General features: G+C 42.5%; 64 protein-coding genes and 1 pseudogene (1 of these 65 only partly in view). 21 read left to right on the top strand and 44 right to left on the bottom strand.

Annotated features, from left to right (window positions below; translation table 11 throughout):
* The 26 genes from rpsK to FTU65_RS01045 form a co-directional block, all read right to left on the bottom strand.
* Positions 1–207 carry the 5' portion of a 30S ribosomal protein S11 gene (gene rpsK, locus FTU65_RS01170; protein WP_001040166.1) on the bottom strand. Its footprint begins 180 nt before the window's first position, so 207 of the gene's 387 nt are visible here — the first part of the coding sequence; the start codon lies at positions 205–207; its stop codon lies beyond the left edge, outside the window.
* 19 nt (positions 208–226) lie between these two features.
* The gene (gene rpsM, locus FTU65_RS01165; RefSeq protein WP_078189269.1) at positions 227–583 is read right to left on the bottom strand and encodes a 30S ribosomal protein S13; all 357 of its coding nucleotides are present in this window, start codon (positions 581–583) and stop codon (positions 227–229) included.
* Positions 584–690: 107 nt separating this feature from the next.
* Complete coding sequence (gene rpmJ / locus FTU65_RS01160; protein ID WP_000867907.1) at positions 691–807, bottom strand: 50S ribosomal protein L36; 117 nt, start codon at positions 805–807, stop codon at positions 691–693.
* Between the two features lie 20 nt (positions 808–827).
* Positions 828–2147 carry a preprotein translocase subunit SecY gene (gene secY, locus FTU65_RS01155; protein WP_171263746.1) on the bottom strand — a complete coding sequence of 440 codons (1320 nt, stop codon included), beginning with the start codon at positions 2145–2147 and terminating at the stop codon, positions 828–830.
* A 45-nt stretch (positions 2148–2192) separates the two neighbouring features.
* Entirely contained in the window at positions 2193–2633 is a 441-nt protein-coding gene (gene rplO / locus FTU65_RS01150; protein ID WP_078189271.1) for a 50S ribosomal protein L15, read from the bottom strand.
* Between the two features lie 3 nt (positions 2634–2636).
* A complete protein-coding gene (rpmD, locus tag FTU65_RS01145) occupies positions 2637–2813 on the bottom strand; it encodes a 50S ribosomal protein L30 (RefSeq protein ID WP_005012961.1) in 177 nt (58 codons plus the stop codon).
* Between the two features lie 6 nt (positions 2814–2819).
* Positions 2820–3317 (bottom strand): 30S ribosomal protein S5, encoded by a 498-nt coding sequence (gene rpsE / locus FTU65_RS01140; protein WP_067762902.1) that lies wholly within the window; start codon positions 3315–3317, stop codon positions 2820–2822.
* A 2-nt stretch (positions 3318–3319) separates the two neighbouring features.
* Positions 3320–3670: a 50S ribosomal protein L18 gene (rplR, locus tag FTU65_RS01135; protein ID WP_067762903.1), complete on the bottom strand. Its 351-nt coding sequence runs from the start codon at positions 3668–3670 to the stop codon at positions 3320–3322.
* 14 nt (positions 3671–3684) lie between these two features.
* Complete coding sequence (rplF, locus tag FTU65_RS01130; RefSeq protein ID WP_078189272.1) at positions 3685–4218, bottom strand: 50S ribosomal protein L6; 534 nt, start codon at positions 4216–4218, stop codon at positions 3685–3687.
* A 13-nt stretch (positions 4219–4231) separates the two neighbouring features.
* Positions 4232–4627 (bottom strand): 30S ribosomal protein S8, encoded by a 396-nt coding sequence (gene rpsH, locus FTU65_RS01125; protein WP_078189273.1) that lies wholly within the window; start codon positions 4625–4627, stop codon positions 4232–4234.
* A gap of 12 nt (positions 4628–4639) precedes the next feature.
* Positions 4640–4945: a 30S ribosomal protein S14 gene (gene rpsN, locus FTU65_RS01120; RefSeq protein ID WP_067762906.1), complete on the bottom strand. Its 306-nt coding sequence runs from the start codon at positions 4943–4945 to the stop codon at positions 4640–4642.
* Positions 4946–4954: 9 nt separating this feature from the next.
* Positions 4955–5491 carry a 50S ribosomal protein L5 gene (rplE, locus tag FTU65_RS01115; RefSeq protein ID WP_067762907.1) on the bottom strand — a complete coding sequence of 179 codons (537 nt, stop codon included), beginning with the start codon at positions 5489–5491 and terminating at the stop codon, positions 4955–4957.
* 15 nt (positions 5492–5506) lie between these two features.
* On the bottom strand, positions 5507–5824 hold the full coding sequence (gene rplX, locus FTU65_RS01110) for a 50S ribosomal protein L24 (protein WP_078189274.1): 318 nt from the start codon (positions 5822–5824) through the stop codon (positions 5507–5509).
* 9 nt (positions 5825–5833) lie between these two features.
* Positions 5834–6202, bottom strand: coding sequence for a 50S ribosomal protein L14 (gene rplN / locus FTU65_RS01105; protein ID WP_005012978.1), 369 nt, complete (start codon positions 6200–6202; stop codon positions 5834–5836).
* 89 nt (positions 6203–6291) lie between these two features.
* Complete coding sequence (rpsQ, locus tag FTU65_RS01100) at positions 6292–6549, bottom strand: 30S ribosomal protein S17 (RefSeq protein WP_078189275.1); 258 nt, start codon at positions 6547–6549, stop codon at positions 6292–6294.
* Positions 6546–6743, bottom strand: coding sequence for a 50S ribosomal protein L29 (gene rpmC / locus FTU65_RS01095; RefSeq protein ID WP_005012982.1), 198 nt, complete (start codon positions 6741–6743; stop codon positions 6546–6548). Before rpmC ends, rpsQ begins: the two co-directional genes overlap by 4 nt.
* Positions 6743–7156 carry a 50S ribosomal protein L16 gene (rplP, locus tag FTU65_RS01090; RefSeq protein WP_068909575.1) on the bottom strand — a complete coding sequence of 138 codons (414 nt, stop codon included), beginning with the start codon at positions 7154–7156 and terminating at the stop codon, positions 6743–6745. Before rplP ends, rpmC begins: the two co-directional genes overlap by 1 nt.
* A gap of 3 nt (positions 7157–7159) precedes the next feature.
* Positions 7160–7912, bottom strand: a complete 753-nt coding sequence (rpsC, locus tag FTU65_RS01085) for a 30S ribosomal protein S3 (RefSeq protein WP_078189277.1) — start codon at positions 7910–7912, stop codon at positions 7160–7162.
* Between the two features lies 1 nt (position 7913).
* Positions 7914–8243: a 50S ribosomal protein L22 gene (gene rplV / locus FTU65_RS01080; protein WP_035265103.1), complete on the bottom strand. Its 330-nt coding sequence runs from the start codon at positions 8241–8243 to the stop codon at positions 7914–7916.
* Between the two features lie 11 nt (positions 8244–8254).
* Positions 8255–8530, bottom strand: a complete 276-nt coding sequence (rpsS, locus tag FTU65_RS01075; RefSeq protein WP_004281508.1) for a 30S ribosomal protein S19 — start codon at positions 8528–8530, stop codon at positions 8255–8257.
* 19 nt (positions 8531–8549) lie between these two features.
* Positions 8550–9374, bottom strand: a complete 825-nt coding sequence (gene rplB, locus FTU65_RS01070) for a 50S ribosomal protein L2 (protein ID WP_078189278.1) — start codon at positions 9372–9374, stop codon at positions 8550–8552.
* A gap of 11 nt (positions 9375–9385) precedes the next feature.
* A complete protein-coding gene (gene rplW, locus FTU65_RS01065; RefSeq protein WP_180064816.1) occupies positions 9386–9706 on the bottom strand; it encodes a 50S ribosomal protein L23 in 321 nt (106 codons plus the stop codon).
* Positions 9703–10305 carry a 50S ribosomal protein L4 gene (gene rplD, locus FTU65_RS01060; protein ID WP_078189279.1) on the bottom strand — a complete coding sequence of 201 codons (603 nt, stop codon included), beginning with the start codon at positions 10303–10305 and terminating at the stop codon, positions 9703–9705. Before rplD ends, rplW begins: the two co-directional genes overlap by 4 nt.
* An 11-nt stretch (positions 10306–10316) precedes the next feature.
* Positions 10317–10955: a 50S ribosomal protein L3 gene (gene rplC / locus FTU65_RS01055; protein WP_078189280.1), complete on the bottom strand. Its 639-nt coding sequence runs from the start codon at positions 10953–10955 to the stop codon at positions 10317–10319.
* A gap of 59 nt (positions 10956–11014) precedes the next feature.
* On the bottom strand, positions 11015–11326 hold the full coding sequence (gene rpsJ / locus FTU65_RS01050) for a 30S ribosomal protein S10 (RefSeq protein WP_000070912.1): 312 nt from the start codon (positions 11324–11326) through the stop codon (positions 11015–11017).
* A gap of 268 nt (positions 11327–11594) precedes the next feature.
* Entirely contained in the window at positions 11595–12332 is a 738-nt protein-coding gene (locus FTU65_RS01045; RefSeq protein ID WP_180008436.1) for a type 1 glutamine amidotransferase, read from the bottom strand.
* Positions 12333–12490: 158 nt separating this feature from the next.
* On the opposite strand from FTU65_RS01045, the gene FTU65_RS01040 reads away from it, so the two are divergent.
* The 7 genes and pseudogenes from FTU65_RS01040 to FTU65_RS01010 all read left to right on the top strand — a co-directional run bounded on the left by FTU65_RS01040 (position 12491) and on the right by FTU65_RS01010 (position 19872).
* Positions 12491–13693 (top strand): PLP-dependent transferase, encoded by a 1203-nt coding sequence (locus tag FTU65_RS01040; RefSeq protein ID WP_180064817.1) that lies wholly within the window; start codon positions 12491–12493, stop codon positions 13691–13693.
* Positions 13694–13707: 14 nt separating this feature from the next.
* On the top strand, positions 13708–15291 hold the full coding sequence (locus FTU65_RS01035) for a helicase HerA-like domain-containing protein (RefSeq protein WP_180064818.1): 1584 nt from the start codon (positions 13708–13710) through the stop codon (positions 15289–15291).
* Between the two features lie 150 nt (positions 15292–15441).
* Complete coding sequence (hmpA, locus tag FTU65_RS01030) at positions 15442–16650, top strand: NO-inducible flavohemoprotein (protein WP_078192460.1); 1209 nt, start codon at positions 15442–15444, stop codon at positions 16648–16650.
* Positions 16651–16736: 86 nt separating this feature from the next.
* Positions 16737–17180: an Rrf2 family transcriptional regulator gene (locus FTU65_RS01025; protein ID WP_078189285.1), complete on the top strand. Its 444-nt coding sequence runs from the start codon at positions 16737–16739 to the stop codon at positions 17178–17180.
* Between the two features lie 85 nt (positions 17181–17265).
* Positions 17266–18126, top strand: a complete 861-nt coding sequence (yihA, locus tag FTU65_RS01020) for a ribosome biogenesis GTP-binding protein YihA/YsxC (RefSeq protein WP_180064819.1) — start codon at positions 17266–17268, stop codon at positions 18124–18126.
* A 156-nt stretch (positions 18127–18282) separates the two neighbouring features.
* Complete coding sequence (locus FTU65_RS01015; RefSeq protein WP_078189287.1) at positions 18283–19227, top strand: metal-dependent hydrolase; 945 nt, start codon at positions 18283–18285, stop codon at positions 19225–19227.
* Between the two features lie 219 nt (positions 19228–19446).
* Positions 19447–19872, top strand: a pseudogene (locus FTU65_RS01010) (VOC family protein).
* On the opposite strand, the gene FTU65_RS01005 reads toward FTU65_RS01010, so the two are convergent.
* Together FTU65_RS01005 and FTU65_RS01000 are read right to left on the bottom strand one after the other, a co-directional pair.
* On the bottom strand, positions 19869–21128 hold the full coding sequence (locus tag FTU65_RS01005; protein ID WP_171525930.1) for a dicarboxylate/amino acid:cation symporter: 1260 nt from the start codon (positions 21126–21128) through the stop codon (positions 19869–19871). The pseudogene FTU65_RS01010 and the gene FTU65_RS01005 sit on opposite strands and share 4 nt — an antisense overlap.
* Before the next feature lie 248 nt (positions 21129–21376).
* Positions 21377–22249: an acyl-CoA thioesterase II gene (locus tag FTU65_RS01000; RefSeq protein WP_078189289.1), complete on the bottom strand. Its 873-nt coding sequence runs from the start codon at positions 22247–22249 to the stop codon at positions 21377–21379.
* A gap of 287 nt (positions 22250–22536) precedes the next feature.
* Between FTU65_RS01000 and plsB the strand changes: the two genes are divergently transcribed.
* The gene (plsB, locus tag FTU65_RS00995) at positions 22537–25110 is read left to right on the top strand and encodes a glycerol-3-phosphate 1-O-acyltransferase PlsB (protein WP_180010517.1); all 2574 of its coding nucleotides are present in this window, start codon (positions 22537–22539) and stop codon (positions 25108–25110) included.
* A gap of 87 nt (positions 25111–25197) precedes the next feature.
* On the opposite strand, the gene FTU65_RS00990 is transcribed toward plsB, so the two are convergent.
* Positions 25198–25794, bottom strand: a complete 597-nt coding sequence (locus FTU65_RS00990) for a methyltransferase domain-containing protein (protein ID WP_180010516.1) — start codon at positions 25792–25794, stop codon at positions 25198–25200.
* A gap of 151 nt (positions 25795–25945) precedes the next feature.
* Positions 25946–26725: an NAD-dependent epimerase/dehydratase family protein gene (locus FTU65_RS00985; RefSeq protein WP_180064820.1), complete on the bottom strand. Its 780-nt coding sequence runs from the start codon at positions 26723–26725 to the stop codon at positions 25946–25948.
* A gap of 59 nt (positions 26726–26784) precedes the next feature.
* Here FTU65_RS00985 and recG point away from each other — a divergent pair, with 59 nt between their 5' ends.
* Both recG and FTU65_RS00975 read left to right on the top strand, forming a co-directional pair.
* Entirely contained in the window at positions 26785–28830 is a 2046-nt protein-coding gene (gene recG / locus FTU65_RS00980) for an ATP-dependent DNA helicase RecG (RefSeq protein ID WP_078189293.1), read from the top strand.
* A gap of 146 nt (positions 28831–28976) precedes the next feature.
* Positions 28977–29609 (top strand): ComF family protein, encoded by a 633-nt coding sequence (locus tag FTU65_RS00975; protein ID WP_180064821.1) that lies wholly within the window; start codon positions 28977–28979, stop codon positions 29607–29609.
* Between the two features lie 46 nt (positions 29610–29655).
* Here the strand turns inward: FTU65_RS00975 and FTU65_RS00970 are convergent, their stop codons facing one another.
* Both FTU65_RS00970 and FTU65_RS00965 read right to left on the bottom strand, forming a co-directional pair.
* Positions 29656–30063, bottom strand: coding sequence for an NUDIX domain-containing protein (locus FTU65_RS00970; RefSeq protein ID WP_180064822.1), 408 nt, complete (start codon positions 30061–30063; stop codon positions 29656–29658).
* On the bottom strand, positions 30063–30668 hold the full coding sequence (locus FTU65_RS00965) for a TIGR00730 family Rossman fold protein (protein ID WP_180064823.1): 606 nt from the start codon (positions 30666–30668) through the stop codon (positions 30063–30065). Before FTU65_RS00965 ends, FTU65_RS00970 begins: the two co-directional genes overlap by 1 nt.
* A gap of 155 nt (positions 30669–30823) precedes the next feature.
* On the opposite strand from FTU65_RS00965, the gene FTU65_RS00960 reads away from it, so the two are divergent.
* The gene (locus tag FTU65_RS00960; RefSeq protein ID WP_078189297.1) at positions 30824–31837 is read left to right on the top strand and encodes a CorA family divalent cation transporter; all 1014 of its coding nucleotides are present in this window, start codon (positions 30824–30826) and stop codon (positions 31835–31837) included.
* Between the two features lie 78 nt (positions 31838–31915).
* Here the strand turns inward: FTU65_RS00960 and FTU65_RS00955 are convergent, their stop codons facing one another.
* The 8 genes from FTU65_RS00955 to dxs form a co-directional block, all read right to left on the bottom strand.
* On the bottom strand, positions 31916–32176 hold the full coding sequence (locus FTU65_RS00955) for a lipid asymmetry maintenance protein MlaB (RefSeq protein ID WP_171525932.1): 261 nt from the start codon (positions 32174–32176) through the stop codon (positions 31916–31918).
* 39 nt (positions 32177–32215) lie between these two features.
* On the bottom strand, positions 32216–32851 hold the full coding sequence (locus FTU65_RS00950) for a phospholipid-binding protein MlaC (RefSeq protein ID WP_180064824.1): 636 nt from the start codon (positions 32849–32851) through the stop codon (positions 32216–32218).
* A 17-nt stretch (positions 32852–32868) separates the two neighbouring features.
* Positions 32869–33549 (bottom strand): outer membrane lipid asymmetry maintenance protein MlaD, encoded by a 681-nt coding sequence (locus tag FTU65_RS00945; RefSeq protein ID WP_168379104.1) that lies wholly within the window; start codon positions 33547–33549, stop codon positions 32869–32871.
* Positions 33549–34328 carry a lipid asymmetry maintenance ABC transporter permease subunit MlaE gene (mlaE, locus tag FTU65_RS00940; protein ID WP_180064825.1) on the bottom strand — a complete coding sequence of 260 codons (780 nt, stop codon included), beginning with the start codon at positions 34326–34328 and terminating at the stop codon, positions 33549–33551. Before mlaE ends, FTU65_RS00945 begins: the two co-directional genes overlap by 1 nt.
* The gene (locus tag FTU65_RS00935; RefSeq protein WP_168379103.1) at positions 34325–35143 is read right to left on the bottom strand and encodes an ABC transporter ATP-binding protein; all 819 of its coding nucleotides are present in this window, start codon (positions 35141–35143) and stop codon (positions 34325–34327) included. The genes mlaE and FTU65_RS00935 overlap by 4 nt, the downstream gene beginning before the upstream one ends.
* 407 nt (positions 35144–35550) lie before the next feature.
* On the bottom strand, positions 35551–37362 hold the full coding sequence (locus FTU65_RS00930) for a DEAD/DEAH box helicase (protein ID WP_078189302.1): 1812 nt from the start codon (positions 37360–37362) through the stop codon (positions 35551–35553).
* 457 nt (positions 37363–37819) lie between these two features.
* The gene (locus FTU65_RS00925) at positions 37820–38650 is read right to left on the bottom strand and encodes an inositol monophosphatase family protein (protein WP_078189303.1); all 831 of its coding nucleotides are present in this window, start codon (positions 38648–38650) and stop codon (positions 37820–37822) included.
* Positions 38651–38762: 112 nt separating this feature from the next.
* Positions 38763–40673: a 1-deoxy-D-xylulose-5-phosphate synthase gene (gene dxs / locus FTU65_RS00920; protein WP_180066165.1), complete on the bottom strand. Its 1911-nt coding sequence runs from the start codon at positions 40671–40673 to the stop codon at positions 38763–38765.
* Between the two features lie 311 nt (positions 40674–40984).
* Between dxs and ribA the strand changes: the two genes are divergently transcribed.
* A complete protein-coding gene (ribA, locus tag FTU65_RS00915; protein WP_168379100.1) occupies positions 40985–41587 on the top strand; it encodes a GTP cyclohydrolase II in 603 nt (200 codons plus the stop codon).
* Positions 41588–41681: 94 nt separating this feature from the next.
* Here the strand turns inward: ribA and hemN are convergent, their stop codons facing one another.
* The gene (hemN, locus tag FTU65_RS00910; protein ID WP_180064826.1) at positions 41682–43055 is read right to left on the bottom strand and encodes an oxygen-independent coproporphyrinogen III oxidase; all 1374 of its coding nucleotides are present in this window, start codon (positions 43053–43055) and stop codon (positions 41682–41684) included.
* Between the two features lie 277 nt (positions 43056–43332).
* On the opposite strand from hemN, the gene hemF reads away from it, so the two are divergent.
* From hemF to aroE, 3 genes are all read left to right on the top strand, one after another.
* Positions 43333–44274 (top strand): oxygen-dependent coproporphyrinogen oxidase, encoded by a 942-nt coding sequence (gene hemF / locus FTU65_RS00905; protein ID WP_180003423.1) that lies wholly within the window; start codon positions 43333–43335, stop codon positions 44272–44274.
* Between the two features lie 231 nt (positions 44275–44505).
* Positions 44506–44727, top strand: coding sequence for a hypothetical protein (locus FTU65_RS00900; RefSeq protein WP_078189308.1), 222 nt, complete (start codon positions 44506–44508; stop codon positions 44725–44727).
* A gap of 102 nt (positions 44728–44829) precedes the next feature.
* A complete protein-coding gene (gene aroE, locus FTU65_RS00895; RefSeq protein WP_180003421.1) occupies positions 44830–45618 on the top strand; it encodes a shikimate dehydrogenase in 789 nt (262 codons plus the stop codon).
* A gap of 85 nt (positions 45619–45703) precedes the next feature.
* Here the strand turns inward: aroE and FTU65_RS00890 are convergent, their stop codons facing one another.
* Positions 45704–48214: a hypothetical protein gene (locus FTU65_RS00890; protein WP_180064827.1), complete on the bottom strand. Its 2511-nt coding sequence runs from the start codon at positions 48212–48214 to the stop codon at positions 45704–45706.
* 230 nt (positions 48215–48444) lie between these two features.
* On the opposite strand from FTU65_RS00890, the gene FTU65_RS00885 reads away from it, so the two are divergent.
* The 3 genes from FTU65_RS00885 (at position 48445) to FTU65_RS00875 (ending at position 51891) form a co-directional block, all read left to right on the top strand.
* Positions 48445–50268 carry an acyl-CoA dehydrogenase C-terminal domain-containing protein gene (locus tag FTU65_RS00885; protein WP_180003419.1) on the top strand — a complete coding sequence of 608 codons (1824 nt, stop codon included), beginning with the start codon at positions 48445–48447 and terminating at the stop codon, positions 50266–50268.
* A gap of 309 nt (positions 50269–50577) precedes the next feature.
* Positions 50578–51447, top strand: coding sequence for an IS982 family transposase (locus FTU65_RS00880; RefSeq protein ID WP_180064899.1), 870 nt, complete (start codon positions 50578–50580; stop codon positions 51445–51447).
* A gap of 141 nt (positions 51448–51588) precedes the next feature.
* Positions 51589–51891, top strand: a complete 303-nt coding sequence (locus FTU65_RS00875; protein ID WP_168379843.1) for a hypothetical protein — start codon at positions 51589–51591, stop codon at positions 51889–51891.
* Positions 51892–51933: 42 nt separating this feature from the next.
* Here FTU65_RS00875 and FTU65_RS00870 read toward each other — a convergent pair whose 3' ends face one another.
* Positions 51934–52341, bottom strand: a complete 408-nt coding sequence (locus tag FTU65_RS00870; protein WP_111884191.1) for a hypothetical protein — start codon at positions 52339–52341, stop codon at positions 51934–51936.
* A 133-nt stretch (positions 52342–52474) separates the two neighbouring features.
* Positions 52475–53629: a radical SAM family heme chaperone HemW gene (hemW, locus tag FTU65_RS00865; RefSeq protein ID WP_180064828.1), complete on the bottom strand. Its 1155-nt coding sequence runs from the start codon at positions 53627–53629 to the stop codon at positions 52475–52477.
* Between the two features lie 125 nt (positions 53630–53754).
* On the opposite strand from hemW, the gene FTU65_RS00860 reads away from it, so the two are divergent.
* The 3 genes from FTU65_RS00860 to FTU65_RS00850 all read left to right on the top strand — a co-directional run bounded on the left by FTU65_RS00860 (position 53755) and on the right by FTU65_RS00850 (position 56162).
* Positions 53755–54213 (top strand): DMT family transporter, encoded by a 459-nt coding sequence (locus FTU65_RS00860; protein WP_180064829.1) that lies wholly within the window; start codon positions 53755–53757, stop codon positions 54211–54213.
* A 41-nt stretch (positions 54214–54254) separates the two neighbouring features.
* The gene (locus FTU65_RS00855) at positions 54255–55613 is read left to right on the top strand and encodes an MATE family efflux transporter (protein WP_306670494.1); all 1359 of its coding nucleotides are present in this window, start codon (positions 54255–54257) and stop codon (positions 55611–55613) included.
* 123 nt (positions 55614–55736) lie between these two features.
* Positions 55737–56162, top strand: a complete 426-nt coding sequence (locus FTU65_RS00850; protein ID WP_168379838.1) for a hypothetical protein — start codon at positions 55737–55739, stop codon at positions 56160–56162.
* Positions 56163–56385 lie beyond the last annotated feature (223 nt).

Raw genomic sequence — 56385 nt, 5'->3', positions numbered from 1 at the left:
AGCAACTTCAGCAGCTACCTGAGCAGCAAACGGAGTTGATTTACGTGATCCACGGAAGCCTTGTCCACCAGAGGTAGCCCAAGCCAGTGCATTACCTTGACGATCGGTAATAGTCACAATGGTGTTATTAAAAGAAGCGTGAATGTGTGCAACACCTTCAGAGACGGTACGAGTGACCTTCTTGCGTGTGCGAGTATCTTTAGCCATCTTTTAGCTTCCAGAAATCTTATTTCTTAATAGGTTTGCGCGGACCTTTACGGGTACGTGCGTTAGTTTTGGTGCGTTGACCACGGACAGGCAAGCTGCGACGATGACGAAGACCGCGGTAGCAGCCTAAATCCATTAAACGTTTAATGTTCATGGAAATTTCGCGACGTAAATCACCTTCGGTAGGAACCTTAGTAACTTCTGCACGAATCGCATCAAGCTGAGCGTCATCTAATTCACGAATTTTAGTTGTTGGTGCAATACCAGCAGCAGCTAAGATAGCTTTTGCAGTGTGGCGACCAATACCAAAAATGTACGTTAGAGAGATAACAGCATGCTTGTTATCCGGAATGTTTACACCGGCAATACGAGCCATTCAATTTTCTCCAAAAAGGCAGTTAAGATAATCAACCGCCCGACAAAATCTTTGAGGGGCGGATAATAACCTAATTAGCCTACTGAAATCAACAGGTCTTGATCAGATTAACCTTGACGCTGCTTATGACGAGGTTCTGCGCTGCAAATTACGCGAATAACCCCATTACGACGGATAACTTTACAGCTACCACAAATTTTCTTTACAGAAGCTTGAACTTTCATAATGAAACCTCTAAGTGCGCTTATCCTTTCGGATGAGCAGTCGTTTTACGCATTAACGATTGATTGTCATATTGATGCGATGTGAGATGAGCTTGGAGCTGAGCCATAAAGTCCATCACCACCACCACTACGATCAGTAAAGACGTACCACCTAAGCTAAATGGAATACCAAATGAGCTTTGTAGAATCATCGGCATTAAACAGATGATTGTGATATAAACCGCGCCAATAAAAGTCAAACGATTCAAAATATGATCTAAATAGCGTGCAGTTTGCTCACCAGGACGAATACCCGGTACATAAGCACCACTACGTTTTAAATTCTCTGACACTTCTTTCGGACTAAATACTAGCGCAGTATAGAAGTAACAGAAGAAGATAATTAATGCACCAAATAGCACCAAATACATCGGTTGACCCGGCGACAATACGAGTGCCAAATCTTGTAGGCCACGTTTAATCACGCCAGCATTTGGGTCTGCACTGCCAACCCATTGCCCTAAGCTCGCTGGGAACAATAGCAATGAACTCGCAAAAATTGCAGGAATCACACCCGCCATATTAATTTTTAATGGCAAATGTGTTTGCTGAGCAGTAAATACACGACGACCTTGCTGTTTTTGAGCATAGTTTACTGGAATGCGACGCTGCGCCTTCTCAATAAACACAATTGCTGCTAACACTGCAACAGATAGCAATGCAAAGATTGCAAGACCAATTAAACTTGATTGGCCATTATCTACTGAGGTTAAAGATTGCAGAACCAAGTTCGGCAAACCAGCAACGATACCAGCGAAGATGATCATGGAAATACCATTCCCTACTCCACGCTCAGTAATTTGCTCACCTAACCACATCAGGAACATTGTACCTGCAACCAAAGAAGTTACAGCAGGAACGTAAAAAGCAAGTCCACTAGTCAAAGTAATATTTTGACTAATCAGACCTGCACACATCCCAACGGCTTGCACAAGTGCAAGAAACAATGTGCCTTGTCGCGTATATTGATTGATCTTACGCTTACCTTGTTCGCCTTCTTTCTTTAAAGCTTCCAGCGAAGGAACAACCGTAGACATTAACTGCACGATAATCGATGCAGAGATATACGGCATAATCCCAAGAGCAAGAATTGACATACGCTCTAATGCACCACCTGAGAACATGTTAAACAAACCAAGGATCGTACCTTGGTTTGCATTAAACAGATTCTCTAGTGCGGCATTGTTAATGCCCGGTACTGGAATATGTGCTCCCAGTCGAAAAACCAACAACGCCCCGATGAGGAACATCATACGGCGAATAATTTCACGATATTTCACATGAAAAGGTTGGCCTTTCATCATGTTAACATGACCTGTCGAACTAGGAGTCATAGACACTGGGGATTACTCCTCGACTTTACCGCCAGCAGCTTCAACAGCAGCTTTAGCGCCTTTAGTCAATGCAACACCTTGAACAGTGAATGCACGAGTAATTTCACCAGAAAGTACGATGCGTGCACGCAACATATCTTTACGTACAACGTTAGCAGCTTTTAAAGTTTCAAGAGACACGATGTCGCCTTCAACTTTAGCAAGTTCTGATAAACGTACTTCAGCAGTTTTCAAAGCCATTTGGCTAGTGAAACCGAATTTAGGTAAACGACGGTATAACGCAGTTTGACCACCTTCGAAACCAGGACGTGTACCACCGCTCTTACGTGAGTTTTGACCTTTGACACCACGGCCACCAGTCTTACCAACGCCAGAACCGATACCACGGCCTAAACGAAGGTTGTCACGCTTAGCACCTTCTGCAGGTGCAATTGTATTTAAACGCAGAGTCATGGCTTATTCCTCTACACTAACCATATAGTAAACTTGGTTGATCATACCACGGTTAGAAGGCGTATCTTGCACTTCAACTGTATGACCAATACGACGCAGACCTAAACCTTTAAGGCTAAGCTTGTGATTTTTCAAGCGGTGCGATGAAGATTTAGTCTGGGTAACTTTAATCGTTTTCATGATTGATTACCCTTGAATTTGTGCTACTGATAAACCACGTTTCGCAGCAACTTTCTCAGGAGAAGTCATATCACGCAAACCGTTAAAAGTTGCGTTTACTACGTTAGCAGCGTTAGTAGAACCATAACACTTAGTTAATACGTTACGTACACCTACAGCTTCTAAAACTGCACGCATAGCGCCACCAGCAATTACACCAGTACCTTCAGAAGCAGGTTGCATGTAAACGCGGCTTGCACCGTGACGAGCATTGATAGGGTGCTGAACAGTACCGTCAACAAGGTCAACAGTAATCATGTTGCGACGAGCAGCTTCAAGTGCTTTAGAAATAGCAGCTGGAACTTCACGTGCTTTACCACGACCAAAACCTACGCGACCATTACCATCACCCACAACAGTTAATGCTGTGAAAGAGAAGATACGACCACCCTTAACAACTTTGGCTACACGATCAACGGCAACCAGCTTTTCAACAAGACCTTCGTTTTGTTCAACTTTAGCCATGATTAGAACTCCAAGCCGTTTTCACGAGCAGCATCAGCCAAGGCTTTGATACGACCATGATATTTGAAACCAGAACGGTCAAATGCAACTTTAGTTACACCAGCCGCTTTAGCACGTTCTGCAATTAAAGCACCAACTTTCTGAGCCGATTCAACGTTACCAGTAGTACCAGCACGTAGAGTAGCGTCTAAAGTAGAAGCTTGCGCTAATACTTTGCCACCATCTGCAGAGATAACTTGAGCATAGATGTGACGCGGAGTGCGGTTTACACACAAACGAGTCGCACCCAATGCACGGATGTGCAAGCGTGTGCTTTTCGCACGACGCAAACGGGATTGTTTCTTTTCGTTCATAAGAACCTCGCGCCTTATTTCTTCTTAGCTTCTTTACGAAGTACAACTTCGTCAGAATAACGAACACCTTTACCTTTATAAGGCTCTGGCGGACGGTAACCACGGATTTCTGCAGCAACTTGACCTAATTTAGCTTTATCAGCAGATTTAAGTACAATTTCAGTTGCAGTAGGAGTTTCTGCAGTTACACCTTCAGGAAGGTTGTAGTCGATCGGGTGAGAGAAACCAAGGTTAAGGTTAACAATGTTACCTTTAACCGCAGCTTTATAACCAACACCGATAAGCTGTAACTTACGTTCGAAACCTTCGTTAACACCTTTTACAAGGTTGTTAAGCACAGCGCGAGCAGTACCAGCTTGCATCCAAGCATCTTTAGATTCAGCTTTAGGAGCAATAACTAGAGTACCGTCTTCCTGTTTTAGCTCGACCAGCGCATGCAGGTTGAAAGACAATGTACCTTTGCTGCCTTTCACTTCGACCTGCCGGCCGTTCTGAGTAACTGTAACACCGTTAGGTACAGTTACTGGGGCTTTAGCCACACGAGACATGAGGAATCACCTATTAAGAAACAAAAGCAATAACTTCACCACCGATACCTGCAGCACGTGCAGCGCGATCAGTCATGATGCCTTTGCTTGTAGAAACAATTGCAATACCTAAACCTTGCTTAACGCTAGGAAGTGCATCTTTACCGCGATATTGACGTAGACCAGGACGGCTTACGCGTTTCACAGTATCGATAACTGGTTTGCCTTCGAAATATTTTAAAGTAATCGTTAAAGTCGCTTTGCCTTCATTGTCAGCAACAGCTACATCAGCGATATAACCTTCTTGTTGAAGTACGTTAGCAATCGCAACTTTCAACTTTGAGTTTGGCATAGAAACAGTTTGTTTCTTTGCCATTTGTGCGTTACGAACACGTGTTAGCATGTCGGCAACGGTATCTTGCATACTCATTTATAGTGCTCCTTACCAGCTTGCCTTAACAACGCCCGGTACATCACCTTGCATTACTGTTTCACGTAATTTGTTACGGCTTAAGCCGAACTTACGGAAGTAACCATGAGGACGACCAGTTAAACCACAACGGTTACGTAGACGTACTGGAGACGCATTACGTGGTAATGCTTGAAATTTCATCATCGCTTCGAAACGTTCTTCGTCTGATGCATTAACGTTTGCGATAATTGCTTTTAATTCAGCACGTTTCGCAGCGTATTTAGCAACAGTAGCTTCGCGTTTCAATTCGCGATTAATCATACCTTTCTTAGCCATATCGACCTCTTATTTGAACGGGAAGCCGAATGCACGCATAAGCGCACGGCCTTCGTCATCGGTGCGAGCAGTCGTAGTGATGGTAATGTCCATACCACGAATACGATCAATCTTATCAAAATCGATTTCAGGGAACATGATTTGTTCCTTAAGACCCATTGAGTAGTTACCACGACCATCGAATGATTTCGCAGAGAAACCACGGAAGTCACGGATACGAGGGATCGCGATAGAGATCAAACGGTCTAAGAATTCGTACATACGTTCGCCGCGTAAAGTAACTTTACAGCCGATCGGCCAACCATCACGGATTTTGAAACCAGCGATAGATTTACGAGCTAAAGTAAGTACTGGTTTTTGACCAGCAATTGCTTGCATATCAGAAAGAGCGCCATCTAACAATTTCTTGTCAGCTGATGCAGCACCAACACCCATGTTGATGGTGATTTTTGTAATGCGAGGAATATCCATCACATTCTTAACGCCCAATGTTTCTTTTAATTGAGCCTTAAGTTCGTCGTTGTAACGCGTTTTAAGTCTGGCCATTGCCTAGTCAACCTATTACTTCGCTACCGCCACTGATTCACCATTAGATTTGAATACGCGAGTTTTCACGCCTTCAATCACTTGGTAACCAACACGGTCAGCCTTTTGGGTTGTAGCATTAAAAATTGCCACGTTAGAGATATGAAGCTCAGCTTCTTGAGTTACGATGCCGCCTTCAGCGCCAGTAGCTCGGTTAGGCTTTTGATGCTTCGTTACCAAGTTAAGGCCTTCAACCTTAACACGGTCATTTGAAACAGACAAAACAGTACCTTGTTTGCCTTTTTCTTTACCTGCGATAACAATTACTTGATCGCCCTTTTTAATCTTAGCCATGAGTGCCTCTTATAGAACTTCAGGAGCCAATGAAATAATTTTCATGAACTGTTCAGTACGAAGTTCACGAGTCACTGGTCCGAAAATACGAGTTGCAATCGGCGCTTTGTTGTTGTTCAAAATAACAGCTGCGTTATCGTCGAAACGAATAACTGAACCATCTGCACGACGGATGCCGAATTTTGTACGTACAACTACAGCATTCATCACGTCACCTTTTTTAACACGTGCGCGTGGAATAGCTTCTTTTACAGTAACTTTAATAATGTCGCCAACAGAAGCATAACGACGATGTGAACCACCAAGTACTTTAATACATTGTACGCGGCGAGCACCACTGTTGTCTGCTACGTCGAGCATACTTTCGGTTTGAATCATTGCCCTACTCCAAAACCGAGCATCACCGGTCGCAATTTCGAAAGGCTCAAAGAGTACTCGAAATTGACCGATGATGCAAGAACGTTTAATTACTCAGCAGCAGCTTCAACAACTTCAACTAAAGTCCAAGACTTAGTTTTAGAAATTGGGCGGCTTTCTTTGATGCTTACTACGTCGCCAACTTTAGCAACATTGTTTTCATCATGAGCGTGTAATTTAGTTGAACGGCGGATTGATTTGCCATACAACGGGTGTTGAACGCGGCGTTCGATAAGAACAACGATAGACTTGTCCATCTTGTCGCTAACTACTTTACCGGTTAACGTGCGAACTGTTTGTTCACTCATTGTCCGTTCCCCTGTTTTTCGGTAAGGAGGGTCTTAATACGAGCAATTGTCTTACGAGTAAGCGCAACTTCGTGCGATTTACCCAATTGACCAGTTGCTTTCGCCATACGAAGACGGAATTGGTTAAGCTGTTGCTCATCAAGCAAAGCTGTCAACTCTTCTACCGACTTTTCACGTAGATCATTAGTTTTCATTACATTACCGTCCGAGTCACGATAGTGGTTTTAAACGGAAGTTTTGCAGCAGCAAGCGTAAACGCTTCGCGAGCAAGTTCTTCGTTAACACCATCAATTTCGTACAAGACTTTACCTGGTTTGATTTGGCAAACCCAGTATTCCACAGAACCTTTACCTTTACCCATACGAACTTCTAATGGTTTTTCAGTAATTGGTTTGTCTGGGAAAACACGGATAAAGATCTTACCACCACGTTTAATACGACGGCTGATTGTACGACGCGCTGCTTCAATTTGACGTGCGGTCATTTGACCACGTTCAACTGATTTAAGTGCAATAGTACCAAAAGATACTGAGCTACCGCGATGTGCTAGACCAGTGTTACGGCCTTTTTGCACTTTACGGAATTTAGTACGTTTAGGTTGTAACATGGATTATTCTCCTTTTTCAGCAGAACGATCATTGCGACGACCACGACGCTCTTGACCTTCACCACGACCACGGCCACGTTTAGCTGGACGTTCTTCAGCTGGAGCTGGGTTCATGACTTGTTTCATGCCGCCCAAGATCTCACCACGGAAGATCCATACTTTAACGCCGATCGTACCGTAAGTAGTCTCAGCACGCATAGTAGCATAGTCGATGTCAGCACGAAGAGTATGAAGAGGTACACGACCTTCACGATACCATTCAGTACGAGCAATCTCAGCACCACCTAGACGGCCTGAAACTTCTACTTTGATACCTTTAGCACCAGCACGCATAGAGTTTTGAACCGCACGCTTCATAGCACGACGGAACATTACACGTTTTTCTAATTGAGAAGCGATTGCTTCAGCAACTAAACGAGCGTCTAAATCTGGGCGATCGATTTCGTTGATACTTACTTGCGCAGGAACACCCATAATGGCTGTTAATTCGCGTTGTAATTTCTCAATGTCTTCGCCTTTTTTACCGATCACGATACCAGGACGTGCAGTGCTAATAGTTACTTTAGCTGCGCCTGTAGGGCGTTCGATAAGAATATTGCTAACCATCGCATTCTTAAGTTTTTTAGTTAAAAACTCACGAACTTGAAGATCTTTTAGCAAATATTCAGCATATTGTTTCGGATTCGCATACCAGTTAGCGTTATGACGTTTCACAACACCTAGGCGGATACCGATTGGATGAACCTTCTGACCCATATCAAACCCCTACCTTAACGGTAATGTGACAAGTACGCTTAGTAATACGATCTGCACGGCCTTTAGCACGTGGCAAAATACGTTTCAGGCTCATGCCTTCATCAACGTAGATCGTAGAAACTTTAAGGTCGTCTACATCTAAACTGTTATTGTGTTCAGCGTTTGCAATCGCAGATTCCAATGCTTTTTTAACTAAAACTGCAGCTTTTTTGTTGCTGAAGTTTAAGATATTTAAAGCATGCGCAACAGATTTGCCGCGAATTAGGTCTGCAACCAAACGTGCTTTTTGTGCCGAGATAGCGGCACCGCGTAATTTAGCAGTTACTTCCATCATAGCACCTATTAACGTTTAGACTTCTTGTCAACACCGTGACCACGATAGGTACGAGTTGGCGCGAATTCACCTAATTTATGACCAACCATATGCTCAGATACGATCACTGGAACATGGTTACGGCCATTGTGTACAGAAATTGTTAGACCAACAAAATCCGGTAAGATCATCGAACGACGCGACCAAGTTTTGATCGGCTTACGGTTATTAGCCGCGATAGCCGCTTCAACCTTAGCGAACAAGTGCGCATCGACGAATGGGCCTTTTTTCAGAGAACGAGGCATTGTCAGATTCCTTTACTTGTTACTTAACGCGACGGTCGCGAATGATCATCTTAGTCGTACGCTTGTTGGTACGTGTTTTGTACCCTTTAGCTTTTTGACCCCATGGACTTACAGGTTGAATACCTTTGTTACGTCCTTCACCACCACCATGTGGATGGTCTACTGGGTTCATCGCCATACCACGTACGGTAGGACGAACGCCACGCCAGCGTGATGCACCTGCTTTACCAAGTGAACGAAGGTTGCTTTCTGAGTTAGAAACTTCACCTAACACAGCACGGCATTCAACGTGTACTTTACGCATTTCGCCTGAACGAAGACGAATAATAGCGTAAGAACCGTCACGACCCAACAATTGAGCAGATGTACCAGCAGAACGTACTAATTGTGCGCCTTTACCGATTTTAAGCTCGATGTTGTGAAGAGTAGAACCGATAGGCATGTTGCGAAGTGGCAAGCAGTTACCTGGACGGATTGGAGCATCGTTACCAGATTGAACTTGATCACCAGCGCGAAGGCCTTTAGGTGCAATAATATAGCGACGTTCACCGTCAGCATATTTCAATAAAGCAATATGAGCTGTACGGTTTGGATCGTATTCAATACGCTCAACTACAGCAGGGATGCTGTCTTTGTTACGTTTGAAGTCTACGATACGGTAGTGCTGTTTATGACCACCACCAACGTGACGAGTTGTAATGTGACCGTTGTTATTACGACCGCCAGTACGTTTTTTAGCTTCAACCAACGGAGCATATGGCGCGCCTTTGTGAAGGTGGTTATGAACCACTTTCTCTACAAAGCGACGTCCTGGAGACGTTGGCTTACATTTTTGAATCGGCATAATTTTCGTCCTTATTCCGCTGCGTTTTCAGCGGTATCGCCCAAGTCAGCCATTTCAACATCTTGGCCAGCTTTCAGGGTGACGTATGCTTTTTTAACATCAGAACGACGTCCTAATGTTTTACCAAAGCGTTTAGTCTTACCTTTAGTGATCGTTGTGTTAACTTTAACAACTTCTACACCAAATAGTTGCTCAACAGCTTTTTTGATCTCAAGTTTGTTTGCATCTAGTGCAACTTTGAACACTTGAACACCAGCAGTTTCGCCTAAAACTTGTGCTTTTTCTGAGAATACAGGTCCTTGTAGGACTTGATAGATACGTTCGTTGTTCATCCGAGTTCTACCTCAATTTTCTTAGCAGCAGCAACAGACATAACAACTTTATCGAACGCGATCAAGCTAACAGGATCGATTGCAGCAGCATCAACCACATCAACGTGTGGAATGTTGCGAGCAGCAAGATACAAGTTCTCATCAACAGCATCTGTAACGATTAATGCACGAGGTGCATTCAAGTCGTTAAGTTTTGCAAGCAATTCTTTAGTTTTTGGAGCTGCAACTGCAATCTCTTCAACTAAAACAAGGCGATCTTGACGAACAAGCTCAGCCAGGATGCATTGCATAGCACCGCGATACATTTTACGGTTTACTTTTTGAGACCAGTCTTGTGGACGAGCAGCAAAAGTTTTACCACCGCCAACCCAGATTGGGCTACGAATAGAACCAGCACGAGCGCGGCCAGTACCTTTTTGACGGAAAGGTTTTTTACCACCGCCAGAAACGTCAGCACGTGATTTTTGCGCTTTAGAACCTTGACGACCACCAGCTAAGTAAGCTGTAACAACTTGGTGTACAAGAGCTTCGTTAAAATCACGACCAAACGCAACTTCAGATAACTCAACAGCAGAGCCGGAAACAGTATTTAAATTCACGTTATTTCCCCTCAGGCCTTGATAGTAGGACGAACAGTAACGTCGCCACCAGTAGCACCAGGAACCGCGCCTTTAACAACTAGAACTGAACGTTCTGCGTCGATAGCAACGATTTCAAGACCCTGTGTAGTTACACGTTCAGCACCTAAGTGACCAGGCATTTTTTTGCCTTTGAACACGCGACCAGGAGTCTGGTTTTGACCTGTAGAACCGATAACACGGTGAGATACAGAGTTACCATGTGTAGCGTCTTGAGTACGGAAGTTCCAACGCTTAACACCACCTTGGAAACCTTTACCTTTAGATGTACCAGTAACGTCAACAATTTGACCCACTGTGAACACATCCACACCGATAGTTCCGCCAACTTCACGACCTTCAAGATCAGCTTCTGTAGCGCGGAATTCTTGAACTAGACGACCAGCAGCTACACCAGCTTTCGCAAAGTGACCTTTCTGAGCGTTAGTTACGCGAGATTCGCGACGTTCACCAGTAGTGATTTGAATCGCTTGATAACCATCAGTTTCAAGCGTTTTGATTTGTGTGATGCGGTTAGGATCAACCTCAATCACTGTTACAGGTACAGAAACACCAGCATCTGTAAAGATACGTGTCATACCGCACTTGCGACCGACTAAACCAATAGCCATGTGCATAAACCTCTAAAAAAGCGGCCTAATTAACTTAGAGCGTTAATTAACCGAAAGCCTTAACCCAAAGCGATCTGAACATCAACACCAGCTGCAAGATCTAACTTCATCAATGCATCAACAGTTTTATCTGTAGGTTGAACGATGTCGATCAAACGTTTGTAAGTGCGGATCTCGTATTGGTCACGCGCATCTTTGTTAACGTGTGGTGATGTCAAAACGTTAAAACGTTCGATACGTGTAGGCATCGGGATTGGACCACAAACTTGTGCACCAGTACGTTTTGCTGTTTCTACGATTTCTTGAGCTGATTGATCAATTAGACGGTGATCAAAAGACTTAAGACGGATACGAATTCTCTGGTTAGACATACCAGTTAACTCCAAGCCAAATATATAAAGAATCACCCTTGACGCATCTCACCCCACTTTAAAAGAGGCAAGTGTCAAGAGCAGTGAAATATCACTAAGGTCACGATCGATGCCGCGACTGTCACGATGTTAACTACTTTATTCGTAGCTAACCCCCTTCATCAAAGGGTCGCCCATTATAGCTATTGTTTAATGCATAAGCAAATCTCTTTTGCTGTTTTTCTTATATTTTTCATTTTTTATGCAAGATCAATTGCTTAACTTTTAATTAATAGGCGTTTTTTCTTAATACATACTCTATTGCTTGGTTTAGTATTTGATTTCCCTCAATAAATTTGTTCTTTGCGCTTTTCCGTAGATCATGTACTGGCTGTACATGTGTTCCTGAAAAAAATGCCACTTCTTCATCATTTTCCAAAAATAAATCGAGCACTTCTGGGGTAATTTCAGGATGAAATTGGAAGCCCAAAACATTTTGCCCGATTTGATACATTTGATTACGACATGCATCATTTTCCGCCAGCAATACCGCTCCTTTCGGAATTTCAAATGTTTCACTGTGCCACTGCATGACTTTAAACTCTTCCGGTAGTTTGAAACAGTCATGCGGTACGTTAGCGACCTTACGGATGGTCGTCCAACCCAATTCTTGTTGTGCATTTCGGCTCACCGCCCCACCCAAAGCATTGGCAATCAATTGCCCACCTAAACAAAGCCCGATTGCGGGTTTGCCGAGTGCTAAATAGCGTCGCAGCCATCGTTTTTCTATTTTTAACCATGGGAAATTTGCCTCATCATTTACGCTCATGGTCCCACCCATGATGATAAGTAAATCGACATCTTCAACATGCGGCAAAGCCTCGAGATCCAAGGCTTGATCGACAGGTAATGCAAAGAATTCTGTGGCCGTAATTTTGGCCTGATGCTGTTTTAAAAAATCATAACAACTGCCGAACCCTTCGCCAGCAATATGCTGAAAATAATGTACTTTTAAATGCGACTTCATGCGCTAAACCTATTGTTGTTGCTCTGATATCGGTTTTGCAAGAATGAAGCCAACTTTGCTTTTCACTTAATTTTCTATACAAAAGCATCGTAAATCCATGCGTTTTAGTCGTATTCTTTTGAACATTCATTATTATTTTGATCATTTCAGAGCGCCACGTGAAAAAAAATCCTCAAACCGAACTCATTCATGCACCAAGAAAGGCACCGCAATACATCAATAGTGTTCAACCTCCCCTGTTTCGTGCATCCACTATAATTTTCGAAAATACAGATGCGCTATTTAATCGCCATTGGACTGATGATTATGACTATAGCTATGGAACACATGGCACACCCACTACATTTACCCTAGGCGATCAGATTGCTCAGATTGAAGGTGGCTTGTATCACTTACTCGCACCAAGCGGTTTATCTGCAATTAATTTGGTCAATTCATGTTTTTTAAGTCAAGGGGATGAAGTGTGGGTCGCAGATAATATCTATGGCCCAAATATGGACCATTTACGCAATTTAGAAACCTGCTATAGCATCGTGGTCAAGGTTTATAACCCTATTGATGTCGATTCATTTAGCCCTTCAGCGCAAGCCAAGCTTATCTGGTTAGAAGCGGCGGGTTCTGTCACTTTAGAGTTTCCAGATTTAGTCGGCTTGGTCAAAAAAGCTCAAGCGCAGAACATTCTCACTGCACTGGACAATACGTGGGGCGCAGGACTTGCCTTTAATGCTTTTGATTTTAGTGCTGAGCACCTGGGTGTCGATATCAGTGTGCATGCCTTGACCAAATACCCAAGTGGCGGTGGCGATATTTTAATGGGCTCGGTAATTACACGAGATAAAAAGCTTCATCACAAACTGTTTCGTGCGCACGCCATTCAAGGCATTAGCATCTCTGGTGATGATGCCGCGCAAATACAACGCAGTCTGCCTTCAATGCGCCTGCGCTATGAACACCAGTCCCAAAGTGCTTTAACTGTATTGAATTGGCTAAAACAACAGCCAGCCTTTGTACAGGTTTTACATCCTGCCGATGAAGCTTCCGCAGGACATCAGTATTGGAAAGAAATTTGTACAGAACAACACAGTGCCGGCTTGGTCAGCGTGGTATTTAATGAAAAATATAGCTTGCAAGATGTACGCCGTTTTTGCGATGCGCTGAAACTATTTAAACTCGGTTTTAGCTGGGGTGGCCCAGTCAGTTTAGTCATGCTATATAACTTAAAAGATATGCGTGTACTCGAACATTCACATATTCAAACCGGCTTACTGGTTCGCTTTTGTATAGGACTAGAACATCCTGCAGATTTAATACAAGATATAGAAAACGCACTACAACATTTAAATAAACAGCAACTCGAATAAATACAGGAACATCTATGGGTACACCAATTATTATTGGCAAAAAAACACAAGACACTACACAAGATGTGGTGCTTCATTCACAATTTGCAAACCGCCATGGTTTGATTGCTGGAGCCACTGGTACTGGTAAGACGGTGACGTTGAAGGTATTGGCAGAAAGTTTTTCACGGCTAGGTGTACCCGTATTTTTAGCCGATGCCAAAGGGGATGTTTCTAGCCTTGCCAAAGCAGGTGAAAGTAATCCTAAGTTTGACGAGCGTATTAAAAGTTTAAATATCGAGAGCATTCCTTTTGCTGCCTCACCTGTGGTGTTTTGGGATTTGTTTGGTGAACAAGGACACCCCATTCGCACCACCATTTCTGAAATTGGCCCGCTACTCCTTGCCCGAATTCTGAATTTAAACGACACGCAAGAAGGTGTGTTATCTGCGGTCTTTCGTATTGCTGATGATCAGGGCTTATTGCTCATCGACTTTAAAGACTTAAAAGCCATGATTAGCTACGTCAGTGAACATGCAGCTGAATTTAAAAATGAATATGGCAATTTATCGCCTGCAAGTTTAGGTGCAATTCAACGTAATTTGCTTGCCTTGGCAGATCAAGGCGGTGACAAGTTCTTTGGTGAGCCTGCGCTCAATATCATGGATTTCATTCAAACGGATGCACAAGGTCGTGGCAACATCAACCTGCTCGCAGCCGACAAGTTAATGAATACCCCTAAGCTCTATGCGACTTTCTTACTTTGGATGCTGTCAGAACTGTTTGAACAATTGCCCGAAGTTGGAGATATGGATAAACCCAAACTGGTGTTCTTCTTTGATGAAGCACATTTATTGTTTGATAACGCCAGCCCTGCTTTACAAGAAAAGATTGAACAAGTGGTTCGTCTGATTCGCTCTAAAGGGGTCGGCATTTACTTTGTAACGCAAAATCCACTTGACCTACCTGAGAGTGTTTTAGGACAACTGGGTAACCGCGTTCAGCATGCGCTACGTGCATTTACCCCGAAAGATCAGAAAGCTGTTAAGACGGCAGCAGATACTTTTCGAGCCAATCCTGCGTTTAAAGTCGATCAAGTGATTACAGAACTGGCTGTAGGTGAAGCACTGATTAGCTGTCTAGATGAACAAGGCACACCTCAAATTGTTGAACGTGCTTGGGTGATGCCACCCTACTCTTCATTTAGCCCAATTGCTGTAGAAGAACGCAAAGCTCTGATGGCAAATAGCGTTGTCGCAGGTGTGTATGACACCGAAGCAGATCGTGAAAGTGCCTATGAACTTTTACAAAATAAAGTGGCGGAGCGCCAACAACAAGCCGTCCAAGCGGAACAAGATAAAATAGAAGCCAAAGAACAAGAAGCGTTGGCCAAACAACAAGCCAAGGAAGCAGATGCACTCGCTAAACAGCAAGCGCGTGAACAAGAACGCCTTACACGCGAACAACAAAAAGAAGCTGAGCGCTCAGCCAAACAACGTGAAAAACTGATTCAAGACACTGTAGGAACTTTTGCAAAAAGTGCAGCACGCAGCTTGGGTGGGTCGACAGGTCAGAAAATTATCCGTGGCCTCTTAGGTTCTATCTTCGGCAAGAAATAATCTAAAAGCCCAATTAAAAAGTACAAATTTATGGAATCTTTTTATATTCCATAATTTTTTTATGGTTTTTACTAAAACATGTATTGCGCGGATGTATTTAAAAATGTATTTTAAATACATCTTATAAATAACAGCCATGAGAGATCAGCTATGACTCCGCAGCAAATTGACCTAGTAAAAGCTACTGTTCCTGTTCTACGTGAAAATGGTGTCGCGCTGACTGGTTACTTCTATAATCGTATGTTGGGCAATAACCCTGACCTCAAAGAAACCTTTAACATGGGACATCAGCGCAGCGGTGCTCAGGCACAAGCCTTGGCGGGTGCTGTATTGGCTTATGCTGAAAATATTGAGGACCCATCTGTACTTTTACCAGTTGTAGAATTAATTGCGCATAAACATGTGAGTCTTAACATTCAAGCGCCAGACTATAATATTGTCGGCGAAAATTTGCTGCACTCGATCAGTGAAGTATTAAGCATTTCAATGGAAGATCCACTGATTGCAGCTTGGGCAGCAGCATATGGACAATTGGCAGACTTGTTTATCAGCACTGAAAAAGCGATTTATGAGCAACATCAGCAAACTAAAGGCAGTTGGTTAGGTTGGCGTAATTTCAAAATCGCGAAAAAAGTGGCTGAAAGTGATGAAATCACCTCATTCTACCTTGAGCCTTCTGATGGTGGTGATTTACCAAAATATGAAGCAGGTCAGTACATCTCTGTACGTGTATTGGTCGATGAGCTGGGTCTAAAACAACCACGTCAATATACACTGTCTACCAGCCCACAAGACAACTACTTACGTATCTCTGTAAAACGTGAAGATCAGAAAGGTGACTTGGTTCCAGGTTGGGTATCAAATACACTGCATGGCTTGGAGATCGGTTCAGAAATCGAAGTGTCTGCACCAACAGGTAATTTCTTCCTGATTGATTCACAAAAACGCAATGTCTTTATCAGTGGTGGTGTAGGTCTAACACCAATGATTGCGATGCTGAATCAGTTGGTGACTTTAGACATGCCACAACCTGTAACCTTTATCCATGCCTGCCGTAGCAAACAAGTGCATGCAATGCATAAACACATTCAGGATTTGGAAGCAAAATACCCACGTCTTAGCACCTTTACAGCGTATGAGTTCCCTCATGCTAATGATAAGTTAGGTGAAGATTATGATGCTGCTGGTCGTCTAGACTTAGGCAGCATGGATACTGCACTGTTACCGATCAATGCGGATTATTACCTTTGCGGTCCAATGCCATTTATGGCTGAACAACAGAAAGCTTTAATTGCTCGTGGTATTCCTGCTAGCAATATTCACAGCGAAGCTTTCGGCACTGGTGGTGTAAAACACTAACTAAGCTATTCACCTGAAATACAAAGGGTTAGTTTAGTTATGCTAGACTAGCCCTTATTTATTTCTCTCAGACTCACAGTATTATCATGCAACTCAATAAATTCACCGATTATGCATTACGCATTTTGCTCTATATCGCACGTCCTCGTGATGTGCCTTATAACATTGCTGAAATTGCAGAAGACCTGCACGTTTCGCGTAATCACTTGGTGAAAATTGTGCATTTTATGGCAAAGCAAAACTGGTTAATCACCAGCCGCGGCAAAGGTGGCGGCATTCGCCTAAACCCTGAAGCACTTGACGCTCAGCTCGGTCAAATTGTGCGAATTTTGCAAGGTAATCACCAGATTGTTGAATGCAACGACCCACCCTGCGTACTGCGCAGTCAGTGTGGTTTAAAAAGCATCTTAGACCAAGCTTTAGAACAGTTTTATCAAAGTCTCGATCAGTACAAACTTGCCGATGTCTTGCAACCAAGCAGCGCATCTAAATTTACAACACAATCTCCAATTCAAATGATCAATCTCTAATTTCACTTTGCCTGCGACAAAATTCGCTTGCCTGCCCGACTTCCTTTATAATGCGTGTTGTTAAATCAGTTATTGAAGTTGGGTTATGCATCAGCACAGAGGAAAATCACGAAACAGTAAAGCGGCCAATGCGCCGAAGCAAAAGATTACTTACGAGAAAAAAGTAGACTCTGCGATTACTGAATATGCTGTGCGCTCGCTCAACTGGCTACGCAAAGCTGAGTTCTTAATGAGTGCGCCTAAACTCAACCTCTGCGTTGAAGATACCGGCTATGAAATTGCCTTTGCTGGCCGCTCCAATGCGGGTAAGTCGAGTGCCATTAATGCGCTCACCAACCAAAAACAATTGGCTCGTGCGTCGAAAAAACCGGGTCGTACCCAAATGATCAACTTTTTCAGTTTAGGAAATCCTGATCAACGTTTGGTCGACTTACCGGGTTATGGCTATGCCGCTGTACCTGAAGCGATGAAAATCGTGTGGCAAAAAGAGTTAGAAAACTACCTGATACACCGTGAAAGTTTACAAGGTCTTGTGCTGTTGATGGATATCCGTCATCCACTACAACACTTTGACGTCATGATGTTGGAATGGGCACATTCACGTAAATTGTTCGTACATGTACTCCTGACCAAATCAGATAAATTAAACCGTGGCCCAGCCTCTAAAGCACTACAAGAAGTGAAAGCAGCATTGAAAAAAATGAAGCTGAACTTCTCTATCCAATTGTTCTCATCATTGAATAAGCAAGGTTTAGAAGAGTTAGCGAGTGTCATGGCGGGTCGTCTTAACTTCACTTTAGAACAATCAACAGAGTTTGATCTTGATAGCATCCCTGAAGCATCGGAAGATGATATTGATATCGATGCAGATGCGGAAGCATTCGATGACGTCGATACAACATCTGAAGATTTACCCCAAGCTGAAGGCAAAAATTCAGACCACTAATCGAGTAATGTTAAAGTCAGTATAAAGATGATTGTCTGACAAAAAGTATCATCTGAAGATAATGAAATGTCCTGTATTGCTAATCACAATGCAGGATTTTTTTAGATACTGAATACATCAAATGTGTACTCGATCACATAAAAACAAGGATAGGTCATGAAATTACTCTCCCGCTTGAGAAACACAAAACTTGGATCATCAATCGAATATAAAATTAAGCCACGTAAAGTGAAATTTGAGTGGCAAGATACTCAGGTTGATTGGGTACCCAATCAACCTTTTGTCAGCTATTTTATTAATGAAATTAATATGATCTTACCGGCTGGTGAGTTTTGGTTTTGCCGTCTGTATAACAAAGTATTGCCACAAATTAGAGATGAAAAATTAGCAGAGGACGTTAAAGCATTTATCCGCCAAGAAGCCATGCATGCTCAGGCGCATAACTCTGCCAATAAAGAATATCTGTCTCAGCGCAATATCAGTATTCAACGCAACCTTGAAATCATGGACTTCCTCTTTGGCAAACTGCTTGCGGACCAACCTTTAGGGCTCAACGTACCTAAAGCTTTGGATCATCAATGGGATCTCTTTCGTTTAGGGGTGATTGCAACAGTTGAGCACATGACCTGCGTACTAGGCAAATATGCTTTATATAACAAAGAGTGGGAACGCCTCGGTGCCGATCCGAATATGCTCGATCTAGTAAAATGGCATGGTGCAGAAGAGATAGAACATCGTACCGTGGCTTTTGATTTGTATCGTCATCTCGGTGGGGGCTATATTTCTCGCTATTATCAAAGTGTGATCGTGATTGCTGCCGTACTTGGTCTATGGGTCGATGGTGCAGCACATATCATGCAGCAAGACTCGCGCTATGCATCGATTAAACCTGCCGTATATAAACCGTGGATTTGGCGTGAATGGGCGCGTATCGCGCAAAAAGACAATCGCTTATTGCCACATCCGCTTTGGTTGGTGTCGCAGCAATTGGGGTATTTAATGCCTTGGTACGATCCTGTACATGAAGCAAAAACTGAAGATGCGATTGCCTATCTCGACAACTCTCCTGCTGCAAAACGTGCCGCACTGAAAGTTGCTTAAACACCATTTAAAATCTGTATTAAGCAGGGTTCGCCCTGCTTTTTTTGTGCTCACATCCATTACGCTCCATTTTTTATTGAGCAATCAACAAACTCAAGATGGATAGGCTCATAAGTTCGAGGTTTAAAGTACAGTTATTCCGAGTTCCCTATTCTCTTTAAAATGCATTTATACTCAGTCTCATCCTAAAATAAAAATACACCGTTCAGGAGCATCTCCATGCACGCTCACATCTCCGTTATTACACTGGATGTGAAAGATTTACATGCTGCATTCGCGTTTTATCAGGAGGGTTTAGGTCTAAATAGCACAGGGATTATTGGGACTGAATTTGAACATGGCGCTGTGGCATTTTTTGATTTACAACACGGTTTAAAGCTCGCACTCTGGCCGCAAGATAGCCTTAGTCATGACACCAGAATTAGTGCATCTGCGTTTTGACCAACTCAAATGTCTCTCGGACATAACGTCAACAGTACCGCAGCCGTCGATCAAATTATGCAACAAGCCCAACGCGCTGGTGCAAAACCAATTAAGCCCGCACAGCCCACGTTTTAAGGTGGTTATGCAGGCTATTTTCAAGACTTAGATGGGCATCTGTGGGAGATCGTCTACAACCCACATTTTAGCTCTTTATCTGCTTAATTCGACAACGCTGGTTCATCTACATCTCGCGTATGACGATCCACCACCACACTAATCATCATATCACCCTGTACGTTCACCACAGTCCGTACCGTATCCAATAGACGATCGATCGGCAGCAATATCGCAATCGCTTCCGCAGGAAGCCCAACCGATTGTAAAACCATAATCATTGTCACCATTCCAGCACTTGGAATGCCCGGTGCGCCGAGTGACGCAATCATGGCGGTTGCACAGACAATTAACTGCTGACCCAAGGTTAAATCTAAGCCCATCAAGTTAGCAATAAATAACGCAGCAGCAGCTTCATACAACGCTGTACCATCCATATTTAACTGTGTGCCCAATGGAATCACAAAACCTGCTGTTTGAGGACGTACGCCTAAATTTTCCTGCGCACATTTCATCGACAGTGGCATCGTTGCTGAACTTGAACTGGTTGCAAAAGCAGTGATTAAGGCAGCTCGTGTTCCTCTAAAAAATGTCAGTGGACTCATTTTCCCAAAAATCCAAAGCAACAGAGGTAACACCACTGCCCCATGGAAAATCGTGGTCCCTGTGACTACGGCAGCAAACTCCGCGAGGCGACTCAACACCGAAATATCTTCGGTAGCAATCAATTTAGCCAATAATGCAAAAATGCCAATCGGTGCAAGCTTCATCACCCAGCCGATAATCATCATCATGATGTCAAAAAATTGCTGACTGAGCTTTCTCACACTTCGAAATTTTTCACCGCCTTTGACCAAGGCCACACCTAAAAATAGTGAAAACACCACGACAGCGAGTACATTGCCATCACTAAAGGCTTTAAACGGATTGATCAGTGTATTTTGAATAAAATTGGTAAAGAATGAACCTGCTGTGAGGGTGTCAGGACTCTGATGTTGTTGCATTGCATCTTGGAACATGACGATGTCCACGCCCTGCCCAACTTTAAAAATATGCGCACATGCTAGACCCAAGATCAGTGCCAAAGTCGTGGTGGTGACACAGCACGCTAAGGTAATTTTCCACGTACGACTCAGCTGACCACCCGCTTGTAAATTCGATACCCCCACCACAATCGAACTAAAGATCAGCGGAACCAAGATCATTTTCAGCAAGCCAATAAAAATACTACTGGCAATCCCCAGGCCATACAGGCTGGCGGATAAAAACTGCGTCTCTGGAAACTGAATTAATAAAAACCCAAATGCCACACCCAATATTGCGGCAATTAAAATCTGCGTATTTAAGCTCATTGTGCCTTGCATTTATCATCCTTTATTCAGGCACTATGCCATGCGCCCCACTGGGAATCGAGGAATTTTTTGTCACATATACTGCTACAATTCTGCAAAGCATGTATTCAACCCAATTCAATTTGTACTGCACCCTAATTAGATAACTCGATTCCGTGAGTAGTTGCATAACCCCAAATTGACGGAGATAAAAAACCGAATCAGAAGATTCGGTTTTTTCAGTATTCAGCTTTTACGACTTAACACATAGTGCTTAAAGCTTATTGGGTTTCAATTTCGCGTAAACGGATCAAGCCTTCTTGTGTCGTACTACAGACCAACTCACCGTTTTGCCACATGCGACCGAAATTTAGACCACGTGAACTAGCACTGACCGTGGCATCCATGTCATAAAGCATCCATTCATCCACACGGAATGGCTTATGGAAATACATGGCATGGTCAATACTCGCACACTGCAAACTTGGTGATAAATAACTTAAACCATGTGGGCGTAGTGCAGTCGTCATCAGCGTAAAGTCTGAATAGAATGCTGCAATAGCCTGATGTAAAGAGATGTCATCAACGTCAGCAGCAATTTTGTCATGGGTACGAATATAGTGTGCATACGACGGCGCAGCAGGCTGCGGTTGGTACGGGTTTTGCGGATCAATCGGGCGAATTTCCACATGACGGTCGCGCATAAAAGATGCACGGACGTTTTCAGGGACAAATTCCACCATCATTCGTTTCAGCTCAGCTTCAGATTTTAAATCTTCCACGGCTGGATATTCTGGCTCTGCAACTTGGTAATTCAAACCTTCTTCTTGCTCTGCAAATGACACCATACACATGAAAATGGTTTTACCATGTTGAATCGCACGAACCTGACGACTCACAAAACTGCGTCCATCGCGAATACGATCTACTTCATAAATGATCGGTGCATTGATATCACCACCAAATAAGAAATAGGCATGTAAGGAATGAGCAGGTCGATCTGTTGTATAAGATGCCGCACGGAGCGCCTGACCTAAAACCTGTCCACCAAAGACACGCTTCCCGACCAAATTTCGGCTTTGCCCACGAAAAATATTTTCTTCTAATTTTTCAAGACTGAGTAAATCAACCAACTCTTGTGTTAAGGCATTCATAACAAACCTATCTATCATTCGGGATTAAGCTAACGCAGGCAACATCAACAGATGTTTAAATATATTTTCCATTTTGCCATAAATCCAGACTAAAACCCTAAAGATTCGCTGACTGATCTGTCACCTTGCTGATGCAATATAACTGCTAAAAATACGTTTTTTAACGATAAAATCTTACAATATCTATGCAATTTGTCAGAAAATGACATACAGTTTTTAAGTACAATTACGCAGAATAGATTCCCCTCAGAATCTCTGTGGTTTGGTCATGAAAAGTAGGAGTTTGTATGTCCAAGAGCGGCTTTGGTCAGATGTATCGAAAGCTTTCGAGTAAACTGCTTGACCTTGTGGTAACACCGCATGTTTTAGGTGAAGTCCCTGTAGAACCTGTAGTGACTGAAACCGATACAGATACCGGCGTACAGACAACGAAAATTACCTGCTACGTTCTGCAAAATCATTCACGGAGTAATGCTTTAATTGTCGATGGTGAAACCCGTCGTTTAAAGCTACACCCTGCACTCGACCCAATGACAGTGGGTACGCAAACAGAAAAAGCCTCTGTGGTGTTTTTACAACATCATGATGAAGACAACTTACTCAACCCTCCGCCGCATGCATTTCCACCTCGTTTATTGCGTTTAATTGAGGTTTTGGAAAAAAATCCTGATGCGGATGTTGAGCTCGTTCCTGTAACCGTTCTGTGGGGCCGTGAACCCGATAAAGAAGACTCTTGGTTTAAATTATTATTTACCGATACCTGGTCTACACCAAGCAAAGTGAAGCAGTTGGTGAATATTGGTTTGCACGGTCGTCAATCGTACCTTGAATTCCATGAGCCACAGTCTTTGCGTCGTTTGGTTGAATATGCCAAAACTACACATCCAAACTTGTCACCTGCGACTTATATTGTTAGCACACTGAATGATTATTTAGATGCGCAGCGTGAAGTAGTTTTGGGTCCGGATTTATCCGACCGTCGTAATGTAATGCATGGCCTGATCAAATCTACGGATGTGCAAGATGCGATTCGTCGTGAAAGCATTCGCAGTAAAATCAGCATGGTTGAAGCTGAACGTCGTGCGATTGGTTATTTAAATGAAATCGTTTCTGACTATTCTGCATCAACAGTACGTTTTGCTGACTTAGCACTGACTCGCCTATGGACACAGCTTTATGATGGCGTAGAAGTACATAACTTCAGTACCGTTCGTGAACTGGCCAAAGACTACGAGATCATTTACACCCCATGTCATCGTAGCCATATCGACTATTTATTATTGTCTTATGTGATCTATAAACGTGGCTTGATGGTGCCGTACATTGCTGCGGGTGATAACTTGAACATGCCATTTGTCGGGCAAATTTTACGTGGCGGCGGTGCGTTCTTTATTCGTCGTTCATTCCGTGGCAATGGTCTCTATACCACCGTATTTAAAGAATACCTCTATAGTATTTTGGCGCGTAATACACCACTTGAATACTTCATCGAAGGGGGTCGTTCACGTACTGGTCGCTTATTACCACCGAAGACTGGCATGCTCGCCATGACTGTCCATGGTCATTTACGTAATCCAGCCAAACCGATCGTGTTCTTACCAACCTATATTGGCTATGAGCGTTTAATGGAAGGTGCGACCTACGTTGGTGAAATGAATGGTAAGCCAAAAGAAGGCGAATCGATCATTGGGATTATGAAAACTCTGCGTAAAATCGAACGTATTTTCGGTAAAGTTCATTTGAACTTTGGTGAGCCGGTTTTCCTTGATGATATGTTGAAACAGCATAATGCAAGCAACATCAAAATCGAGAAAAATGACGATCCAATTCCACCAGAGGTTTCGGATGCCATTAACAGTTCTGCACACGTGATTTTAGAAAATATTAACCGTGCAGCAGTGGTGAACCCAGTTTCATTGCTTTCACTGATTTTATTGGCTACATCTAAACATACTTTAGATGAAGAGATTTGCATTAAGCAGTTAGATACCTATCGCGATCTTTTAACTGCCTTACCTTACGATGAGCGCATGCAAGTAACACCGCTGTCAGGTAAAGAAATCATTGCTTATGGTTTAAAACTCAAGCTGATTAAACGTGTTCATCATGTCCTTGGCGATATTATTGCCATTGCTGATAATCAAGCTGTGCTGTTAACCTACTTCCGTAACAACATCCTGCACGCATTTATTTTGCCATCACTCATTGCCGCTTTGGTTGAACATAATGGTTCTATTCGCCGTGGTGATTTGATTAATGTCATTCGTACACTGTATCCGTTCTTAAAAGCCGAGTTATTCCTTAAATGGAATGATGAAGAACTTAAAGATCAAATCTGTGCGTATGCTGAAGTACTGATCAAAGCCAAGCTAATTTCTGAAGATGCAGAAGGCAACCTGATCTCCCCTGCGCCTAACTCAGAGCAGCACAATCAGTTAGTGGTCTTGGCTGCACCTGTGATGCAAAGTCTAGAGCGTTACTACATGACTTTGGCTTTAATCACACAACGTGGTTCAGGCAACATCTCAACCCGTCAGGTTGAAGAACTCAGCCACTTGGTTGGTCAACGTCTATCTGTGTTATATGAATTTAACTCGCCAGAGTTCTTTGATAAGGCATTGTTCCAAAGCTTTATTAAAGTCTTAACACAACAAGGTTATATCAGCACCAATGAAAACAACGCCATTGTGTTTGATGAAAATTTCCAAAATGTTGCGCAGTATGCCAACCTCGTTTTGGATGATGTGACACTCCAAATGTTGCAGCACATTACAACCTTTAGTGATGAAGAGTTAAAAGAAGCACTTGATAAAGTTGCTGCTGAACAAGCTAAAAAACGTTTGAAACGTAAGAAAAAATAAACCGTTCTGATTTTTTCACCATAAAAGCGGAAGAAGATGAGCAAAATCAGGGACAAGTTGTAAAAAGCTTGTCTCTTTTTTTTTGGACTATACAAAAGTATTTAATATTTTCTTTTTTAGAATTAAGGTATGTACATTCCAAAATTTTGGAGTTCCATTGGCTAGCGGTTTATTGCCTTTAAATTCATTGATATAAATAATATCAAAGTCCGCATCAAACAATTGTTTAAGTTCTTCCTGTTCAAAACCTATAAATTTTTCAGAAAAATTATTTACCCAATGATCATCTTTTCCTAACAGTTGTATGAGTAAAATGCCTTGCTCACTTAAGGATTCCTGCATTTTCTTTAAAACACTTTCAAGCGAATCCGTAGAACAAAAAAATAAACTGAATAAAGCAATAATTAAACTAGCTTTAGGAAAGCTATAGTCTTCAAAGGCCTGATTAGAAAATAAAAAATTCTTATTGTCTTTAAATTTACTTAGACAGATATTTTTAGCTTCAACAGTTGGATCAAATGCATATACTTTAAAATTATGACGGAGTAGAAATGATGATTCATTTCCTGCACCACAACCACAATCAATCGAGATCTTTGGTAAATTTTCAAAATAACTCAAAGCTTTTTCCAGAATCGGTCTATGGGGTAAATTCTGAGTAAGTTCTGCAAATGATTTTGTCATTATTTAATTTTTATCCTTTGAGATCCATCCGAAAATTTGAACAATACATGTTGTAAAAGACCTATCTTATTCATTTATAGAATTTCTTTTAATACTCACCAAGCTGCACTAAATTTTATACGTCACGCCAATTTTACACTACACATCAAAATCAATCGTATACCAACTTAAAATTGCTCTCCATCATTCGCGTTGCATAAATCTTTTTCCCTGTTTCTGCGTCGCTCTCTAAAACCAATTCGGGTAAATGCATGGCTCTTTGCAATTCCAAGATTCGCTTATGCAAAGGTTGAGGTTTATTATCAGTGCAAATATATGATTTTTCATGATGTTCCACGTGAAGTAGATGACACAGAAATTTTGCCAAATCATCGATATGTATTCGATTTGACCAATGGATATTGGGATAGCGATGAGTCGTTTCTGCCAGTTTCTGCATTCGTTTTGTCGATGTGCCATAAATCCCAGATGGACGTACAATCACGCATTCGGTAGGAAATGCTTGTGAGTAGCGATACTCCATTTCGAGTAACAACATCCCCTGCTCATCGATCGGATGTGGCACAGTGTCATCATCAATCCGCTCCCCCGCATGTTCACCATAGACACGAGTGGAAGACACCACGATTAAACGTTGTATTGGATGATGTGCTAATGCTTGAACAATCGGCTGTACAGAATCGACATAAGTGTGTCGGTAAGCATCCACAGCATTGAGTTGAGCATGACGTGCAGGAGCCAAAAGAACATAGACTACATCAATCGGTTGAACCTGCGACAAATCCAGTTGGTGAACATCTTGGATTAAATGTTCTGCAAAATCATCCTCTTTCGCACTACGACTCACTGTGGTAATTTGGTGACCTTGCTGAAATAATTGTTTAGCAACGCGTTGCGATGTTTTACCATAACCGATAAATAGAATATGCATCAAACGACCTATTCTCAGAACTGATCCATTTAGATCATATAAACCGAAGTTGAGGGGACATGGCTGCCGTCCATCAATTGCAAGGGGTTGGCAATGCCGCCGCTGCTTTACTTGAAAAACTAAATATTTTCACGACAGATGATCTTTTGTTTCATCTGCCACGCGACTATGAAGATCGTAGCACGATCATCCCCATGAACCAATTGACCGTGGGTCGAAGTTATTTACTGGAAGGTACAGTCAAAAGTATCGACTTCCCACCCGGTAAGCGTAAATCGATGGCCGCCCTACTGGATGACGACTGTGGCAAAGTTACTTTACGTTTTTACCATATCTACAAAGGCATTACTGATCGGGTAAAACCGGGGAATCGTTTACGGATTTTTGGTGAAGTCCGTGTTGGTGCTCGTGGCTTAGAAATGTATCATCCTGAACTACAGGTGATTACTGAACACACGCCTTTACCACAAACCCAACTCACTGCGATTTACCCTGCAACCGAAGGCTTAACACAGCCCAAACTACGTGAATACGTCAAACAAGCCCTACAGTTATATAGTGATGACTTACCTGAATTACTGCCAGAAAAGTTCACCAATGGCTATGCCCTAAAACAGGCGCTGGACTATATTCATCACCCCCCTGTCGATGCCAATATGTTGCAACTCAGCCAAGGTTCTCATCCTGCACAGCAACGTTTAATTTTCGAAGAATTGGTTGCCCATCAGGTCAGTTTGCTCAGCCGCCGTGCTTATATTCAACAAATCGAAGCACCGTCATTCTCTGCAAGTAAGAACTTCACCAAACAACTTTTAAGTACGCTGCCATTTGAAATGACCGGTGCACAAAAACGCGTATCCAAAGAAATTGCGGTCGATCTGAAAAAGAACAAACCTATGCTGCGACTCGTACAAGGCGATGTAGGTGCAGGTAAAACATTGGTTGCAGGCGTTGCAGCCTGTCATGCGCTTGAGGAAGGTTGGCAAGTGGCCATGATGGCGCCAACAGAAATTTTGGCCGAACAACATTATCTAAATTTCAAAAAATGGTTTGAGCCTATGGGTCTAACCGTGTCTTGGCTTTCCGGCAAGCAAAAAGGTAAAGCTCGAGCTGCTGCAGAACAAAGTATTCAAGATGGTTCAGCCAATTTAGTGGTCGGCACACATGCTTTATTTCAAGACAATGTACAATTTGCCAAATTGGGTTTAGTGATTATTGATGAACAACACCGTTTTGGCGTCGATCAGCGTTTGGCGCTACGGAACAAAGGTCTCAATGGCATGACACCGCATCAACTGGTGATGACGGCAACCCCTATTCCTCGTACCTTGGCCATGTCGGCTTATGGCGATTTAGACACCTCCGTCATTGATGAACTGCCACCCGGTCGTACACCGATTCAAACAGTCACTATTCCACTTGACCGTCGTGAAGAAGTGCTACAGCGGATTGCCAGCAATTGTGCTGAAGGTAAACAAGCCTATTGGGTCTGTACCTTAGTGGAACAATCAGAAACTTTAGATGCTCAGGCCGCTGAAGCGACTTTTAATGAAATTAAAGAACGCTTTCCAGACCTCAATATTGGTCTGGTTCACGGCAAAATGAAGGCCGATGAAAAACAAGCAGTGATGCAGCAATTTAAAAATAATGAATTGCAATTACTGATTGCAACCACAGTGATTGAAGTCGGTGTTGACGTCCCGAATGCCTCAATCATGGTGATTGAAAATGCAGAGCGTTTAGGGCTTTCACAATTGCATCAGCTACGTGGTCGTGTAGGACGTGGTGCAAAAGCCAGTTTCTGTGCCTTGCTGTATAAAAATCCCTTATCGCAAAATGGGCAAGAGCGTTTACGCATCATGCGAGAGACCAATGACGGCTTTATTATTGCTGAAAAAGATTTGGAAATTCGCGGCCCCGGTGAGCTCCTCGGCACTAAACAAACAGGCGATATGGGCTTTCGTGTAGCAAAATTAGAGCGCGATGACCATTTACTCAATCAGGCTCACTATGTGGCTCAACAAGTCCTGAATGACTATCCTGCACAGGCTCAAGCGCTTTTAAAACGATGGCTGCCGGAAGCTCCTCGATACGCCTATGTATAATAATTATTAGGATGACAGATCGATCATCCTAATTATACAGATTGGCTTGAACCAATAAGCTTGTCGAACAGGTTGCTGTGGTGTTGTGATTGCACTTCACCACGAACTGTGCAAAATACTCAAAAAAGAATGATTAGAATAAAAACATGCTCCAATCTATCCAACACCTCATCCAAAAAGGAATACAGAGCGTTTCCCCTTGCCTGCTCTGCGGTATCGATCGACAACAACATCATTCGCTTTGTACCGACTGCTGGGCACAACTGCCTTGGTTTAAACAAGCGGTTGATCGCCATGAACACAGCATCTCTTGTGCCTTTTACTATGATTTCCCTATAGATCGCATCATTCAAAGCTATAAGTATGAGCAACAATTGCACTATCAAAATTTACTGGCACAGAGCCTTTTAAGCTTGCGCTTAGCTAGGGTTCAAGCCATCGTCCCCATGCCTATTTCAGTAGAACGCCTTAAAGACCGTGGGTATAACCAAATGCTGCTCGTTGCACACATGATGGCAAAGCAATTGCGCATCCCTGTTTGGCAACCAGTGATTCGTCAAGCACAGCACGCTCAAAAAGGTTTAAGTCGGCTAGAACGCCTAGAAAATATCGAACAGCAATTTATTATCAACCCAACCGAAAAACGCCGTTTCCGTAAAGTCCTCATCATTGATGATGTGGTGACCACGGGGAGTTCAATCCATGCATTAAGTGAGCTGTTACATCAGCTACATTGCACGCAGGTATATGCCGCATGCATTGCTGCGGCACAGCCTTAGTTTCAAACATCAACCACTAATAAAGAAACTGAGCAAGCGAAGCGGTTTAGCTTTCAGCAAGAGATCGCGCCTGCTGCTTCACCCAAGGAATCACCACCTCACGTGTTAAAGGTGCAAGTTTTGTTTGTGTATCATCCAAGCTGACCCATTGCATCGCTGCAATTTCCGCATCAATTTTCGGTTCACCTTGCAACTGGACCAGATAGACATAACTCACCAGTAGATGATCGACTTCGTTCGCAGCAGCCGTTTCAAAACGACCAATGAATTGCTCAATCTGCGCAGCGCAGCCAATTTCTTCCTGAATTTCACGCAGCATGGTAATTTCAGGAGCTTCATTGGGTTCTAATTTTCCACCCACTTGCATAAAGAATGCCGTGTGTTTTTTACGAACCACTAAAAGTTCATACTGTTCATTTAAAATAATGGCTGCGGCAACGGTTATGATTTTCATCAATTTTGTTCCAAATCCGCAATAAAAGCTGTACGTTCAACCATGCCCCACTTCGGCTCTGGCGCAGTGAAATATTGAAACTTTTCAACAATCGTTTCAATATTATCTTCTGCAATTAAGCATTCGATAAAACGTGGATGGGTAAAGCCTTTTTCTGCAGTTGTTTTCAGAAAATTCAATAAATCGTCATAAAAACCATCTACATTGAGAAAGGCACATGGCTTTAAATGAATGCCCAATTGAGCCCACGTCCACTGCTCAAAAATTTCCTCTAAAGTCCCTGCTCCACCTGGAATCGCCACAAAACCATCCGAGAGTTCAGACATTTTGGTTTTCCGTTGTTGCATATTTTCTACCACATGCAATTCGGTTAAATCTGGATGTGCCAATTCTTTATCGACCAAGACTTTTGGAATCACCCCAATGACTTGCCCACCTGCACGCAAAGCACTATCTGCCACGACACCCATCAAACCTGAACGACCACCACCATAGACCAGTGTGATGCCTTGTGCCGCCAAATGACGACCGACATTTTCAGCCACCTGTAAATAGGCAGGATTGTTACCAAGGGCGGAACCACAGAAAATTGCGATAGATTTCATTTATAATCACCATCAGATCAGGAACGCTATGCTGGAAAAATCAACTTTAAACAGATTTTTTCATAAATTAAGCATTAGAACAGTGTTTTTCAGCAAATCCTTGTCTAAAATACACCCATTCATTTTTAACTTACTGCGTAAGGGGAAAAGACAACATGCTTGAAGCCTTTTACGCCACAGAGCGCGGTAGCCTGGAAGATGTCACCATCAATGGTGACTTCGATTTACATCAGGATTTAGTCTGGCTCGATCTCATTGCCCCGTCTCAGGAAGAGCAGCAATGGATTATGGATGCCTATGATCAGAATTTACCTACATTAAAATCATTAGAAGATATTTCGTCGAGTGCACGATTCTACCGTGATGACGATGGTATTTTGCACATCAGCACCTATTTTTTAACGAAAAATAAAAATTTTCAGGTCGATGGCGAACCCGAAGAAAATGCCAGCACCTTAGCTACCGTACAAACGGTTGCCTTTATTTTGCATAAAGAACGCTTATTCACTTTACGGGGTGAAAAGCTGGTGGCTTTCCGTGCCTTTCGTGCCCGCGCGCGTCGTAACGATTATGAAATTGACTATAAAGATCCAACTTGGATTTTATTGGGTCTTTTAGAAGCCAAACTCGATGAACTTGCGGATATCTTGGAAGATATCCACAAGGACTTAGAAAAGTATTCCACAGAAGTACTGAATAACCGTCATCGTGAGATGATTTTAGACTTAGATGACATGATTACCCGACTTGCGCATTTAGAAGATATGCTCGGGAAAGCTCAGCTGTGTCTGATCGACTTACGTCGTGTTCTCACCTTCCTGTCACGTCCTCGCGCCTTGGGTAGTCATATTTATGATGCCGACATCCGAGAACTCAGTGAAGACGTACGCTCACTTGTTGAGCATGATGCCTTCTTGTTCCAAAAGGTTCGATTCTTACTGGATACCACCTCTGGATTCATTAACACCGAACAGAATGATACGATTCGTCGCTTCTCGATTTTACCAAGTATGCTTGCGCCACCGATGTTAGTGGCTAGCGTCTATGGGATGAACACCGATGTACTGCCCTTCGCGCATGGTACAACAAGTTTTATCGTGGTCAGCTTAATCATCGTGGCATTCTTTATTGGTCCATTGATGTACTTTCGCTGGAAGAAATGGATTTAATCCGTTCCTATTGCGTAGACTTGCGAGAACTTCTTCTCTCACTGAAATAAAAAAAGCACCTTACGGTGCTTTTTTTATTTAGATCAATTGCAAGTCATGCTCAAGATGACAGGCTTGAATAATCTTCATCATTTTTTCAGGGACTGCTTTAAACTGCAAACCTTGCGCTTTTGGCGTTTGACGTAACCAACGGACCAAAACAGCTAAAGCCAAAGTACTGCCATGCTCAAGCTCAGCAAGATTGACCACTAAGGGAAAAGTTTGCTGTTGTTGAATCAATTTCAAGCCGTCTTGATAGTACAATTCGGCATTGTTGTAATCGATTTTGCCTGAAACCATCAATTCTTGTTGATGAAGTTTAATCACACATCACCTATCTTATTTTTTCTTGTCCAATGCTGCGTCAGCATCAGGTTTGAAGTTCGCAATTGCTTTATCAATGTTACCGCCATTACGTTTTACAGTTGCCGCAAACTGATTACGGAATTGTAAGCCTAGGTCGATACCCGAAACGTTGATATTACGGATTTTCCATTGTGAACCTTTATCCGCCAACTGGAAAGAGACTGGAATTTTTTCACCGTTGTTATGGAAATCAATCGTTACAACAGGGTTCTTACTGTTCGACGCCTTATATGGACGCATGCTATACGTTTGGTTACTAAACTTGGCAAAAGCTGAACCATAGTTTTCGATCAGTGTTGCACGGAAGTTACGTTCAAACTGTGCACGTTGAGCCGCTGAGCTGTATTGATTCGTTGCATACGTACCCATCACGATACGTGTGAACGCTTGTGAATCGATGTACGGGTCTAAGTTTTGACGAACAATCGCTTTCACAGCCGCAGGGTTATTTTGTAGTTTTGCGTGGTCTGCTTTTAAACGTGTAATGAGGCCATCAGCCACTTGTTTTACAAATGCAGGTGGTGCTTCGCTTGGAGCAGCAAAAGCTGTACCTGCCATCATAGTTGATAAGATACTTGCTGTAAGCGTATGTTTTAACAATGTGTTCACTTAATTTCTCCTAAAAATTATTCAACAAATGCAGGTTCTTCTGCCGTTGTTGTGTCAGCAGCTTCTGTTTTTTGTTCAGTATCTGCTGTGCTGTCAGATTTGTTCCCTGCACCACCGGTCACAAATTTAGACACCAAATCTTCGATTTCCATCGTACCTTGGGTATTACCAATTTGGTCACCACGTTTTAAGAAGTTGACACCACCACCCGGTACAATTTTCAAATATTTCTCACCCAATAAACCATTGGTTGCAACCATAATGTAAGCATCTTCATCGATATTGGTGATGGATTTCATGTTAGCAATCAGTTGCTGTTCCATTTCTTTTTGTTTCGCAGGTGTTGCTGCTTCATAGTCTGATGTGTAACGCAGCTCTTCGAGTGCATTCTTTTGCACTTCTTTTAATTGTTCTGCGTTATAAGAGGTTAATGAGCCATCCATAATCAGATGTGCTGTCACTAAACGCGTCACAGGATCGAGTTTCAATGATTCCACTTGACCAACTTTAACGCCACTTAAGGTGACTTTGGCGCGGGGTTTAATCCCGTTTACATTTTCAAATGTCGCGGTCAATTCATAACTGTCTTCGATGTTATTGCCGACCAAACCACTCACACGCATCGCCAAGAAGAAAATAGCGATAGCAAAAAGAATGACAAAAAAACCGACGGCCAGTTCACTCGTACGTGATTTCATTAAATACCTCCGAACATGACCGCAGTCAACACGAAATCTGATCCTAAAACACACAACGAAGAATACACGACAGTACGTGTGGTCGACGTTGCAATACCTTCTGAAGTTGGGACACAGCCATAGCCCTGATAGACCGCAATCCAAGTACAAATTAATGCAAAAACAAAACTTTTGATGATGGTGCCATTAAAGACGTCTTTAAAGAATTGCACACTGTTCTCAATGCCACTCCAATAAGAGCCTTCATCTGCACCTAGAAAATCAACACCCACCAATTTACCGCCCATGATGCCGACCGCAGCGAAAATCACCGACAACATTGGCAAGCTAAAAATACCGGCCCAAAGTCGTGGCGAGATCACACGTTTTAATGGATCGACCCCGATCATTTCCATACTCGACAACTGCTCAGTGGCTTTCATCAAACCAATTTCAGCCGTCAAAGCAGAACCTGCACGACCAGCAAAGAGTAAAGCCGCAACCACAGGTGCAAGTTCACGCAATAAAGTCAGCGCAACTGCGGTGCCGAGCATCGCTTCACTACCAAAGGTCGACAGAATGCTATACATCTGCAAACCCAGTACCGAGCCAATAAATAAGCCAGATACCACAATAATTAGTAATGAAAGCACACCAACACGGTACATCTGATAAATAAACAATTTCACGCCAAGTAAAGTCGGCATGGAAAAAAGAATCTGCAGCAACATAATGGTTGCTACGCCGATTCCTCGAACACGTTCAATGACGCGTCTACCTAATGCGGCAATAGCATTCATGAACGAACCTCATGATTTAAATAGGGCTGATGACTGAATTGATAATCGACCGGACCTTCTACCGAACCCGTCAAGAACTGCTTCACAAAAGGCGAAGCATGTGCTTTTAACTGCTCAGGTGTTCCCTCGCCCTGCACTTTCCCTTCAGCTACCACATAGATGTAATCTGCAATTGATAATGTTTCAGCCACATCATGCGAAACAATAATCGTGGTTAGATCTAAAGCTTCACGTAGCGAACGAATCAAGCGAGTTAATACCCCCATCACAATCGGGTCTTGCCCTGCAAAGGGTTCGTCATACATGATCAACTCAGGGTCAAGCGCAATAGCTCGTGCCAAAGCCACACGACGATTCATACCACCTGAAAGTTCAGAGGGCATCATTTGTTCTGCACCACGTAAACCAACCGACTCTAATTTCAACGCAACAATTTCAGCGATCAAATGCTCTGGCAACTTGGTATGCGCACGAATTGGAAAGGCTACGTTTTCATATACCGACATATCGGTAAATAATGCGCCGCTCTGAAACAACATCCCCATACGCGCACGCGCAGCGAAGAGCTCCTGACGTGACATCTGTGCAATGTTTTGCCCATCAAGCAACACTTCTCCATTATCGGGAGTCAATTGACCACCAATTAAACGGAGTAAAGTCGTTTTACCTGTACCAGATGGACCCATAATTGCAGTGATCTGACCACGACGAATTTTTAAACTGACATTGTCATAAATGACGCGCTCTCCTCGCTTAAAACTCAGGTTTTTCACTTCGATCAGTGCCTGAGTCTGAGAAGACGTTTGATTATTCATAGCTGAGGATTTTCCTGCATTTTTTTCAGCATGCATACTATAAAGGATTGAAGTTTAAAATGTTACCATTGCATGAGCGCATATCCCTGCATTCCATCAGGTAAATTGTTTTTTATTATTAATGCGATTTTATAGAGGGTGTTTTCAACCCAAAAGAAGAATTTAGTTAAAATAATTGTATATATAGTAAACGATATTACACAATAAGAGTGTCAAACCGATATAAGGCATAAGTACCTCGATCATCACTGTACGCATATTTGCCAACGCGTTTCCGTTCATATTAATTATCATTAAACACATAAAGTTTGATCAAGTATACATTTTTCTGATTAAAAAGCTAATTTAAATCCATAAAAAAAACCGGTGTTTCCACCGGTTTTTTCGATATTTCTTTCGAAATTCAATTAGTCATTGAATTTACGACGTGGACGGTCTTCACCGAAAGTGCGTTCGCCACGTGGTTTATCATCACCGAAACGTTTTGGACGGTCATCGCCGAAACGTTTTGGACGATCTTCACCAAATGAACGTTGAGGACGGTCACCGTTGAATTCACGACGTGGACGATCTTCACCAAATGAACGTTTTGGACGATCGCCATAACCTTCACGAGCTGGTTTATAATCTACACGGTTACCACGGTTGTCATCGTTAGAACGACGGTCAAAACCACCTTCACGACGTGGACGATCGCTGTTAAATTCGCGACGTGGACGATCTTCAAAACCGCCTTCACGACGTGGACGATCGTTGTTAAATTCGCGACGTGGACGATCTTCGAAACCGCCTTCACGACGTGGACGATCGTTGTTAAATTCGCGACGTGGACGATCTTCGAAACCGCCTTCACGACGTGGACGATCGTTGTTGTATTCGCGACGTGGACGATCTTCGCCACCGAATGAACGACGTTCGCCATCACGGTTGCCTTCACGACGTTTGAAGTTTGATTCACCTTCAAAACGACGACCGCCACCGAAACCACCACGACCACCGCGACCGCCATCACGACGACCACGACCGCCATCACGGCTACCACGTGCAGGAGGTGGAGATGGCTCAAGACCTTCAATTTCAGATACATTTAAACGTGCATCTAAGAAGTCTTCTAAAGCACGGATTTTACCGCGTTCACGGTAAGTCGCTAAAGTAATCGCGTTACCAGTACGGCCCGCACGACCTGTACGACCGATACGGTGTACATAGTCTTCGTTCTTCATTGGAAGACCGAAGTTAATTACGTGAGAAATAGTTGGTACGTCTAGACCACGTGCAGCAACGTCAGTCGCAACTAAGATTTTTGCACGACCTTCACGAATGCTACGTAAACGACGGTTACGTACAGTTTGTGGCATTGCACCGTGAAGAGCAACAACTGAGTGACCTGCTTCTGCAAGTTCTTCAGCCAACATATCTGTATCTTCTTGAGTAGATGCGAATACAACTGCTTGATCTACAGACTCATCAGATAACCAGTGAGTCAAAAGTTTTTTCTTGTGTTCGAAACCGTCAGTCCAGTGAAGTGTCTGAGTAATGTCAGTATTTGTAGAGTGACCAGTTTCAATCGCAATACGCTGTGGATCATTCATCATGCGTTCTGCAAGTGTAATGATACGCGGCGCAAATGTTGCAGAGAACATTAATGTTTGTTTACGGTTAGCAGCCAAGTCGCTAATTGCTTCTAGGTCTTCAGAGAAACCTAAGTCAAGCATACGGTCAGCTTCGTCAACGATTAACGCATCAACGTTGTCTAATTTAATTTGACGACGGTTCACCAAGTCAAGTAAACGACCTGGAGTCGCTACGACAACTTGTGCACCTTTAAGCTGTTGGATTTGTTTACCGAAAGGCATACCACCCATGATTGCAGCAATACGAACACCTTTCATGTGACGTACTAAAGCAATTGCGTCTTGGCTAACCTGTTGAGCCAATTCACGTGTAGGGCAAAGTACAAGAATAGACGGTGCAGTTACCGCTTTCATGCGCTCTTTAAAAGACATCAATGTGTCTTGACCAGCCAAAGCATTCACAGTTGGGAGTAAGAATGCAGCAGTTTTACCAGAACCAGTTTGGCTTGATACAAGAAGGTCTTTACCTTCTAATGCAGCTGGAATTGATTGTTCTTGCACTGGAGTCGGAGTAGTAAAACCTAGACCTTGTAATGCTAGTTGTAACGACTCATGTAAAGGAAAATCAGCAAAAGTTTTGCTCATAGAGTATTTCACCCCAAAAATGGGTGCTCCATTAAAAATATAAATTCAGATGGACATCGGCAAAAAGCGGCACAGCAAAAGACGCTGAAAATATAGAATCAGCGGCGATCCGAGAACGACGATGCGTATAACGCACACATGATTACAGCCGCAACCTGAAGGAATCGCTTAGCGATTGGGTGGGGCGCGAAATATCGTCCTCTCTTTGGACCGGAACGCGCATACACAATGATAGAAGAGAATGTTCAGGTAATGAACGAAATTTAGTGCGTGCGGGGATTATAGCAGAAAGTTTTTAAATGTCACCTGTTTTAGTCAACTTCAGAATATTTTTTGTAAGAAGCTTTAAGTTATAGGTGTTTAAGCCATTATTTTTGACCGATTAGACAAAAATAAAGCCCTCATAAAGAGGGCTTTATTTCATTATTCTGTCAATAAACTCGAACTAAGCGTTCTATTATTTAGCAGCTTCGCCCCAAGCTGGAACTACAGCTTGCATAAGCGGTTTAAGCATTTTCATAGAACATGCAAGTACTTGACCATTGTCCATTGAGTCGTTACCACCACGAGCATCAACCACAGTACCACCCGCTTCTTTCACAATAAGTTCGCCTGCAGCGATGTCCCAAGGTTTCAAACCAAGTTCGAAATAACCATCGAAACGACCTGCAGCAACGTATGCTAGATCAAGAGCAGCAGAACCTGAACGACGGTATTGAGCACCGGCTTCAGTCACATTTAACAATGAGTTGAAATGGTTTTTCGCATAAGAAACCACTTCGCCATTACGAATTTTACGATACGCATGACCCACTGAAAGGAAAGTGTTTTCTAAGCTGTCTTTTACATTAACACGAATACGGCGTTGGTTCATCATTGCACCGCGACCACGGCTTGCAGAGAACAACTCATCTTTCACAGGGTCATAAATAACACCGTGTTGAGTTACACCTTTATGTTGAACTGCGATAGAGATACAGAAATGTGGAACACCATTGACGAAGTTTAATGTGCCATCAAGTGGGTCGATGATCCAACACCAATCAGCGTCGTGACCTTTACCTTCTTGAAGACCAAATTCTTCGCCTAGGAAGCTGTGATTTTTATAGCTTTTACGTAGGGTATCGATAGTCAATTGTTCCAAATAACGGTCTACACGCGTTACTGGACCATCAATTCCTTTTTCTTCGACTTGTAGATCGAGTTTATGACGATTTTGATGCGCTTTTAAAAGCTCTTGACCAACTAATTGAGCCGCACGCGCAGCCATAACCACCATAGGTTCCATTGAACACCCACTACAAATTTGAAGATACTGATAAAGAATAATGCATAAAAGCCCTTATATCTTATCAAATATAAGGGCTTTTAGGGAAAAAATGTTTCTAAAAATTAGAAAATCAACAAACCACAGTTTGCTTATGTTTTAGCCAGCTTTGTGTCACAGAAGCGCTAATGCCTTCAGCATCCAATCCAGCCTGATGCAACATTTGAGCATGTGTTGCTTGATGCATAAACTCGTCAGCTAAACCTAAATTCAGCACCGGCTTAACCACGCCTGCTTGGGCTAAATATTCATTCACTGCACTGCCCGCACCCGCCATCACTGCATGCTCTTCAACTGTCACAAACAGTTGCGTACTTGCTGCGATTTGATCGATCAACTGTGTATCTAAGGGCTTCACGAAGCGCATATTAATCACACGTACAGCCACATCTAGCTTTGTCGCTAAAGCCTGTCCTGCCTCTAGTGCCGCTTGAACACGACTACCGAAAGCCAGAATAGAAATGGTGTCATCTTGCTGATCATTGAAGTTTGCAAGAATTTCACCACGGCCAATTTCAAGCTCGGTCATCTCTTGCTGAATCTCAACACCCAGTCCATTACCACGTGGGTAACGTACCGCCGCTGGGCCTTTATACAAATAAGCCGTATGCAACATTTGACGACATTCATTTTCGTCTTTCGGCGCCATGATCACCATGTTCGGCACGGTACGCATAAAGGCATAATCATAAGCACCCGCATGCGTAGGGCCATCTTCACCAACCAAACCTGCACGGTCGATACCAAATGTCACGTCGAGATTTTGCAAAGCAACGTCATGAATCAGTTGGTCATAACCACGTTGTAAGAAGGTTGAATAGATTGCAACAACCGGTTTTACCCCTTCACAGGCCATACCCGCAGCCAAAGTCACCGCATGTTGTTCTGCAATGGCAACATCAAAAAAACGCTCAGGGAACTGCTTGGCAAATTGCACCATGCCTGAACCTTCACACATCGCTGGGGTAATCGCCAATAAACGATCATCCTGTGCAGCTTCATCACATAACCACTGACCAAAAACATCTGAATATTTCGGTGCAGTTGCCACTGCAACGGGTGCATTCACTTTACTGATGGCATGGTATTTGATTTGATCTGCTTCGGCAGGTGCAAAGCCTTTACCTTTTTTGGTATAGACATGCACTAAACGTGGGCCTGTGCGTTTTTTTAAGGCTTCAAACACATGTGTTAATTGTTCAACATCGTGCCCATCAAAAGGACCAAAGTAGTTAAAGCCAATGGCTTTAAATAAGTTATCTGCAGCATCGGTCGCAGCACAATGTAGGCGTGAGTTATACGCCCATTCAGGATGCGGTTGAATATAGGCTTCGCCATTTTCAGAAATATTCACCGATTGACCACTTTCCCAAATCGCAGCCAAATGTTTGGCAAAACCACCGGTACTGCATGAGATCGACATATCATTGTCGTTCAATACCACCATGAGGTCAGCATTGTGTGCCACCGCATCGTTCATGGCTTCAAAAGCCATGCCCGCTGTCATCGCGCCATCACCCACGATTGCAACCACATGACAGGGATCTTGCTTGAAGCGACGTGCCAATGACATCCCAAGACCAGCAGAAATCGCTGTTGATGAATGGCCTACACCAAAGGTGTCAAATTCAGATTCTTCACGGGCAGGAAACGCAGCCAAACCATCTTTGGCACGAATCGTCACTAATTGTTCACGACGACCGGTTAAGGCTTTATGCGGATAAGCTTGATGACCCACATCCCAAATCAAACGATCACGTGGCGTTTCAAAACAATAATGTAATGCCACGGTTAATTCGATCACCCCAAGATTGGCACCAAAATGCCCACCACTTTGTCCGGCCGCATACAAAATAAATTGACGTAACTCATCCGCCACTTGCTCTAATTGGCTGCGCTCGAGTAAACGAAGTTGTTGAGGATGGTTAATCGTATCCAGCAACGGTGTTACAGGGCGTTGAGATGGTATTTCTTTATACAGCATAATGTGGCAAAGCCTTCTAAAGCCTGGCAAATTCCTAAGCTCGGTCTAAATGGGTAACTCGATCATATCGTCGAATTGTATCACCTTACAATCAGCCAAACTTGTAGCGATGTAATTTTTAGCAATGATCTCGTTGGGGAGATTTTGAATGAGTCAGATTATCCTGAATAATCTTCCTATTTATCAACTATTATCGTTCGCTTTATACAAAAAAGAAAATGTTCTGCATAAATTCGTCGTTGCAATTCTACCAATGTCCAAGCATTACGCTATACTTTAGCCAATTTATAATCGAATAAACGGGTTAAGCAGTGCCTATAGAATTTGTCGCAACGTCAAGATTACCGACCGCTTTTGGTGAATTCAATATTACGGTTTTTCAGGATCCTGAAACCGGTGAAGAACATGTCGCACTCTCTAAAGGACTAGAACAAGCTCCCACTGAACCTGTTTTAGTACGTATCCACTCCGAATGCCTGACTGGTGATGCCTTCGCTTCACTTAAATGTGACTGCGGCCCACAACTTCAAGCCACCCAAAAATTAATTAATGAAGCGGGCCAAGGGGTGATTTTATATTTACGCCAAGAAGGTCGCGGGATTGGTTTAACCAATAAAATCCGTGCCTATGCCCTACAAGACCAAGGCCATGACACAGTCGATGCCAATTTATTATTGGATCTTCCTGCTGATGCACGTCGTTATGATATGTGTCCTATCATGTTGAATCATCTTAACATTACTGCGGTGCGCCTCATTACCAATAACCCGTTAAAAATTGAAGCTCTACAAGAACAAGGCGTGAATGTCGTTGATCGTGTTCCGCTGACTGTGGGTTTAAATCCCTTTAACGAACAATATTTAAAAACCAAACATGATCGTATGTCGCATATGTATCAAAAGGATGATTTTTAAAAATCCTTTAAATTCTCCATAAATTAATCCCTCCAAACCTCCCTTTACAAAAGGGAGGCTTCCCCCTCTTTATTAAAGAGGGGTTAGGGGAGATTCAAATCGTCATCGAAAAAATACGATTTTCAGGAACACGACGTTTTAATCGTAAATCAAAAGCCATGCAGATATTACGGACAAAAGGCTTGCCTGCATCACTCACCTGAATGTGCTGATCAAAAATCTCGAGCAAGCCATCTTCTTGCATTTCAGCCAATTGCGCTAATACTTCATCAAGCTCAGGAAATTGCATTTCTGGACCTGCCCAAGAAGTTTGGAAGGTACACATCAAATTGAGAATATGTTTACGAATGATTAAGTCCTCATCTGTCAGCACATGCCCCCGATAGACTGGAATTTCATTCACTTCTAAACGTGCATAATAGTCTTCAATTTTCTTTTCATTTTGTGCAAAGCTGTACCAACTATCACTGATCGAAGATAAGCCGAGACCAATCATCACTTGGGTTTTCGATGCGGTATAGCCCATAAAATTACGGTGCAAACTGCCCTGCTGAAAAGCTTGATACATCGGATCTTGGGTTAATGCAAAATGATCCATCCCAATTTCATGATAGCCTTGCGCCAGTAGCTGTTTTTTACCTTCTTCATAGCATTGACGCTTTAAATCATCTTTCGGGACATCGGCATCTTTAAAACCACGCTGACCATTGCCCTTAATCCATGGTACATGTGCATAGCTATAAAAGGCTAGACGATCTGGCATCAAACGAGTGGTCTGTTCAATGGTATGCAACACATCGTTTAAATCCTGAAATGGCAGACCAAAAACCAAGTCATGCGAAATAGAGGTATAGCCAATATCACGTGCCCACTGTGTTACTTGTTCAACATGTGCAAAGGGCTGAATACGGTGGATGGCTTTTTGCACCTTCTCATTATAATCCTGCACTCCATAACTTACGCGTCGAAAACCAACATCATACAAAGCTTGTAAATGCTCACGTGTGGTATTGTTCGGATGCCCTTCAAAGCTAAATTCATGTGCATCAGCAATATCAGCATGCACTAGAATGCCTTGAATCAACTGGGTGAGATGCTCAGGAGAAAAGAAAGTAGGCGTTCCCCCGCCCAAATGAATTTCTTTAATTATTGGCCGGTCGACCAAGAGCTGACAATATAAGTCCCATTCTTTCAGCACCGCCTGAATATAAGGCAGCTCCATCTCATGTTTTTTCGTGACTTTTTTATGGCAACCACAAAACGTACATAAGCTTTCACAAAATGGTAGATGGATGTACAGACTGATGCCTTCGCTGTGATTAGTCTCATCAAATGAACGCTTCAATCCCTGTTTCCACTGTTGCAATGAAAATTCAGCTTCCTCCCAATACGGCACGGTTGGATAACTGGTATAGCGTGGACCCGGTACATTGTATTTTTGAATTAAAGAACTCGCCTGCTGAGACATCGATGCACCATTTCAATCAATGAGATTCAATTTAAATCTACCTGATGATTATTGTGCTGAGCTTCAGATGTGAATTCAACCTAGCAAATTTGTCGGAATAGTCCCAATTTCAGTCTGAGCAATTGCTGCTAACTTTGCATGATCTTTTGGTTTAATCACTAGATTTCCAGATTTAAAGTAAAGAGCCGATGCTGAGTATCGGGAAAAATGCCTTAAGTTTTCACCTAATTTATGCTTTGATGACACTTATCTTTAAATTATTTTAATAAAGGTCACCATGCAGAATCCAACTTCAGCCGATATACAACGTGTAGATGAATTCCTTCGCGATTTACAGGCACAGATTTGTGCCGCATTGGAACAGCAAGAACGTGCTGGTGGCGGAAGTGCCGAATTTGCGATCGATGACTGGGAACGCCCTGAAGGTGGTGGTGGTCGCTCACGTGTTCTTCAAAATGGAACGGTGATTGAAAAAGGCGGCGTGATGTTCTCGCACATTAACATTTCAAAATTACCCGCCTCTGCGACTGAACGCCATCCCGCTATTGCAGGTGCAAAAGCGCAAGCCATGGGCGTGTCGTTGGTAATTCACCCGAAAAACCCCAACGTCCCAACCTCACATGCCAATGTGCGTTTATTTGTCGCCGAAAAAGAAGGACAAGATCCGATTTGGTGGTTTGGCGGTGGTTTTGACCTCACTCCATTTTATCCAAATGATGAAGATGTCTTGTCTTGGCATCAAACTGCCCATGATCTTTGTGCCCCATTTAGTGATACACTCTATGATGAACATAAGAAATGGTGTGATGACTATTTCTATCTAAAACACCGTGATGAACAACGTGGTGTGGGTGGTTTATTCTTTGATGATCTCAACCAATGGGACTTTGAAACCTGTTTCAAATATATGCAGGCCGTCGGTAATGGTTATTTAGAGGCGATTTTACCAATCTTCCAAAGAAACCAAGACAAAGCCTATACCGAAGCACAACGAGACTTCCAACTTTACCGTCGTGGTCGTTACGTTGAATATAACCTAGTGTATGACCGTGGCACCTTATTTGGCTTACAAACTGGTGGGCGTATTGAATCCATTTTAGTAAGTATGCCACCTTTGGCGGGCTGGTCGTATCGTCCTGAATGGGAAGAAAATTCTCCAGAGAAAAAGCTCACCGACTTTTATTTAAAACCGCATGATTGGCTTAATATATTGAAATAAAATAGATAGACATGTATTTGCCTCTGTCCATCAGGGGCTTTTGATTGCCTTTTAATTAAAGTATTTGTATTTCTAGGTAATATCTTGATGCATAAATAAATTTTTTAAGCATTTACTTTGTAATCATATTGCTCAACAATGACACATCTTTTAAACAGCTTTACGCTATGTCATTGCACAATGTGTCAATAAACTCATGGCTGTAACTTTCTTGTACGGAGTACAACGCACATGACACATCAAACACTCAATAAAAAAGCAGTCAGTCTTACTGCCTTGGTGTTTTGGAGCTTTGCTGTTGTGCTGATCAGCGCTATCAGTACTAATATTTTTTCCGAAACGTCTTTGAATGATAATTTGGCCATTGGCTTCATGGTCGTGGCCCTCATTGGTTTAGTCATTAGTGCTGCCAGCATCTTGATTCAAAGCGTCTTAGATATTTGTAATCCTTAATTTTCCCCCTTTATTTCACGATTTTAAGACTGCCCGAACTTTAGCCATCATCAGATTTGGCGTATATTGTCTGCTCTTTCACATCTACATGGACGCTGTGCAATGAGCAAACAATTTGCCGTGATTGGCAACCCGATTGAACAATCACGCTCACCTGAACTTCATCATGCCTTCGCTGAAAAAACAGGCCTCGACATTCAGTACAGCAAACGACTTGCGCCACTTGATGGTTTTCAGCACAGTGTCGAATCCTTCTTTGCCGAAGGTGGTATCGGTATGAATGTCACTGTTCCGTTTAAAGAACAAGCGTATGCACAATGTACCGTGCTTACTGAACGTGCCAAAATTGCAGGTGCGGTCAATACACTTTGGATGCAAGATGGTCAATTACACGGTGATAATACTGATGGTCAAGGCTTGGTGAATGCCATTCATGCCTTAGATTGGAATTTAGAACAGAGCGATATATTGATCATTGGTGCAGGTGGTGCAACACGTGGCGTGATTTATCCGCTGGTACAAGCTGGGGCCAAAAAAATCGTCATTGCCAACCGTACTTTAGCGCGTGCTGAACAATTGGTCGCTGACTTAAAAACTGCTGTCCCCAATGCCGAACTTGTAGCCATTGCCCTCACTGACTTAGCAGGTCAATTTGATCTGGTGATTAATGCCACATCGGCAAGCTTAACGGGTGATCCGCTAATTTTGCCTGAAGCATTACAATTCACGCACGCCTATGAAATGGCCTATGGCAAGCCGTCGACATTTTTGGATCAAGCCAAAGCACGCCATGTTCCAACCTCAGAAGGTTTTGGCATGTTGGTTGGTCAAGCGATCGAATCTTTTTCCATTTGGAATGGCGTCAAACCTGATCTAAAAGACTTTCTATAATTCAAAATGATTTGCTCAATTTACTTTCAGAGCAGTCGAAACACCTAAAAAAAGAACCTCGATTGAGGTTCTTTTTTTATCCAACTTAGTTCTTGTGTTTTTGAATGGCCTTATAGGTTTCATAATAAGCCGATTGGCTGAACAACTCTTTGTGTTCTGCTGCTAGGCCTTGCAATGACGCTTCTGATAATTTTCCTTTGATATCATCAGCAAAGGCTTGCGCGTAGATTTTTGATGCTTTCACCAAATGCGCTTTTTCAGTTCCTTCCAGTTCATAGCTAGCTAAAAAGTTTTGTTGATATAAATGTGCAAAAATCGCCTGATCAGTTTTATAGGTTTTTTGCAACTGCTTCCATTCAACCTGAGCTTTGTACTCGCCAATTCCTGACTGTACATAATGGTTGACCGAAGAACCTAAGTCATCAAAGTCTTGATAGCGATGCAAAGCATGCTTATCGCGTAATTGATTTAAACGTTTCAGCGCATTGCCTGTTGGTTCTTTTAAGCCATCAACAAATCGATATGCATAAACTTCTGCAATTTCATTCAAATCATTGGCTGAGTAATAACGCACATACTGAGCGCGATAGTTAGCAAATGCCACGACAAATGCCGCTTGATAGGCTTTCACTTCAGATTGATGGCGTTTATAACTTTGCAAAGCAACTGTACTGAGATATTCAGGAAGTTCGACTTCTTCATTTGCAGCACGGACATCATCGACCGATGCAGTTTCTGCTTCAACAAGCAGAGGATCATTTCCCGTGATTGGCGCAAGCAGGCCTTTCAACATATTTTCAAAGAGTGAATCTTTACTGACTTCCTCAATGGATTTTGCCTGTTTCATGGCTTGACGATCAATTGGAGTCGCATTGCCATAATTCAAAATTTGGTTGCTACTTTTCAGCTTTAATTGACCTAAACGTGGCTCATTAAAGGCCAATTGATAGTCCATTACTTGGACGCGGCCTTTGTGATCTAAGCCTACATCCATCACCACATTCGAAGATGATTTATCCTGTGCATTCAGCACCTGCGCAATTTCAGCTTGATGCTTTTGCCATAATTGCTGGAATTGTTTTACATCGACAAGTTGTTCACTTTGATATTGCTGGAATACTGGTTTTAACTGCTCAACAGCGTCCGAAATCTCTGAATCTGTATTGGATGTGTCCGCATCAGAAGCCGATGGTACAGAATCTTCTTGCAGCGGTATCACCCGAACATCTTGATAATCCTGACACAGTGTGACTTTACCAATCGGCACCTGTTTGGTGTTCATCAAGGCCTGACAGACTTCCTCAGATAAATTCGCTGTTTCGTCATCTTCTTCGGAAGCCGCATAAGCTTCGGTTACTTCAGTATCCGAACTATAGGTTTCTTCGTCATCACCCGCGGTCGCCTCCGCATATGCACTTGCAGTATCGATCGCGTACTCAGCAGATTCAGCTGCAGAAGACGTTTGTTCTTCTTCCGTTTCATGTTGGTGATACATCAGGCCATGCATTTTCGCATTGAGCAGCTCATTCACACGTTCTACAGATGCATAAGCCGCATCATCGTCTTCATCCTCAACTGCTGCCGCTACTGCAGTCCCTCCCGCCGCTTCAGCCGCAGCCATCGCCTCTTCGGAAGCACTAAGATGCACAGCAGCGTCCACAGATTCATCTTGCTCGGCGTCACTATTACGCTGACCTTTGATTTGCGTGATGTAATAGTTGGCGTTCACAAAATCAAAAAGTTCAAGCTGGGTGTAAAGCGCATTAAGATCACCCACATAGCGGATTTTTTTAGTCAGCCCTGCATTTTTTTCATCACGTGTTAAAGCAATATTTTGCACTTGATTCGGCTCTGCCAAGACATAGGGCAAAGCATTCATTTGTTTTAAATAGTCAGCAAATTTTTTCAAATCGTACTGAGCAATCGTCTCTTTATGTTTTGAAAAATCCACATAAGCCAAGCTGCTTTGGCTTTCACGATTTACCATAAACGGCATGAACGCAAAGTAGTTGGTATAAAATTTATGTTGATTAAAATCAATGATCATCGGCAACTGTGCATTGACCTGCAAAGTCGGTTTTTGATAACTCAATTGCAAGGTTAAGGCAGCAAGTTTTTCTCTAAAATGTACTGAACCGCTATAGCTAAACTGTAAATCATTCAACACATTCAGCAGTGATTGAGCAATTTTAGATTGCGGAGAAACGCCATCCTCTTCATCGCTATAACGCGCTGATGGTGGGATCGATTCATTGGCAATGGCTTGATAGAGCTGTTTCTTTTCTTTTTGGCTAAACGGAATATTTTGGGTTTTAATCAACTGATCAAGTTGTTTTTTAAGTTTAGGATCCAGCTCTGGCTGTGTACTAGTTGCAGGTTTTGACTTGGTTTCAGGCTTTTTTTCATCGAACTGAATATCGGTTTGAATTGAAAATTGCCCTTTCATGTCATAACTGGCATTTTCAAACATTGCGTTTAAGCCTTGAGTGGCTTGTTGCCCGAGAGACTGATCCGTTGAATTGGTTTTTATGACATGTTGAGCACACCCAGTAATACTCAAACCCAGTAAACAAAGTGTTATATATTTTAATCGCATAATTGTACGAAAGACCTAAGTTCTTTATGATTTATTAAAAGAAAAAAATGATCAAAAGATCAACATCAAGTCTATCAGAAGTTTATTTTTCACATGTTGGTTAAATATTACAATTCGCCTTTCTGACATTTTTTAAGGGCGTATTCATCAATGTTTTTTTGATGAAATTATGAATAATCAAAGCATCAATACAGATAATCCAAAAAAATTTAGATATTAGGATTAAGACTATGCCTGCATATAAAGCGCCTTTACACGATATTCGTTTCTTAATGAATGAAGTGCTCGATTACCCAGCACATTACAAAACTTTGTCTAATGGTGAAGCTGCTGATGCAGACACTGTCGACATGATTTTAGAAGGTGCAGCAGATTTTTGTGAAAATATCCTTTCGCCTTTGAACCAAACGGGTGATGAAGAAGGCTGTCATTTTGAAAATGGTGATGTGAAAACACCAAAAGGGTTTAAAGAAGCCTATGACCAATTTGTACAGGGTGGCTGGCAAGGTCTGTCTTTCCCTGAAGAATTTGGCGGTCAAAACTTGCCACAGTCGTTGAATCTCATCAAATCTGAAATGATGGGTACAGCAAACTGGTCATTCCAAATGTATCCGGGTCTCAGCGTAGGTTGTATCAACACCATTCTACAATTTGGTTCAGAAGAACAGAAAAACCAATATTTACCGAACCTTGTTGCTGGAACTTGGTCAGGCACCATGTGCTTAACTGAACCTCAATGCGGTACCGACTTAGGTCAGGTAAAAACCAAAGCGGAACCTCAAGCTGATGGTAGCTATGCAATTTCTGGTACAAAAATCTTCATCTCTGCGGGTGAGCATGATTTAACAGAGAACATCGTACATATCGTTCTTGCACGTCTTCCAGATGCACCTGCAGGTACAAAAGGCATTTCATTATTCATCGTTCCAAAATTCCTTGTGAATGCAGATGGTACTGTGGGCGAACGCAATCCTGTAACGTGTGGTTCGATTGAACACAAAATGGGGATCCGTGCTTCAGCAACAGCTGTGCTGAACTTTGACAATGCCATTGGTTACTTGATCGGTGAAAAACACAAAGGCCTACATGCAATGTTCACCTTCATGAACACTGCACGTATTGGTACAGCAATTCAAGGTATTGCACATGCTGAATTGGCATTCCAAGGCGCACTTCCATACGCCAAAGAACGTATGTCTATGCGCGCACTTTCAGGTAAAAAAGATCCTGAAAAAGTAGCCGATGCGATTATTCACCATGCAGACGTACGTCGTATGCTTTTAACTCAAAAAGCGATCGCTGAAGGCGGCCGTTCAATGATTTACTATGCAGCTCAAATTGCGGACAAAATGACTGATGCTTTAACCCGCGGTGATACAGCAGCGTTTGAAGCACATGATGACCACTTAGGCTTCTACACCCCGATTCTCAAAGGTTTCTTAACCGAAATGGGTTATGAAGCTGCAAACCATGGTATGCAAGTATACGGCGGTCATGGTTATATTAAAGAATGGGGCATGGAACAAATTGTTCGTGACTCACGTATCTCTACTCTCTACGAAGGCACAACAGGCGTTCAAGCACTAGACTTGATTGGTCGTAAAGTTCTGTTGACCTCTAAAGGTAAAGTGATTCGTGACTACACAGCTGAAATCTTGAAGTTCTGTGGTCAACATGCACGTAACAAATACATGCGTCGTTTTGCGTGGGACTTAACGAAGCTTTGCGCACAGTGGAATGCATTAACGGTTCGTATCATGCTTGCAGCACGTAAAGACCGTGACATCGTATCTTCTGCTTCTGTCGATTTCTTAATGTTCTCTGGCTACGTGATGATGGCTTATTTCTGGGCACAACAAGCTGCCGTAGCTTCTGAAAAATTAGCAGAAGGCAATGGTGCAGAAGTTCCTGAGTTCTATAAAGCAAAAATCAAAGTGGCTGACTTCTACTTTGAACGTCTATTACCACGCTCACAAGGTCACGCTGAAGCAATGGTTAACCCATCGAAGACCATGACTTCTTTGGCTCCTGAACACTTTAGCTTTGACTACTAAGCTTTAAACCGAGTTAAATGACTCTATAAAAAGACCGCTTCGGCGGTCTTTTTTGTCTTCTCTTTTAATTTTGATCTATAGGAATTACGAGTAGTATTCTTAATTTCTTCATGAGGTAATAACAATGTATAAAGATGAACTTTATATGGAGAAATATTGTTGTATTTTTCAACAAAAATAGAACACCTTATCGCTAAACATAATTTTATTTAATAAATAACCCGAATCGCGGATAAGAAATAAACTTGAAAATAAGAAGACTAGAGCCATCAGTTGAGTTACCACACAAAACTCACAACTCTAGTCCTAATGTTCAATAGTACCGAATTATTCTGCGTAATTGATGATTTCTTTCTTAAATTTGAAGCAACTTATTGGAACTTTCTCAAACAAAATAGCCATTCTTTAAGAATCAGACGTGCTCATCTGACGATCTCAGAAATCTGCTTTATTGCCATTTGGTATAAATGTTCTTATTTCAGCAATTTCAAAGCCTTTTTCACATGGTTAAAAGAAGATAAAAGACATTTGTTTAAAAGCTTACCATGTTACCAACGGATGATTCATCTGATCAATATGCACCAATTAGCAATACATGCTTTACATGTGGCTCTGATGAAAGGTCAAAATACCCAATATTTGTGGATTGATTCAACGACTTTGCCAGTCTGTAAAAATCAACGTATTCAACGCCATAAATCATTAGCTCAAATAGCATCTCGTGGTAAAAGCTCGATGGGCTGGTTTTATGGCTGTAAGCTACATATTGCGATGAACCCATTTGGTGAAATCGCTTGTTCTACTTTATCAAATGGGCATATAGCTGACATAAAAATGGTTGAGCAATTGGCTGACGGCTTAGAAGCAAAGCTATATGGAGATCGTGGTTATATCAGCCAGGAACTAAAAAGCAGGTTAAAAGATCAAGGTATTGATTTAATTACTTACCATCGAAAAAACATGCAATCCATCCAACTATCTGCATCAGATGAATATCACTTAAGACAACGAAATAAGATAGAAACGTTATTCAGCTTATTGAAAGGACAATACAATTTAGTGACGAGTAAAGCTCGTAGTATTCATGGATTTCTGAGTGGGATTTACGCATCGTTATGTGCATATCAACTTAATCATCAAAATAAACCAACAATTCAAATTATGGAATCATTGGCTTAAGCGGGATTCGGGTTAAATATTAAATACTTAAAGTAAATTTCACTCGATGATTTTAGCTTTACATTTGTATCTCATACAACTTCATATCTTCTCCATAGCCTCCCCCTATGATGACTTCATTGATTCATAAAGAGCGTAACCATGAAAAAATTGATGTCTTCATTAATGATTTGTCTAATTGCAACAACTGCGACAATGTCTGCAATGGCAGCGCCTGCATTCGATCATAAAAATCCGCCACCTGCTGCACACTTCGAAAAAAAACCTGTACCGCCTAAAGCAACACATCACAAACCTGCTGGGCCGCAAATGGTGAAAAAAGAGCATCAACACGCTCATGCAAAATTTGCCAAACAAAATCATAAGGCAGTAGCTTTTAAAGGCAATCAACACAAACCTGTTTCGCAGCATAAATTACCGCCAATGCCACCGAAACATCGTTAAGCTAAATTAAAAAAAGACCGCTCATGCGGTCTTTTTTAATATTTACTTTGCTTTATCAGCAATAAATTCTTTAATCTCTATGGGTTTATCTTTTACCAACTCAACAGTGCCTTCATTCACACCATTAAAGTTCTTAAAGTGAATTGAAACACCTTGGTCGTTGGCAAGTCGTACACCACTTCCTGAAACTCCTCGTTTCAATTCATACACACGATCAGAATTATCAGTCAATTGTGCGGTTTCAAAATTATCTTTGGTTTTTAACTCAAGGCTTAGATCTTGTGGCCCTGTAAAGTGAATCACTTGCTCATCTTGAGCTACTGCAACATCGTTTGTTTGTGCAGTTGTGGCCGTTGCCTCTGTTGCAACATTTTGTTCTGATGGTGCTTTTTTATCGGTGCAACCCACCAAAGCTATAGTTAATAACGTCGCAGTTAAAATATATTTCATTTTCTGAAGTTCCTTTATGCCATGTAAATTCAATTATCAACTGAATAATTTCATACACATTCTGCAAATTACATTCGAAATATGAAAAATTACTTGTCGCTCAAATTTTAAAACAAGTTTGACATAGCTTTCATTACAGGAATTCTTCCAATACTGAATTTAAAAAGATATGTCCCTGCTCGGTACAAGACAAACGCGCAGGATCATTCACCATCAATTTACGTTCACGTAATGAGTTCAATAACTCGGCAATCGGCTCTAAACTTTCCCCTGTACGCTCGCTATATAGCTTGGCTTCCACCCCATGATTTAAACGAAGTGCATTCATCATAAATTCAAAAGGCATGTCGGCTGCTTCGATGCGCTTAAACTGAAGATGTTCAGCAGGTACTTTGGCTAAATAGTCTTTCGGCAATCGGGTTTTTTGGAAACGATACACCCCGTCTGGCATGGTCACTTTACCATGCGCGCCTGCGCCAATCGCTAAATAGTCACCAAACTGCCAGTAATTTAAATTGTGTGCCGACGGCTTTTCTTTACGCCATGCCGACACTTCATAATTGATAAAGCCTTGCGCTGTTAAATAGGCTTCGCCCTGCGCTTGAATCTCTTCAAGCACATCATCGACAGGCAGAATCGGCTGGGTGCGGAAAAAGACCGTATTCGGCTCAATCGTCAACTGATACCACGACACATGTGTTGCGCCATTTTCAACAGCAAGTTTTAAATCCAACAGTGCTTGCTCAATCGCTTGTTCAGGCAGGCCATGCATCAAATCGACATTCACCCGTTCAAAACCTGCTTCCCGTGCATGCTGAATGGCAGAAATGGCATCGTCATTCGAGTGAATCCGACCCAGTTTTTTCAGTTGCTCGGTATTAAAACTCTGCACACCGATAGATAAACGATTAATCCCTGCCTCTAAATAACCTGAAAAAGGATCGTGCTCAACCGTACCGGGATTGGCTTCCAAGGTAATTTCACAGCCCTTTTCAAATGGCACCAATGCTTTGAGCTGAGTAAATAACCATTGATAACCTTGGGCAGAAATCAAAGATGGTGTACCGCCACCAATAAATACACTATGAATCAGGCGGCCCTGAGCAAAATCGACTTGGGTTTTAAAGTCTTCAACCAACGCCTGTAAATATTCTTGTTCTAAGTCCAGAGACAATTCACCATTCGGCACCGCATGCGAATTAAAGTCACAGTATGGACATTTACGCACACACCACGGCATGTGAATGTATAAAGACAAAGGAACGAGTGCAGGATTTAATTCAGCCAAGGAGATTGCTCAAAATGCGTTGAAGAATACTGTTTATTTTAACATGACTGCATCAGAGTGCTTGTGAAAACTCTGATCGAATACAGTAGACTGATCATATTAAAAAAGAATTTGCTGATAACAAGATGAAAATAAGCAGCCATTTATTGTACTTACTGCCGCTCGCGATGGGTATTGGCATCGCCATGACCATTCAAACAGCGATCAACAGCCAATTGCGTGAATATTTATATTCACCGCTGCAAGCTGCCCTTTTTTCTTTTTTGGTTGGTACAATAGTCCTCGCCTTTATGGTGTTTTTTCAATCGGCCGAAAAACCGGACTTTGCAAGTTTTGCTCAAATCCCTTGGTATTTATGGTTGGGGGGATTTTTGGGTGTTTATGCCATCAGTATCAGTATTTATACCGCACCGAAACTGGGTTTTTTATCCCTCTCCGGTCTGATTATTTTTGGACAGATCTTAATGTCGATGGTATTTGACCATTTTGGCTTGCTCGGCACTGAAAAAACCCCGATTAACTGGCAACGCTTATTGGGTGGCGTGGTGATTTTTATTGGTGTGCTTCTCACTTTCCAACGCTAAGACCTCATTCCTAAGCACCTCACAAGAAATGAGTACATTCTGTGTCTACTGTCACGGCTGTAACAAGCAGCAAGTATGAATTAAAACAACTGTTTCATTTAATGATCCCGATATTGATCACGCAGTTTGCGCAAGCGGGATTTGGTCTCATTGATACCATCATGGCTGGACACATGTCCGCCAATGACCTTGCAGCCATTGCGGTCGGGGTCGGTTTATGGATACCGGTCATGCTGCTGTTCAGCGGCATTATGATTGCAACCACCCCATTAGTGGCAGAAGCCAATGGTGCTCGCACGCCTGAAAAAATTGCCACCATCGCCCGTCAGTCTTTGTGGGTCGCATTATTTTTAGGGATCATTGCCGCATTAGTCTTACAAGCTATGCCGCTGCTTTTACCGTTATTGGGTGTCCCTGAAGTATTACTTCCGAAGGCGAGCTTATTCTTACACGCCATTAGTTTAGGTATGCCTGCTGTCACCATGTACGCAGCTTTACGTGGTTACTCAGAAGCATTGGGGCATCCACGTCCAGTCACTGTGCTGAGTCTGCTGGCCTTATTGGTGTTAATTCCACTGAACTTTATTTTTATGTATGGTTTAGGCCCAGTCCCTGAACTGGGTTCAGCAGGATGTGGTTTTGCCACCGCGATTTTGCAATGGTTAATGTTCTTTGCTTTGGCGATGTACGTTTTCAAAGGATCGGCCTATCAAAAAACCCAACCTTTCGCTGCTTTTGAAAAAATGAACAGTGAATGGATCAAACGTATTTTAAAACTCGGCTTTCCGATTGGCTTAGCTATTTTCTTTGAAGTCAGTATTTTTAGTACAGCCGCTATTGTGTTGAGTCCCTTGGGCGAAGTCACCATTGCAGCGCATCAAGTCGCCATTTCGATTACCTCGCAATTGTTTATGATTCCAATGTCACTAGCGATTGCGCTGACCATTCGGGTCGGTACTTATTATGGGGAAAAGAACTGGCTGGCTATGCGAAAAGTCCAGAAAGTCGGTATGTTGACAGGGACGGTATTTGCCCTGATTACCATGTTGCTGCTTTGGCTTTTACGTAATGAAATTGTGTCACTGTATACCAATGACTATGATGTGACTCAGCTTGCGGTGTACTTGGTGTTGTTCGCGATTGCCTATCAGTTGATGGACGCATGGCAAGTCAGTGCCGCAGGGTGCTTACGCGGTATGCAAGACACCAAAGGACCAATGTGGATCACCATGATCGCGTATTGGATCATTGCCTTCCCTGTCGGGATCTATCTTGCACGCTTCACCACGACTGGTGCTGCAGGCGTTTGGATTGGCCTAATTGTGGGTCTGACTGTCGCCTGTATACTGCTACTTACACGTTTATTTATGATGAATAAACGTTTAGCTCAAGCGGGATAAGCCCTAAAAAATCATCTAAAAAGTTACTTAAAAATACGGCTACGCTATGCAGAAGATTAATGCAAATTAACACCCTGCATAGCAATGCCATAAATAAAAAGCATGAAGAAGAGGAAAATAAACATGTCCCATGTATTTCGCTCGATCAGTCTCTGTCTGAGCTTAGGCTTTTCCATGTCACTACAAGCTGAACAAACGATCAACCGACATGAATTTCCTTTATATCACGCACCCATTAAAGTCCAATCACAACCCGAATTTGATTACATCAATCAAGCACTTTGGACAGCCTTTCGCTTTTATCATGAACAACAAGCGGACTCATATACTGCACGTTTAAAATTAAGTTGTCAGCAGTCTGGTATGGCATATACCTATCAGGACTTCATCAAGGCCAATCAAAAGTTTGCCTCTGCGGATGATCAGGATTTTATCGTGACGCAAAACCTCATCACCTTGAATGAAAATTTACACCATAACCAATGCAGTAAATATCTCAGTCCACATTTAGAACTGGAAAAAACTGAAGCAACTAATGCTACGCAGTAACTTCAGTTGCACAATTTGATTCAAATAAAAGAACGATACGCGGAAATGTCATCCGCAATTGTTTGAGACAGGACTACCTCAAAACAAAAATGTTTTTGCAATACTTTAAATAATTAGACGCTAGTGAACGAGTTTTGCGGATGACAATGGTTTTGGGTACTTTTGCCGAAACAAAAGTACCTCCAGCTGAAGGCTAATCCCTTTATTCAATCCCTAGATGAAA

Origin of the sequence: Acinetobacter sp. YH12129 (assembly GCF_013418685.1) — a bacterium.
Classification (GTDB): Bacteria; Pseudomonadota; Gammaproteobacteria; order Pseudomonadales; family Moraxellaceae; genus Acinetobacter; species Acinetobacter amyesii.
This window is presented reverse-complemented; position numbering and strand designations above follow the sequence as displayed.

Excerpts from the sequence above, each read along its gene's own strand:
- FTU65_RS00975 (WP_180064821.1), top strand. The coding sequence starts at position 28,977 with ATGCTCCAATCTATCCAACACCTCATCCAAAAAGGAATACAGAGCGTT.
- FTU65_RS00900 (WP_078189308.1), top strand. The coding sequence starts at position 44,506 with ATGACACATCAAACACTCAATAAAAAAGCAGTCAGTCTTACTGCCTTG.
- aroE (WP_180003421.1), top strand. The coding sequence starts at position 44,830 with ATGAGCAAACAATTTGCCGTGATTGGCAACCCGATTGAACAATCACGC.
- FTU65_RS00935 (WP_168379103.1), bottom strand. The coding sequence starts at position 35,143 with ATGAATAATCAAACGTCTTCTCAGACTCAGGCACTGATCGAAGTGAAA.
- rplX (WP_078189274.1), bottom strand. The coding sequence starts at position 5,824 with ATGGCTAAGATTAAAAAGGGCGATCAAGTAATTGTTATCGCAGGTAAA.
- rpsE (WP_067762902.1), bottom strand. The coding sequence starts at position 3,317 with ATGGCTAAAGTTGAACAAAACGAAGGTCTTGTTGAAAAGCTGGTTGCC.
- FTU65_RS00850 (WP_168379838.1), top strand. The coding sequence starts at position 55,737 with ATGTCCCATGTATTTCGCTCGATCAGTCTCTGTCTGAGCTTAGGCTTT.
- FTU65_RS00945 (WP_168379104.1), bottom strand. The coding sequence starts at position 33,549 with ATGAAATCACGTACGAGTGAACTGGCCGTCGGTTTTTTTGTCATTCTT.
- FTU65_RS00925 (WP_078189303.1), bottom strand. The coding sequence starts at position 38,650 with ATGGAACCTATGGTGGTTATGGCTGCGCGTGCGGCTCAATTAGTTGGT.
- FTU65_RS01015 (WP_078189287.1), top strand. The coding sequence starts at position 18,283 with ATGAAATTACTCTCCCGCTTGAGAAACACAAAACTTGGATCATCAATC.
- rplF (WP_078189272.1), bottom strand. The coding sequence starts at position 4,218 with ATGTCTCGTGTGGCTAAAGCCCCAGTAACTGTACCTAACGGTGTTACA.
- yihA (WP_180064819.1), top strand. The coding sequence starts at position 17,266 with ATGCATCAGCACAGAGGAAAATCACGAAACAGTAAAGCGGCCAATGCG.
- FTU65_RS00985 (WP_180064820.1), bottom strand. The coding sequence starts at position 26,725 with ATGCATATTCTATTTATCGGTTATGGTAAAACATCGCAACGCGTTGCT.
- rpsC (WP_078189277.1), bottom strand. The coding sequence starts at position 7,912 with ATGGGTCAGAAGGTTCATCCAATCGGTATCCGCCTAGGTGTTGTGAAA.
- rpsS (WP_004281508.1), bottom strand. The coding sequence starts at position 8,530 with ATGCCTCGTTCTCTGAAAAAAGGCCCATTCGTCGATGCGCACTTGTTC.
- FTU65_RS01005 (WP_171525930.1), bottom strand. The coding sequence starts at position 21,128 with ATGCAAGGCACAATGAGCTTAAATACGCAGATTTTAATTGCCGCAATA.
- hemF (WP_180003423.1), top strand. The coding sequence starts at position 43,333 with ATGCAGAATCCAACTTCAGCCGATATACAACGTGTAGATGAATTCCTT.
- FTU65_RS00885 (WP_180003419.1), top strand. The coding sequence starts at position 48,445 with ATGCCTGCATATAAAGCGCCTTTACACGATATTCGTTTCTTAATGAAT.
- rplO (WP_078189271.1), bottom strand. The coding sequence starts at position 2,633 with ATGACTCTGCGTTTAAATACAATTGCACCTGCAGAAGGTGCTAAGCGT.
- FTU65_RS01045 (WP_180008436.1), bottom strand. The coding sequence starts at position 12,332 with ATGAAGTCGCATTTAAAAGTACATTATTTTCAGCATATTGCTGGCGAA.
- rplE (WP_067762907.1), bottom strand. The coding sequence starts at position 5,491 with ATGGCCAGACTTAAAACGCGTTACAACGACGAACTTAAGGCTCAATTA.
- rpsQ (WP_078189275.1), bottom strand. The coding sequence starts at position 6,549 with ATGAGTGAACAAACAGTTCGCACGTTAACCGGTAAAGTAGTTAGCGAC.
- rpsJ (WP_000070912.1), bottom strand. The coding sequence starts at position 11,326 with ATGTCTAACCAGAGAATTCGTATCCGTCTTAAGTCTTTTGATCACCGT.
- rplV (WP_035265103.1), bottom strand. The coding sequence starts at position 8,243 with ATGGAAGTAACTGCTAAATTACGCGGTGCCGCTATCTCGGCACAAAAA.
- rpsH (WP_078189273.1), bottom strand. The coding sequence starts at position 4,627 with ATGAGTATGCAAGATACCGTTGCCGACATGCTAACACGTGTTCGTAAC.
- FTU65_RS01035 (WP_180064818.1), top strand. The coding sequence starts at position 13,708 with ATGGGTACACCAATTATTATTGGCAAAAAAACACAAGACACTACACAA.
- rplW (WP_180064816.1), bottom strand. The coding sequence starts at position 9,706 with ATGAACAACGAACGTATCTATCAAGTCCTACAAGGACCTGTATTCTCA.
- FTU65_RS00890 (WP_180064827.1), bottom strand. The coding sequence starts at position 48,214 with ATGCGATTAAAATATATAACACTTTGTTTACTGGGTTTGAGTATTACT.
- FTU65_RS01000 (WP_078189289.1), bottom strand. The coding sequence starts at position 22,249 with ATGAATGCCTTAACACAAGAGTTGGTTGATTTACTCAGTCTTGAAAAA.
- plsB (WP_180010517.1), top strand. The coding sequence starts at position 22,537 with ATGTCCAAGAGCGGCTTTGGTCAGATGTATCGAAAGCTTTCGAGTAAA.
- hemN (WP_180064826.1), bottom strand. The coding sequence starts at position 43,055 with ATGTCTCAGCAGGCGAGTTCTTTAATTCAAAAATACAATGTACCGGGT.
- FTU65_RS00880 (WP_180064899.1), top strand. The coding sequence starts at position 50,578 with ATGTTCAATAGTACCGAATTATTCTGCGTAATTGATGATTTCTTTCTT.
- rpmD (WP_005012961.1), bottom strand. The coding sequence starts at position 2,813 with ATGAAAACGATTAAAGTTACCCAGACTAAATCTTCATCGCACCGCTTG.
- rpsN (WP_067762906.1), bottom strand. The coding sequence starts at position 4,945 with ATGGCTAAGAAAGGTATGATTAATCGCGAATTGAAACGCGAAGCTACT.
- dxs (WP_180066165.1), bottom strand. The coding sequence starts at position 40,673 with ATGCTGTATAAAGAAATACCATCTCAACGCCCTGTAACACCGTTGCTG.
- hmpA (WP_078192460.1), top strand. The coding sequence starts at position 15,442 with ATGACTCCGCAGCAAATTGACCTAGTAAAAGCTACTGTTCCTGTTCTA.
- FTU65_RS00960 (WP_078189297.1), top strand. The coding sequence starts at position 30,824 with ATGCTTGAAGCCTTTTACGCCACAGAGCGCGGTAGCCTGGAAGATGTC.
- FTU65_RS00875 (WP_168379843.1), top strand. The coding sequence starts at position 51,589 with ATGAAAAAATTGATGTCTTCATTAATGATTTGTCTAATTGCAACAACT.
- rplP (WP_068909575.1), bottom strand. The coding sequence starts at position 7,156 with ATGTTACAACCTAAACGTACTAAATTCCGTAAAGTGCAAAAAGGCCGT.
- FTU65_RS00870 (WP_111884191.1), bottom strand. The coding sequence starts at position 52,341 with ATGAAATATATTTTAACTGCGACGTTATTAACTATAGCTTTGGTGGGT.
- FTU65_RS00990 (WP_180010516.1), bottom strand. The coding sequence starts at position 25,794 with ATGACAAAATCATTTGCAGAACTTACTCAGAATTTACCCCATAGACCG.
- rplR (WP_067762903.1), bottom strand. The coding sequence starts at position 3,670 with ATGAACGAAAAGAAACAATCCCGTTTGCGTCGTGCGAAAAGCACACGC.
- FTU65_RS01025 (WP_078189285.1), top strand. The coding sequence starts at position 16,737 with ATGCAACTCAATAAATTCACCGATTATGCATTACGCATTTTGCTCTAT.
- FTU65_RS00930 (WP_078189302.1), bottom strand. The coding sequence starts at position 37,362 with ATGAGCAAAACTTTTGCTGATTTTCCTTTACATGAGTCGTTACAACTA.
- FTU65_RS00860 (WP_180064829.1), top strand. The coding sequence starts at position 53,755 with ATGAAAATAAGCAGCCATTTATTGTACTTACTGCCGCTCGCGATGGGT.
- secY (WP_171263746.1), bottom strand. The coding sequence starts at position 2,147 with ATGAAAGGCCAACCTTTTCATGTGAAATATCGTGAAATTATTCGCCGT.
- rplB (WP_078189278.1), bottom strand. The coding sequence starts at position 9,374 with ATGCCGATTCAAAAATGTAAGCCAACGTCTCCAGGACGTCGCTTTGTA.
- rpmJ (WP_000867907.1), bottom strand. The coding sequence starts at position 807 with ATGAAAGTTCAAGCTTCTGTAAAGAAAATTTGTGGTAGCTGTAAAGTT.
- rpmC (WP_005012982.1), bottom strand. The coding sequence starts at position 6,743 with ATGAAAACTAATGATCTACGTGAAAAGTCGGTAGAAGAGTTGACAGCT.
- FTU65_RS00965 (WP_180064823.1), bottom strand. The coding sequence starts at position 30,668 with ATGAAATCTATCGCAATTTTCTGTGGTTCCGCCCTTGGTAACAATCCT.
- FTU65_RS00970 (WP_180064822.1), bottom strand. The coding sequence starts at position 30,063 with ATGAAAATCATAACCGTTGCCGCAGCCATTATTTTAAATGAACAGTAT.
- rplN (WP_005012978.1), bottom strand. The coding sequence starts at position 6,202 with ATGATTCAAACCGAAAGTATGCTCGACGTAGCAGACAACAGTGGTGCT.
- rpsM (WP_078189269.1), bottom strand. The coding sequence starts at position 583 with ATGGCTCGTATTGCCGGTGTAAACATTCCGGATAACAAGCATGCTGTT.
- FTU65_RS00955 (WP_171525932.1), bottom strand. The coding sequence starts at position 32,176 with ATGGTTTCAGGCAAAATCGATTACAACAATGCCGAATTGTACTATCAA.
- recG (WP_078189293.1), top strand. The coding sequence starts at position 26,785 with ATGGCTGCCGTCCATCAATTGCAAGGGGTTGGCAATGCCGCCGCTGCT.
- rplC (WP_078189280.1), bottom strand. The coding sequence starts at position 10,955 with ATGGCTATTGGTTTAGTCGGTCGCAAGTGCGGTATGACACGTATCTTT.
- mlaE (WP_180064825.1), bottom strand. The coding sequence starts at position 34,328 with ATGAATGCTATTGCCGCATTAGGTAGACGCGTCATTGAACGTGTTCGA.